This window comes from Bradyrhizobium macuxiense, assembly GCF_007993935.1.
Lineage (GTDB): Bacteria > Pseudomonadota > Alphaproteobacteria > Rhizobiales > Xanthobacteraceae > Bradyrhizobium > Bradyrhizobium macuxiense_A.
In genome coordinates this window covers 114,467-170,152 of sequence record NZ_VITY01000017.1, presented here as the reverse complement: position 1 = coordinate 170,152, position 55,686 = coordinate 114,467, and the positions used below count along the sequence as shown (strand labels likewise).

At 65.2% G+C, this 55,686-nt stretch carries 53 protein-coding genes and 1 tRNA gene (2 of these 54 only partly in view); 30 read left to right on the top strand and 24 right to left on the bottom strand.

Annotated elements, in window-relative coordinates; all coding sequences use genetic code 11:
* Positions 1–623, top strand: partial view of an MFS transporter gene (locus tag FBZ93_RS34695; RefSeq protein ID WP_146991904.1) — the 3' end only. 763 nt of this gene lie to the left of the window's left edge; 623 of the gene's 1,386 nt are visible here — the last part of the coding sequence; its start codon lies off the left edge, out of view; its stop codon occupies positions 621–623.
* A gap of 179 nt (positions 624–802) precedes the next feature.
* Positions 803–2,242: an aspartate ammonia-lyase gene (gene aspA, locus FBZ93_RS34690; protein ID WP_146991903.1), complete on the top strand. Its 1,440-nt coding sequence runs from the start codon at positions 803–805 to the stop codon at positions 2,240–2,242.
* Positions 2,243–2,666: 424 nt separating this feature from the next.
* On the opposite strand, the gene FBZ93_RS34685 is transcribed toward aspA, so the two are convergent.
* The 3 genes from FBZ93_RS34685 to FBZ93_RS34675 form a co-directional block, all read right to left on the bottom strand.
* Positions 2,667–2,741, bottom strand: a tRNA-Val gene (locus tag FBZ93_RS34685).
* Between the two features lie 114 nt (positions 2,742–2,855).
* The gene (locus FBZ93_RS34680; RefSeq protein WP_146991902.1) at positions 2,856–4,163 is read right to left on the bottom strand and encodes a hypothetical protein; all 1,308 of its coding nucleotides are present in this window, start codon (positions 4,161–4,163) and stop codon (positions 2,856–2,858) included.
* Positions 4,164–4,306: 143 nt separating this feature from the next.
* The gene (locus FBZ93_RS34675) at positions 4,307–4,912 is read right to left on the bottom strand and encodes a DUF1134 domain-containing protein (RefSeq protein ID WP_050420523.1); all 606 of its coding nucleotides are present in this window, start codon (positions 4,910–4,912) and stop codon (positions 4,307–4,309) included.
* A gap of 153 nt (positions 4,913–5,065) precedes the next feature.
* Here FBZ93_RS34675 and FBZ93_RS34670 point away from each other — a divergent pair, with 153 nt between their 5' ends.
* Entirely contained in the window at positions 5,066–5,530 is a 465-nt protein-coding gene (locus FBZ93_RS34670) for a YHS domain-containing (seleno)protein (protein WP_146991901.1), read from the top strand.
* Between the two features lie 90 nt (positions 5,531–5,620).
* On the opposite strand, the gene cysQ is transcribed toward FBZ93_RS34670, so the two are convergent.
* Positions 5,621–6,445, bottom strand: coding sequence for a 3'(2'),5'-bisphosphate nucleotidase CysQ (cysQ, locus tag FBZ93_RS34665; RefSeq protein WP_146991900.1), 825 nt, complete (start codon positions 6,443–6,445; stop codon positions 5,621–5,623).
* A gap of 151 nt (positions 6,446–6,596) precedes the next feature.
* On the opposite strand from cysQ, the gene chpT reads away from it, so the two are divergent.
* The 6 genes from chpT (at position 6,597) to FBZ93_RS34635 (ending at position 13,180) form a co-directional block, all read left to right on the top strand.
* The gene (gene chpT / locus FBZ93_RS34660; protein ID WP_146991899.1) at positions 6,597–7,244 is read left to right on the top strand and encodes a histidine phosphotransferase ChpT; all 648 of its coding nucleotides are present in this window, start codon (positions 6,597–6,599) and stop codon (positions 7,242–7,244) included.
* Positions 7,245–7,445: 201 nt separating this feature from the next.
* Positions 7,446–10,157, top strand: coding sequence for a hybrid sensor histidine kinase/response regulator (locus FBZ93_RS34655; protein WP_146991898.1), 2,712 nt, complete (start codon positions 7,446–7,448; stop codon positions 10,155–10,157).
* Between the two features lie 14 nt (positions 10,158–10,171).
* Positions 10,172–10,639 (top strand): chemotaxis protein CheW, encoded by a 468-nt coding sequence (locus tag FBZ93_RS34650; protein ID WP_146991897.1) that lies wholly within the window; start codon positions 10,172–10,174, stop codon positions 10,637–10,639.
* Between the two features lie 64 nt (positions 10,640–10,703).
* Positions 10,704–11,069, top strand: a complete 366-nt coding sequence (locus FBZ93_RS34645) for a response regulator (protein ID WP_021081912.1) — start codon at positions 10,704–10,706, stop codon at positions 11,067–11,069.
* A gap of 75 nt (positions 11,070–11,144) precedes the next feature.
* Positions 11,145–12,311 carry a protein-glutamate methylesterase/protein-glutamine glutaminase gene (locus FBZ93_RS34640; RefSeq protein WP_146991896.1) on the top strand — a complete coding sequence of 389 codons (1,167 nt, stop codon included), beginning with the start codon at positions 11,145–11,147 and terminating at the stop codon, positions 12,309–12,311.
* Positions 12,308–13,180: a CheR family methyltransferase gene (locus FBZ93_RS34635; protein ID WP_146991895.1), complete on the top strand. Its 873-nt coding sequence runs from the start codon at positions 12,308–12,310 to the stop codon at positions 13,178–13,180. The genes FBZ93_RS34640 and FBZ93_RS34635 overlap by 4 nt, the downstream gene beginning before the upstream one ends.
* A gap of 179 nt (positions 13,181–13,359) precedes the next feature.
* On the opposite strand, the gene FBZ93_RS34630 is transcribed toward FBZ93_RS34635, so the two are convergent.
* The 4 genes from FBZ93_RS34630 to FBZ93_RS34615 all read right to left on the bottom strand — a co-directional run bounded on the left by FBZ93_RS34630 (position 13,360) and on the right by FBZ93_RS34615 (position 15,800).
* Entirely contained in the window at positions 13,360–14,517 is a 1,158-nt protein-coding gene (locus tag FBZ93_RS34630; RefSeq protein WP_146991894.1) for a glutathionylspermidine synthase family protein, read from the bottom strand.
* Between the two features lie 115 nt (positions 14,518–14,632).
* Positions 14,633–14,854 (bottom strand): hypothetical protein, encoded by a 222-nt coding sequence (locus FBZ93_RS34625; RefSeq protein WP_146991893.1) that lies wholly within the window; start codon positions 14,852–14,854, stop codon positions 14,633–14,635.
* Positions 14,855–14,962: 108 nt separating this feature from the next.
* Entirely contained in the window at positions 14,963–15,379 is a 417-nt protein-coding gene (locus tag FBZ93_RS34620; RefSeq protein WP_146991892.1) for a hypothetical protein, read from the bottom strand.
* Between the two features lie 16 nt (positions 15,380–15,395).
* Positions 15,396–15,800, bottom strand: a complete 405-nt coding sequence (locus FBZ93_RS34615; protein WP_074132099.1) for a DUF350 domain-containing protein — start codon at positions 15,798–15,800, stop codon at positions 15,396–15,398.
* Positions 15,801–16,121: 321 nt separating this feature from the next.
* Here FBZ93_RS34615 and FBZ93_RS34610 point away from each other — a divergent pair, with 321 nt between their 5' ends.
* The 3 genes from FBZ93_RS34610 to FBZ93_RS34605 are packed head-to-tail and all read left to right on the top strand — an operon-like array spanning position 16,122 to position 19,185.
* The gene (locus FBZ93_RS34610; protein WP_146991891.1) at positions 16,122–16,379 is read left to right on the top strand and encodes a hypothetical protein; all 258 of its coding nucleotides are present in this window, start codon (positions 16,122–16,124) and stop codon (positions 16,377–16,379) included.
* A gap of 21 nt (positions 16,380–16,400) precedes the next feature.
* Positions 16,401–17,588: a hypothetical protein gene (locus tag FBZ93_RS40900; RefSeq protein WP_167529349.1), complete on the top strand. Its 1,188-nt coding sequence runs from the start codon at positions 16,401–16,403 to the stop codon at positions 17,586–17,588.
* A 10-nt stretch (positions 17,589–17,598) separates the two neighbouring features.
* Complete coding sequence (locus FBZ93_RS34605; RefSeq protein ID WP_167529348.1) at positions 17,599–19,185, top strand: S53 family peptidase; 1,587 nt, start codon at positions 17,599–17,601, stop codon at positions 19,183–19,185.
* 62 nt (positions 19,186–19,247) lie between these two features.
* On the opposite strand, the gene ctrA is transcribed toward FBZ93_RS34605, so the two are convergent.
* Positions 19,248–19,949 (bottom strand): response regulator transcription factor CtrA, encoded by a 702-nt coding sequence (gene ctrA / locus FBZ93_RS34600; protein ID WP_016848562.1) that lies wholly within the window; start codon positions 19,947–19,949, stop codon positions 19,248–19,250.
* Between the two features lie 367 nt (positions 19,950–20,316).
* On the opposite strand from ctrA, the gene fliI reads away from it, so the two are divergent.
* The 4 genes from fliI to FBZ93_RS34580 all read left to right on the top strand — a co-directional run bounded on the left by fliI (position 20,317) and on the right by FBZ93_RS34580 (position 23,915).
* Positions 20,317–21,642: a flagellar protein export ATPase FliI gene (gene fliI, locus FBZ93_RS34595; RefSeq protein ID WP_146991889.1), complete on the top strand. Its 1,326-nt coding sequence runs from the start codon at positions 20,317–20,319 to the stop codon at positions 21,640–21,642.
* Positions 21,643–21,750: 108 nt separating this feature from the next.
* Entirely contained in the window at positions 21,751–22,170 is a 420-nt protein-coding gene (fliJ, locus tag FBZ93_RS34590; protein ID WP_021081901.1) for a flagellar export protein FliJ, read from the top strand.
* Between the two features lie 212 nt (positions 22,171–22,382).
* Positions 22,383–22,928, top strand: a complete 546-nt coding sequence (locus FBZ93_RS34585; protein ID WP_050425319.1) for a sigma-70 family RNA polymerase sigma factor — start codon at positions 22,383–22,385, stop codon at positions 22,926–22,928.
* Between the two features lie 3 nt (positions 22,929–22,931).
* Positions 22,932–23,915 carry an anti-sigma factor gene (locus FBZ93_RS34580; protein ID WP_146991888.1) on the top strand — a complete coding sequence of 328 codons (984 nt, stop codon included), beginning with the start codon at positions 22,932–22,934 and terminating at the stop codon, positions 23,913–23,915.
* Between the two features lie 6 nt (positions 23,916–23,921).
* On the opposite strand, the gene FBZ93_RS34575 is transcribed toward FBZ93_RS34580, so the two are convergent.
* The gene (locus FBZ93_RS34575) at positions 23,922–25,196 is read right to left on the bottom strand and encodes an FAD-dependent oxidoreductase (protein WP_146991937.1); all 1,275 of its coding nucleotides are present in this window, start codon (positions 25,194–25,196) and stop codon (positions 23,922–23,924) included.
* 108 nt (positions 25,197–25,304) lie between these two features.
* On the opposite strand from FBZ93_RS34575, the gene FBZ93_RS34570 reads away from it, so the two are divergent.
* Entirely contained in the window at positions 25,305–25,754 is a 450-nt protein-coding gene (locus FBZ93_RS34570) for a MarR family winged helix-turn-helix transcriptional regulator (protein WP_208764098.1), read from the top strand.
* 162 nt (positions 25,755–25,916) lie between these two features.
* On the opposite strand, the gene FBZ93_RS34565 is transcribed toward FBZ93_RS34570, so the two are convergent.
* The 4 genes from FBZ93_RS34565 to FBZ93_RS40895 all read right to left on the bottom strand — a co-directional run bounded on the left by FBZ93_RS34565 (position 25,917) and on the right by FBZ93_RS40895 (position 29,583).
* The gene (locus FBZ93_RS34565; RefSeq protein WP_016848568.1) at positions 25,917–26,117 is read right to left on the bottom strand and encodes a hypothetical protein; all 201 of its coding nucleotides are present in this window, start codon (positions 26,115–26,117) and stop codon (positions 25,917–25,919) included.
* A 420-nt stretch (positions 26,118–26,537) separates the two neighbouring features.
* Positions 26,538–28,670 (bottom strand): flagellar biosynthesis protein FlhA, encoded by a 2,133-nt coding sequence (gene flhA / locus FBZ93_RS34560; protein ID WP_167529346.1) that lies wholly within the window; start codon positions 28,668–28,670, stop codon positions 26,538–26,540.
* Positions 28,671–28,972: 302 nt separating this feature from the next.
* Positions 28,973–29,257, bottom strand: a complete 285-nt coding sequence (locus tag FBZ93_RS34555) for a hypothetical protein (protein WP_246667770.1) — start codon at positions 29,255–29,257, stop codon at positions 28,973–28,975.
* 116 nt (positions 29,258–29,373) lie between these two features.
* Positions 29,374–29,583, bottom strand: a complete 210-nt coding sequence (locus FBZ93_RS40895; protein ID WP_167529345.1) for a hypothetical protein — start codon at positions 29,581–29,583, stop codon at positions 29,374–29,376.
* 270 nt (positions 29,584–29,853) lie between these two features.
* Between FBZ93_RS40895 and FBZ93_RS34550 the strand changes: the two genes are divergently transcribed.
* Complete coding sequence (locus tag FBZ93_RS34550; RefSeq protein ID WP_146991884.1) at positions 29,854–30,297, top strand: hypothetical protein; 444 nt, start codon at positions 29,854–29,856, stop codon at positions 30,295–30,297.
* Positions 30,298–30,405: 108 nt separating this feature from the next.
* Positions 30,406–31,641 carry an MFS transporter gene (locus FBZ93_RS34545; protein WP_146991883.1) on the top strand — a complete coding sequence of 412 codons (1,236 nt, stop codon included), beginning with the start codon at positions 30,406–30,408 and terminating at the stop codon, positions 31,639–31,641.
* Positions 31,642–31,656: 15 nt separating this feature from the next.
* Here FBZ93_RS34545 and FBZ93_RS34540 read toward each other — a convergent pair whose 3' ends face one another.
* Both FBZ93_RS34540 and FBZ93_RS34535 read right to left on the bottom strand, forming a co-directional pair.
* A complete protein-coding gene (locus FBZ93_RS34540; protein WP_146991882.1) occupies positions 31,657–32,061 on the bottom strand; it encodes a DUF4864 domain-containing protein in 405 nt (134 codons plus the stop codon).
* A gap of 161 nt (positions 32,062–32,222) precedes the next feature.
* Positions 32,223–32,711 carry a hypothetical protein gene (locus FBZ93_RS34535; RefSeq protein ID WP_146991881.1) on the bottom strand — a complete coding sequence of 163 codons (489 nt, stop codon included), beginning with the start codon at positions 32,709–32,711 and terminating at the stop codon, positions 32,223–32,225.
* Positions 32,712–32,786: 75 nt separating this feature from the next.
* Here FBZ93_RS34535 and FBZ93_RS34530 point away from each other — a divergent pair, with 75 nt between their 5' ends.
* On the top strand, positions 32,787–33,539 hold the full coding sequence (locus FBZ93_RS34530; protein ID WP_146991880.1) for a Crp/Fnr family transcriptional regulator: 753 nt from the start codon (positions 32,787–32,789) through the stop codon (positions 33,537–33,539).
* Between the two features lie 215 nt (positions 33,540–33,754).
* On the opposite strand, the gene FBZ93_RS34525 is transcribed toward FBZ93_RS34530, so the two are convergent.
* A complete protein-coding gene (locus FBZ93_RS34525) occupies positions 33,755–35,248 on the bottom strand; it encodes a lysozyme inhibitor LprI family protein (RefSeq protein ID WP_167529344.1) in 1,494 nt (497 codons plus the stop codon).
* A gap of 100 nt (positions 35,249–35,348) precedes the next feature.
* On the bottom strand, positions 35,349–35,897 hold the full coding sequence (locus tag FBZ93_RS34520) for a cupin domain-containing protein (RefSeq protein WP_018273259.1): 549 nt from the start codon (positions 35,895–35,897) through the stop codon (positions 35,349–35,351).
* Between the two features lie 148 nt (positions 35,898–36,045).
* Here FBZ93_RS34520 and FBZ93_RS34515 point away from each other — a divergent pair, with 148 nt between their 5' ends.
* Both FBZ93_RS34515 and FBZ93_RS34510 read left to right on the top strand, forming a co-directional pair.
* A complete protein-coding gene (locus FBZ93_RS34515) occupies positions 36,046–37,374 on the top strand; it encodes an aspartate aminotransferase family protein (protein ID WP_146991878.1) in 1,329 nt (442 codons plus the stop codon).
* Between the two features lie 121 nt (positions 37,375–37,495).
* Positions 37,496–38,761 carry a D-amino acid dehydrogenase gene (locus FBZ93_RS34510; protein WP_146991877.1) on the top strand — a complete coding sequence of 422 codons (1,266 nt, stop codon included), beginning with the start codon at positions 37,496–37,498 and terminating at the stop codon, positions 38,759–38,761.
* Between the two features lie 23 nt (positions 38,762–38,784).
* Here the strand turns inward: FBZ93_RS34510 and FBZ93_RS34505 are convergent, their stop codons facing one another.
* Together FBZ93_RS34505 and FBZ93_RS34500 are read right to left on the bottom strand one after the other, a co-directional pair.
* Positions 38,785–41,916: a multidrug efflux RND transporter permease subunit gene (locus FBZ93_RS34505; protein WP_146991876.1), complete on the bottom strand. Its 3,132-nt coding sequence runs from the start codon at positions 41,914–41,916 to the stop codon at positions 38,785–38,787.
* A gap of 466 nt (positions 41,917–42,382) precedes the next feature.
* Entirely contained in the window at positions 42,383–43,027 is a 645-nt protein-coding gene (locus FBZ93_RS34500; protein ID WP_146991875.1) for a TetR/AcrR family transcriptional regulator, read from the bottom strand.
* Positions 43,028–43,179: 152 nt separating this feature from the next.
* On the opposite strand from FBZ93_RS34500, the gene FBZ93_RS34495 reads away from it, so the two are divergent.
* The 3 genes from FBZ93_RS34495 to FBZ93_RS34485 are packed head-to-tail and all read left to right on the top strand — an operon-like array spanning position 43,180 to position 46,991.
* Positions 43,180–43,677, top strand: a complete 498-nt coding sequence (locus FBZ93_RS34495) for a (2Fe-2S)-binding protein (protein ID WP_146991874.1) — start codon at positions 43,180–43,182, stop codon at positions 43,675–43,677.
* The gene (locus tag FBZ93_RS34490) at positions 43,674–44,720 is read left to right on the top strand and encodes an FAD binding domain-containing protein (protein WP_146991873.1); all 1,047 of its coding nucleotides are present in this window, start codon (positions 43,674–43,676) and stop codon (positions 44,718–44,720) included. Before FBZ93_RS34495 ends, FBZ93_RS34490 begins: the two co-directional genes overlap by 4 nt.
* Before the next feature lie 3 nt (positions 44,721–44,723).
* Positions 44,724–46,991 carry a xanthine dehydrogenase family protein molybdopterin-binding subunit gene (locus FBZ93_RS34485; protein WP_146991872.1) on the top strand — a complete coding sequence of 756 codons (2,268 nt, stop codon included), beginning with the start codon at positions 44,724–44,726 and terminating at the stop codon, positions 46,989–46,991.
* 176 nt (positions 46,992–47,167) lie between these two features.
* Here FBZ93_RS34485 and FBZ93_RS34480 read toward each other — a convergent pair whose 3' ends face one another.
* Positions 47,168–47,815 carry a cupin domain-containing protein gene (locus FBZ93_RS34480; protein ID WP_167529343.1) on the bottom strand — a complete coding sequence of 216 codons (648 nt, stop codon included), beginning with the start codon at positions 47,813–47,815 and terminating at the stop codon, positions 47,168–47,170.
* A 181-nt stretch (positions 47,816–47,996) separates the two neighbouring features.
* Between FBZ93_RS34480 and FBZ93_RS34475 the strand changes: the two genes are divergently transcribed.
* The 4 genes from FBZ93_RS34475 to FBZ93_RS34460 all read left to right on the top strand — a co-directional run bounded on the left by FBZ93_RS34475 (position 47,997) and on the right by FBZ93_RS34460 (position 51,814).
* Positions 47,997–48,764: an ABC transporter substrate-binding protein gene (locus FBZ93_RS34475; protein ID WP_146991870.1), complete on the top strand. Its 768-nt coding sequence runs from the start codon at positions 47,997–47,999 to the stop codon at positions 48,762–48,764.
* Between the two features lie 184 nt (positions 48,765–48,948).
* The gene (locus FBZ93_RS34470) at positions 48,949–49,602 is read left to right on the top strand and encodes an amino acid ABC transporter permease (protein WP_146991869.1); all 654 of its coding nucleotides are present in this window, start codon (positions 48,949–48,951) and stop codon (positions 49,600–49,602) included.
* Positions 49,599–50,330 (top strand): amino acid ABC transporter ATP-binding protein, encoded by a 732-nt coding sequence (locus FBZ93_RS34465; RefSeq protein ID WP_146991868.1) that lies wholly within the window; start codon positions 49,599–49,601, stop codon positions 50,328–50,330. The genes FBZ93_RS34470 and FBZ93_RS34465 overlap by 4 nt, the downstream gene beginning before the upstream one ends.
* A 191-nt stretch (positions 50,331–50,521) precedes the next feature.
* Positions 50,522–51,814, top strand: a complete 1,293-nt coding sequence (locus FBZ93_RS34460; RefSeq protein WP_146991867.1) for an NAD(P)/FAD-dependent oxidoreductase — start codon at positions 50,522–50,524, stop codon at positions 51,812–51,814.
* Positions 51,815–51,874: 60 nt separating this feature from the next.
* On the opposite strand, the gene FBZ93_RS34455 is transcribed toward FBZ93_RS34460, so the two are convergent.
* From FBZ93_RS34455 to FBZ93_RS34445, 3 genes are all read right to left on the bottom strand, one after another.
* Complete coding sequence (locus FBZ93_RS34455) at positions 51,875–52,189, bottom strand: NIPSNAP family protein (protein WP_146991866.1); 315 nt, start codon at positions 52,187–52,189, stop codon at positions 51,875–51,877.
* 398 nt (positions 52,190–52,587) lie between these two features.
* Entirely contained in the window at positions 52,588–53,442 is an 855-nt protein-coding gene (locus FBZ93_RS34450; RefSeq protein WP_146991865.1) for an enoyl-CoA hydratase-related protein, read from the bottom strand.
* A 47-nt stretch (positions 53,443–53,489) separates the two neighbouring features.
* Complete coding sequence (locus FBZ93_RS34445) at positions 53,490–55,079, bottom strand: gamma-glutamyltransferase (RefSeq protein WP_146991864.1); 1,590 nt, start codon at positions 55,077–55,079, stop codon at positions 53,490–53,492.
* Positions 55,080–55,183: 104 nt separating this feature from the next.
* Between FBZ93_RS34445 and FBZ93_RS34440 the strand changes: the two genes are divergently transcribed.
* On the top strand, positions 55,184–55,686 hold the 5' portion of the coding sequence (locus FBZ93_RS34440; RefSeq protein WP_146991863.1) for an enoyl-CoA hydratase-related protein. Its footprint extends 271 nt past the window's final position; only the first 503 of its 774 coding nucleotides appear in the window; the start codon lies at positions 55,184–55,186; its stop codon lies beyond the right edge, outside the window.

The following is a 55,686-nucleotide window of genomic DNA, read 5'->3' as shown; positions in this document are numbered from 1 at the left end:
TCGTCGCAGGAGTTACCGCGTTCAACTACGTTCACAAGGTGTACATGCCGACTTATGCCTTGACGCAATTGCATATTCCGGCGACCTCTTCGTTTGTCGGCGCATTGGTGACCGGCGTCGTTTTGATGGTGACGGCGCCGTTGTTCGGCACGCTGTCGGATCGCTATGGCCGACTTCGGGTGCTGTCGATTGCGGTGTTGATGGCTTGCCTCACTTCGTATCCGCTCTTTCTGATGCAGACCCTGTGGCCGACGGTGATCACCCTGCTCGCGGTGCAGGCATTGGTCGGTCTGCTGATCGCAGCGTGTCTTGGGCCGATACCTGCAATGCTTTCGGAGATATTCCCGACCAACACCCGCGGCACCGGATTGGCACTGACCTACAACTTCTCAGTCACGTTCTTCGGCGGATTCGCGCCTTTGATCGTCACCTGGATGATTGCCGCGACCGAAAACAAGATGGCGCCCAGCTTTTACGTGATTGCGACGTCCATCATCAGCATTACCGCCCTGCTGGCTCTCGGTCAGCGCTTGGGTGCGGTGGACAAGTTTTCGCGCAGTGGAACTCCCAGCGCTGACCATGCCGCCAGGTCGGATAGCTCCTACAGCGAGCTGATTTCATGAGAACGCTACCGCCGGGAGGGCTTCTGCGGCGCAATCTCGGCGGCTCTTTATTCGCTGAGGGGAGGTGCCAAGACCGCATCTGCCCATGATTTCAAGGTGACGTTCTACAATACCCCTGCGGGCACGTTTCCTCGTCGTTTTCACCAAGAGATTCACGAATATTTTAGCGAGAGGCCCGAATGAGCAGACGACGCGAGCATGATCTTTTGGGCGAGCGAGACGTTCCCGCGGCTGCCTACTATGGCATCCACACTCTGCGTGCGGTGGAGAATTTTCCGATTAGTGGAGCCCCAATCTCGAACTATCCAGATCTAGTTGCGGCGCTGGCTTCCATCAAGTCAGCTGCCGCACGGACCAACCGCCATCTAGGTTTGCTGGATGAGACGCGTGCGGATGCCATCATCGCTGCCGCCGACGAAATTAGGACGGGCCATCTAAATAAGGAATTTGTAGTTGACGTCATCCAAGGCGGGGCCGGGACGTCAACCAACATGAACGCCAACGAAGTCATCGCAAACCGCGCACTGGAATTGCTGGGGCGCGCTAAAGGTGACTATAATTTTCTGCATCCCAACGAACACGTAAACATGAGCCAAAGTACGAACGACGTCTATCCGACGGCGCTCAAGCTTGCGTCCTATTCCGGGATCATGCGGCTCGTAGAGGCTATGGCGACCTTGCGTCAGGCTTTCGAGGTGAAGTCCGAGGAATTCAAGGGCATCGTCAAAATGGGGCGCACTCAGTTGCAGGATGCCGTTCCAATGACTCTCGGGCAGGAGTTTTCGACCTATGCAGTGATGGTCGGAGAGGACGAACAGCGGCTGAAGGAAGCGGTGCTTCTGGTTTGTGAGATTAACATGGGCGCCACTGCGATCGGCACGGGCATCAATGCGCATCCGGACTATGCTCGTCTAGTTTGTCAGCATTTGCGGACGACGACGGGTATTCCGGTCGTGACCGCTTCAAACCTGATCGAGGCGACCCAGGACTGCGGCAGTTTCGTGCAGCTCTCCGGCGTTCTGAAGCGGGTAGCGATCAAGCTTTCGAAAACCTGCAACGATCTGCGTCTGCTGTCTTCGGGACCTCGAGTGGGACTTGGCGAGATCAACCTGCCAGCGATGCAGGCTGGTTCCAGCATCATGCCGGGCAAGGTCAACCCGGTCATACCGGAGGTCGTCAACCAGATTGCCTTTGAGGTGATAGGAAACGACGTCACCGTGAGTTTTGCGGCTGAGGCCGGTCAACTGCAACTGAATGCCTTTGAGCCGATCATCGCCCACAGCCTGTTCAAGAGCATCACGCACCTTCGGTCAGGCTGCTTGGCGCTAGCTACGAGGTGCGTGAATGGGATTACCGCCAATCGCGAGCATCTGCTTCGAGGCGTGGAAAGATCGATCGGAATAGTCACCGCGCTTAATCCATATATCGGTTACGCCAATGCGACGAAGATAGCTCAAGAAGCACTCATCACAAGCCAAAGCGTTTACGACTTGGTGTTGGCAAAGAAGCTGCTCACCCCTGAACAGCTTGATCATATCCTCGAGCCCGAGGTGCTGACCCGTCCGCGATCGTTCTCGGGGCCTGTACAAGGCGGTGCGGACGAAAATCCGTCCAGCTAGAATGGCGTTGGAACAGCGGAGCGGGCGGAGGGTACGCTTGACCGGGCTGGGGCGAGCATCATGCCCCCGTGGCGCTCAAACTTTCGCCAGTCGAGCCCGCATGTGGACCGATCGGGCGGCTACCGCCGCGACCGTGCGCTCGCCCCACGACGCCCTTTCAGGCTGAGCTACGGGTGTTTACCGCTTACGCAGTGCTTACCGGATTTCCGTGCGAGTGAACCCCAACGCGTAGCGCTCGCAAGCCATTGCTATGCAACACCCTTTTCTCCTCACCTTTCGCATCAGCCGGGCTTGACGTCTGCCTTGGGAGGTTTTTGTCAGCGAATTTCTTGCAGGTGATGCGTGTGCCCGCATTGTGCCCCGTTAATTTCGGGGCACATCAAGAGGGAAAGTATTTTTTAAGCTATTGATTTTATTGGTCTAATGGTGGACGCACAAGGGATCGAACCTTGGACCTCTCCCGTGTGAAGGGAACGCTCTCCCGCTGAGCTATGCGTCCGGGATATGACGTGCCAAAGGCCGCTGGTCGGCGGCCGGTCGAAAAGTGGCGCTTCGTCAGAGCGTGCGATTTACGAAGTGCCGGGTAGGGGTGTCAAGCCAAACCCTGCGTAAATCAGGCTCCCTGCTGACGGGCGCGGGAGGCGTGCGACTGCAGCGCCCGGATGCGTTCGGCGAGCGTGCCGCCGCCTTCGGGCATCCCGCTGCCCGGCGAGACGCCGTTTGCGGCACCGTTGGCCGGCTTGGCGGCGGGCTGCGAGGCGATCTTGGCCGGCACGGTCGGCTCCGCCGCCAGCATGGCCTCGATCGCCGAATTGGGGCCCTCGAGCTGGATCGCGAGCTTGGCCACCTCGGCCGCGATGTCGTTGATGCGTTCGCGCAGCAGCGCGTTCTCCATCCGCTCGGTCGCCCAGGAGCTCTCGGCCTGCTGCTGGATCGCGTTGATGTCGCGCTGCAGCTTGCCGCGTTCGTCGCGGGCTGTGCGCAGTTGCTCCTCGACTGCGGCCTTCTCCTGGCGCAGCTTCTCGAGCACGGACGATTTGCCGCCGCCTGCTGCGGCGATCTCCTCGCGCAGCTCCTGCACCGTCCGCTCGGCGGCGGCGTTGGCCTGCTTGAGCTGGCCGTTCTCAAATTCGCGCTCGGCGAGCAGCTTGCCCTGGGTCGCAAGCCGCGTCTCGAGGTCGCTGACGCGGTTGCCGAGCATCTCGGCTTCCTTGACCTGGACGATCAACTGGCGGTCGAGGTCGGTGACGCGCTGGCTCAGATTCTCGACCCGGCCGCGCGCATCGGTGAGATCGCGCGTCACGGTTTCCGACTGGCTGCGCTCCTGGGCGAGGCGGGCCTCGGTGGCCGCGAACTCCCTGGCGGCGTCGCCGACCCGGTTCTTCAACTCCTCTACCTGGGTCCGCACCGCGACCAGTTCGACCTGGCGGCTGTCGGCGGTCATCGAGCGGTCGCTGAGCTCGGCGTTGATCCTGCCAAGCTCGCCCTGCTTGTCGGTCAGCGCCTGCTCGGCGGTGCGCAGCAGCTCGGTCTTGGCGCCGAACTCCTCCTCGGTGGCGCGAAGCTGCTCCTTCATCGCCTTCTCGCGCGCCTCCATCGCGAAGATCGCGGCGTTCTTCTCGCCCAGCTCGATCTTCATGCGGTTGATCGCGTCGGTCTTCTTGCCGAGCTCGGCGAGCTGGCTCGTGGTCTTGCTTTTGAGCTGGTCGACGCTCATCTCGAGCCGGCGGGCCGACATGGCGAATTCGGCGCGGAGCTGGTCCTTGTCGGCCTGGATTTCGGCCATCGACAGCGGGGTGGCCGCCTCCATCCGCCGCGTGGTCAGCCGCACCGCCCGGTTATGCACCAGGGGCACGATCATCAGGCCGCACAGCATCGAGATCAGGAAACCGATCGCCGCGTACATGATCGGCTCGATCATGAAGGGTCACTCCAAAGAAAGAAGGAATTTGTTAATCACAATGCCACGGCGGGCCAGCCGAAGGCCAGCCCGTTTGCCACGTTAAGGTGAATCGCTAACGGTGCCGGCGCGCTTGGCGCATCACCCAACCGGGGGCTTGCGACCTAGAACGGGTTCCAGGTCGCGCGTGGGGTGTATTTGAGATAGCCGACGCTGGCGCCGAGCCTGAGGCCGATGCCGGAGCGAATCGGGACCAGCACGATGTTGTTGGCGGTCAGTGCCGTCATGCCGAAGCCGCCGACGATATAGGCGGAGCCGTCGATGCCGACGAAGCGCTGGTAGATCGCCTGCGTCGAAGGCAGGTTGTAGACCAGCGTCATGGTGCGGGCGCCGTCGCCGCCCCAGTCGAAGCCGACCGAAGGACCCTGCCAGTAGACCCGGAGGTCGCCAGCGTTCTTGGTGTAGAGCGTGCCTTCGCCATAGCGCAATCCGGCCACGAACGCGCCGGAGCCTTCCTCGCCGAGCACATAACCGTTGGGCAGACCCCATTGGCTGACCGCGCGCTCGATCACGGAGGCGAGCCCGCGCGAGACGTTGCCGAAGAACTTGTGGCCGGCGCCGACCAGTTCGTCGGGCCCGTAAGTATACGGGGTCGGTTCACGCTGCGGCGGCGGATATTGCGGTGGTGGGGGCTGCTGCGCGGACGCCCCTGCGCTCCAGCACATCAGCGCGGCAAACGCGACCGCGGCAAGGCGTGATGCGAAAGTCATTAAGAACCCCTGCTATCGAAATCCGGGCGTTGCCCTTTAACCTGATGCCAACAGGCACGGCTCTAGGTTGCGCCCGGTGTCCCCTCGACTCGGATGTTATCGGTATCAACTATGACGGCACAACGGCAGGAAAGATATGGATCACGCCGGGGCATGGCGTTTTTCGGCCTGTTGGCGGGCATTTTGGCGGCCATCTGCCCTGCTTTGCCGGTTCAGGCCACCACGACCGAGCGCGTGGTGACGAACCGCTACTCCGGCCTTGCGATCGAGGGATTCGATCCGGTCGCCTATTTCACCGACGCCGCCGCCACCCAAGGGCGGCCGGAATTCGAGGCCGCCGAAAGCGGTGCGGTCTGGCGCTTCCGCAACGAAGGCAACCGCGCTTCGTTCGTGGCGCATCCTGAAATCTATGGTCCGCAGTTCGGCGGCTACGATCCGACCGATCTGGTGCGGGGCGTGACCTGCGCCGGCAATCCGCGATTCTGGGCGGTCGTTGGGAACAGGCTCTATCTGTTCAACCGGGAACGCAGCCGCGATGCCTTCGCCGCCGATCCCGCGCGCTTCCTCAAGGAAGCCGCGGCGCGTTGGCCGGAGCTGGAAGAAGATCTCGCGCAGTAGTCAGCTCTTTGTTTTGAGCATGATCTCCGCGCAAACGCGTTCCGCGTTTGTCGCGAGGGAAAACCGCTTCGCACTTTTCCGGATCATGCTTCAGGCTGCGGCGGGGTCGCCCCAGGCAATGAATTCCGGTACCAGAAAATCCTCGCGGCCGAGCCCGAAATGCAGGGGGTGCCCGTGCGAATCGGTCACCTTGCCGCCGGCCGCAACGACCACCGCGTGACCGGCCGCCACGTCCCATTCGGACGTGGGCGAGAGGCGGGGATAGATATCGACCGCACCCTCGGCGACGCGGCCGAACTTGACGGCCGAGCCCAGCACGGCGCGGACCGCGCCACTGCGTTCGTCGATGAAGGCTTCGGTGCGCGCATCGCCATGTGAACGGCTCACCGCAACGGTCCAGGGCGCGCCGCGTGGCGGGCAGGGACGGGTCCTGATCGCCACCGCCTGCGAAGCCGTGCCGCCCTGCAACGTCAATCGTTCCGCGCCCTTGCCGACGATGCCGCGCCAGATCAATCCGAGCGCCGGCGCACCGACGATGCCGAGCAGCGGCACGCCGTGCGTGACCAACGCCACATTGACGGTGAACTCGTTGCGGCCGGCGACGAACTCCTTGGTGCCGTCGAGCGGATCGATCAGGAAGAAACTGTCCTTGTAGGGCGGCGTTGCCAGGTGGACGCGCTCCTCCGACAGCAGCGATACATGCGGCGCCAGCCGCGTCAGCCCTTCGACGATGATATGGTCGGCGGCGAGATCGGCCTCGGTGACCGGCGAGCCGTCGCTCTTGCCGGTCACATTCATGGCGGAACGGTTGACCGCAAGAATCGCCTCGCCGGCGCGGATCACGAGCTCGGTCAGTGATTCGAGCAGCGTGGCGGCCTTGTCGCAGTCGACGGTGGGCGATTGTGCCTTATTCATGGGCGGCTCTCATATCCTGTTCGTCTTCCCCTGAGATCATGATGCCAGCCCCGCCGCAAGCTGGCAGCATCCGTCTGCCCGGTGTATCAAGCCGACAGGCATGCGTGATTCGCACTCCTCGGTCGGCGTGCGGCTTTCCAGGAAACAATTGATGTCTGGCACTTCGTCTCCCGGTCCCGCCCCCGACGCACTCGAGCTCGCGGCGCTGTTGTGCTCGCGGGTGTGTCACGATCTCATCAGTCCGGTCGGCGCGATCGTCAATGGGCTTGAGGTCCTTGACGACAACCCGAAGCCCGAAGATCGCGACTTCGCGCTCGATCTGATCCGCAAGAGCGCCAAGACCGCGTCGGCGCGGCTGCAGTTCTGCCGGCTGGCATTCGGCGCCGCCGGTTCCTCCGGCGCGCAGATCGACCTCGGCGATGCCCAGAACATGGCGAAGGGGCACATCGAGGACGGCAAGGTGACGCTGACCTGGAATCTGCCGCGGCTGCTGTTGCCCAAAAATCGCGTCAAGCTGCTGCTCAACATGCTGGTCATCGCGCAGCAGACCATCCCGCGTGGCGGCACGCTCACCATCGATCCGGTCGGCGAGGGCGAAGCCATGAGCTTCCGCATCCAGGCCGCGGGCCTCAATGCGCGTGTGCCGCAGAACATCGTCGACCTGCTCAATGCAAGCTCGCCGAACACCGTCGATGCACATGCGGTGCAGCCGCACTACACGCGCCTCTTGGCTGAGGCCTGCGGTTTGAAAGTGACGCTCACGCTCGACGGCGACAAGGTCATTATCGCAGCGTCCTGAACGCGGCCGCGGCAACATCATTAATCAAAGGTTACGACAGGCCGTGCGTTCAATCGCGCGGCCTTATCTCTTTGTTGATCCCGTTCTTTTCCATTTACTCAACCAAACTTAAACGCTTTGCGGAGAAGCTGACCCAAGTTCCGTCAGGCGCGTGGATGTCGCGCGCCGCAGCGTTTTCGGCGTTTTTCGAAGGTTGGTTTCATGGACGATCTGTTGCGCGAGTTCCTGACGGAGAGCAGCGAGAGCCTGGATACGGTCGACAACCAGTTGGTGCAGTTCGAGCAGGATCCGAACAACGCGAAGATCCTGGACAACATTTTCCGCCTTGTGCACACCATCAAGGGGACCTGCGGGTTCTTGGGCCTGCCGCGGCTGGAAGCGCTGGCGCATGCCGGCGAGACCTTGATGGGCAAGTTCCGCGACGGCATGCCGGTGAAGGCGGAAGCCGTGACGCTGATCCTGTCCTCGATCGACCGCATCAAGGAGATCCTGGGCGGGCTGGAGGCGACCGAGGCCGAGCCCGAAGGCAACGACCGCGACCTGATCGATCAGCTCGAAGCGATGGTCGAGCGCGGCATGGCCGCAATGGCGGCTGCTGAAGAAGATGTGCCGGTCGTCGAAGCGCCGTCCGTGCAGGCTGACATGACCGAAGGCACGCTGGTGGTGCAGACGCTGGAGCGCCCCTTACGTCCCGGCGAGGTCTCGCTCGACGAGCTCGAGCGCGCCTTCCGCGAGACCGAGACCGAAGTGGCGGCGCCCGCGCCGGTCGCGAAGGCCGCCGCTGCTGCTGCGCCCGTCGAGCCGGCCGAAGCCGCGAAGAAGCCGACCCGCAAGGCCGCCGCCGAGGATGTCCAGGAAGGCGACAAGATCGCCAACCAGTCGATCCGCGTCAACGTCGACACCCTCGAACACCTGATGACCATGGTCTCCGAGCTGGTGCTGACCCGCAACCAGCTGCTCGAGATTTCAAGGCGCAACGAGGACACCGAGTTCAAGGTGCCGCTGCAGCGGCTCTCCAACGTCACCGCCGAGCTGCAGGAAGGCGTCATGAAGACGCGGATGCAGCCGATCGGCAATGCCTGGCAGAAGCTGCCGCGCATCGTCCGCGACCTCTCCGGCGAACTCGGCAAGCAGATCGAGCTGGAGATGCACGGCGCCGACACCGAGCTCGACCGCCAGGTGCTCGACCTGATCAAGGATCCCCTGACGCACATGGTGCGCAACTCCGCCGATCATGGCCTCGAGACCACCGCGGAGCGCCTCGCCGCCGGCAAGCCGGAGCAGGGCACCATTCGCCTAAGCGCCTATCACGAAGGCGGCCACATCATCATCTGCATCGCCGACAATGGCCGCGGGCTCAACACCGAGCGGATCAAGGCCAAGGCGCTCCAGAACGGTCTCGTTACCGAGGCTGAGCTGGAGAAGATGACCGAGGCCCAGATCCACAAGTTCATCTTCGCGCCGGGCTTCTCGACCGCCGCGCAAGTGACCTCGGTGTCCGGCCGCGGCGTCGGCATGGACGTGGTGCGCACCAATATCGACCAGATCGGCGGCACCATCGACATCAAGAGCGTGGCCGGCGAGGGCGCCAGTGTCACCATCAAGATCCCGCTGACCTTGGCGATCGTCTCCGCGCTGATCGTGGAAGCCGGCGGCGACCGCTTTGCCATCCCGCAGCTCTCGGTGGTCGAGCTGGTGCGGGCCCGCGCCAACTCCGAGCACCGCATCGAGCGGATCAAGGACACCGCAGTGCTGCGGCTGCGCAACAAGCTCTTGCCGCTGATCCATCTCAAGAAGCTCTTGAAGATCGACGACGGCGCCACCACCACCGATGCCGAGAACGGCTTCATCGTGGTGACGCAAGTCGGCAGCCAGACTTTCGGCATCGTGGTCGACGGCGTGTTCCACACCGAGGAGATCGTGGTCAAGCCGATGTCCACCAAGCTGCGGCACATCGACATGTTCTCCGGCAACACCATTTTGGGCGATGGCGCCGTGATCATGATCATCGACCCCAACGGCATCGCCAAGGCCTTGGGCGCCTCCGGCTCCTCGGCCCATGACATGGCCGAGGACAATGCCAGCAGCCATGCCGCGAGCGGCGAGCAGCTGACCTCGCTTTTGGTGTTCCGCGCCGGCTCCTCGCAGCCCAAGGCAGTGCCGCTCGGCCTCGTCACCCGCCTGGAAGAGATCGCAACCGACAAGATCGAGCTCTCGAATGGCCGCTACATGGTGCAGTACCGCGAGCAGCTGATGCCGCTGGTGCAGATGGCCGGCGTCGAGGTGCAGACCCAGGGCTCGCAGCCGATCCTGGTGTTCGCCGACGACGGCCGCTCGATGGGGCTCGTGGTCGACGAGATCATCGACATCGTCGAGGAAAAGCTCAACATCGAGGTCGCGGGCAGCCAGGACGGCATCCTGGGTTCGGCCGTGATCAAGGGCCAGGCCACCGAGGTGATCGACGTCGGCCACTTCCTGCCGATGGCGTTCGCCGACTGGTTCTCGCGCAAGGAGATGCGCCCGTCGGCCTCGGCGCAGTCGGTGCTCTTGGTCGACGACAGCGCGTTCTTCCGCAACATGCTGGCGCCGGTCTTGAAGGCTGCCGGCTACAAGGTGCGGACCGCGGGCGGCGCGCAGGAAGGGCTCGCCGCGCTGCGCTCGGGACAAAGCTTCGACGTGGTGCTGACCGACATCGAGATGCCGGAGATGAACGGCTTCGAGTTCGCCGAGAACATCCGCTCTGATCACAACCTCAACCAGCTGCCGATCATCGCGCTGTCGGCGATGGTGTCGCCGGCGGCGATCGAGCGCGGCCGGCAGGCCGGCTTCCATGACTATGTCGCCAAGTTCGATCGTCCCGGGCTGATCGCGGCGCTGAAAGAGCAGACCGCCGAACTGCGGCGCGCCGCTTGAAGGAAACAGGATCGATGACCAAGACCGAGAGCAGTGAAGGCGCGATGGCCGAATACGTCACCGCCGTGATCGGCGGACAGCTGTTCGGCCTGCCGATCTCGCGGGTGCAGGACGTGTTCATGCCGGAGCGGCTGACCCGGGTGCCGCTGGCCTCCAGCGAGATCGCCGGCGTGCTCAATCTGCGCGGCCGCATCGTCACCGTGGTCGACATGCGCGCCCGGCTCGGGCTGCCGAAGGCCGACGACGGCAAGCTGCCGATGGCGGTCGGCGTCGACCAGCGCGGCGAATCCTATGGCCTGTTGATCGACCAGATCGGCGAGGTGCTGCGGCTGCCTGACGACAGCCGCGAGGACAATCCGGTCAACCTCGATCCCCGCATGGCCAAGCTCGCCGGCGGCGTCCACCGCCTCGACGGCCAGCTCATGGTCGTCCTCGATGTCGATCGCGTGCTCGAACTGGTGCCCGATGCCAAAGCGGCCTGAGACCGGCCGCTGCAATTGAAGAAACTGAAACATCCCACCGGGGATGAGGAAGTAGAGGTCGCAGATGAGAACATGTCTTGTTGTCGATGACTCAAGCGTCATTCGCAAGGTCGCCCGCCGTATCCTGGAAGGGCTCGATTTCACTATCGTCGAGGCTGAGGACGGCGCGAAAGCGCTCGAGGCCTGCAAGCGCGCGATGCCCGAGGCCGTGCTGCTCGACTGGAACATGCCTGTCATGGACGGCTACGAGTTTCTCGGCAATCTCCGCCGCATGCCCGGCGGCGATCAGCCCAAGGTCGTGTTCTGCACCACCGAGAATGACGTCGCGCATATCGCTCGCGCGCTGCATGCCGGTGCCAACGAATACATCATGAAGCCGTTCGACCGGGACATCGTCACCGCGAAGTTCCAGGAAGTCGGGCTTATCTAGATCTACGTTCGATCCGGCGGCAGAAGCCCTCGGCTCAACGGTTGTTGTGCGTCGTGTTGCGTCGCTGGTGAAGTCATGAGTGTTGCGTTGACAAGTACTGCGGTTCCGACATCGACCCGGTCCGACAAAGTGCGGGTGATGGTGGTCGACGATTCCGTGGTGATCCGCGGGATGATCTCGCGCTGGATCGGCGCCGAGCCCGACATGGAGGTCGTCGCCTCGCTGCGCACCGGCCTCGACGCCGTCAATCAGCTCGAGCGCATCAATCCCGACGTCGCGGTGCTCGACATCGAGATGCCCGACCTCGACGGCATCTCGGCGCTGCCGCAGCTGTTGGTGAAGAAGCGCGATCTCGTCGTCATCATGGCCTCGACGCTGACCCGCCGCAACGCGGAGATCAGCCTGAAGGCGCTCTCGCTCGGTGCGTCCGACTACATTCCGAAGCCGGAGAGCACGCGCGAGGCCACCGCCGCCGAAACCTTCCGCCACGACCTGATCCAGAAGATCCGTCATCTCGGCGCCAAGGCGCGGCGCGGCACCGTGCACACCACGGCAAGCCCGCCGCTTGCGCCCGGTCACGACAGACCGCGGACTCTGGCTCCCGTCGCTGCGCCCACGGCGCCGGCCCAGGTCGCGCGCCGTTCGTTTGGCCTGTTGCAGCCGAAGGTCTTGCTGATCGGCTCGTCGACCGGCGGTCCGCAGGCGCTGATGTCGCTGGTTGCGGAGATCGGCCCGGTGATCGATCGCGTCCCGGTGTTGATCACCCAGCACATGCCGCCGACCTTCACCACCATTCTCGCCGAGCATCTGGCGCGCGCCAGCAAGCGGCCGGCGCATGAGGGGATCGACGGTGAGACCATCAAGCCGGGCCGGATCTATCTGGCGCCGGGCGGACGCCACATGCGCATCGTCCGCCACGGCGTCGACGCCACCATCGCGCTCGACGACGGGCCGCCGGTCAATTTCTGCAAGCCCGCGGTGGATCCGATGTTCACCTCCGCGATCGACGTCTGGCAGGGCAGCATCATGTCGGTGATCCTGACCGGCATGGGCTCCGACGGCATGCGCGGCGGCAAGGATATCGTCGCTGCCGGCGGCAGCGTGATCGCCCAGGACGAAGCCACTAGCGTGGTGTGGGGCATGCCCGGTGCTGCGGTCAATGCCGGGATCTGCGCCGCCGTGCTGCCGCTCAATCAGATCGCACCGAAGCTTGTTCGCGTGTTTGCGGGAGATCGTTCGTGACGCCGCTGGACTACGAGTATCTGCGTAAGCTGCTGAAGGAACGTTCCGGGCTCGATCTGTCGAGCGACAAGCAATATCTCGTCGAGAGCCGCCTGCTGCCTTTAGCGCGCAGGTCGAACCTTGCCGGCATTCCCGAGCTTGTCCTGAAGATGAAGGGCGGCGCCGAGATGCTGACCTCGGAGGTGGTCGAAGCGATGACCACCAACGAGACCTTCTTCTTTCGCGACAAGATCCCGTTCGATCATCTGAAGGAAGCGGTGCTGCCGGCGCTGGCACAGGCACGCGCTGCGCGCCGTAGCCTGCGGATCTGGTGCGCGGCGTCGTCGACCGGTCAGGAGCCGTATTCGATCGCGATGCTGCTGAAGGAAATGACCGCGCTGTTCAGCGGCTGGCGCATCGAGATCATCGCCACCGACCTGTCGCAGGCGGTGCTGGAAAAGTCCAAGGCCGGCCTGTTCAGCCAGTTCGAGGTGCAGCGCGGCCTGCCGATCCAGCTGCTGGTGAAGCACTTCACGCAGCAGGGTGAACTTTGGCAGCTCAACGCCGACATCCGCGGCATGGTGCAGCATCGGCAGCTCAATCTGCTGCAGGACATTGCACATCTCGGCACCTTCGACGTGATCTTCTGCCGCAACGTGCTGATCTATTTCGATCAGCAGACCAAGGCGGGCATCTTCGGCAAGATCTCCCGGATGCTCGAGCCCGACGGTGTGCTGGCGCTTGGCGCGGCGGAATCCGTGGTCGGCATCACCAATTTGTTCAGGCCCTATCCCGACCGCCGCGGGCTCTATCAGCCCAGCAGCGCTCCGGTCGCGCGCGCCGGTGCCGCGCTGCATGTGCTGAAGGCGGTCGCGTCCGCTGCGCGGTGAGATCAGCTCTTGCGTTCAAAGCCTGGCTAGGCTTCTCCCGTCATCCTGAGGAGCGCGCTTTTGCGCGCGTCTCGAAGGATCGACGGCCACCAGCCGGGCCGTGCATCCTTCGAGACGCCGCTTCGCGGCTCCTCAGGATGACGGTGAAAGAACTACGCTCGCTCTAACTGTTCTCGGCGCTACAAAATCGCGTGCGGCAGGAAGCGCGAGGTGTTGCCGGTGATCGGATTTTCATCTTCGCGAATCGAGAGCCCGCAGGGCGTGTGGTCGACCAGCCAGCTTCCGAGCACCGGATACTGCCCGGAAAAATTCGGCAGCGGTGCGAGTGCCTGGCGGATGAAGCCTTCGGCGCCGTAGGGACCTTGCTCGGCGACCAGCGTGATGCCGGCGCTGACCAGTTCGACATTGGCGCCCTCGCGCGAATAGATCGGCTTGCGCACGAAGGAGGTGCCGAGCTGCGCCGCCTGCGGGTCGTCGTCAAAATAGGCCGGCAGCAAATTGGGGTGGTTTGGGAACATCTCCCACAACAGCGGCAGGATGCCCTTGTTGGACAGGATCGCCTTCCACGGCGGCTCGATCCATTGCGTCGGCGCGGAGCTGAGGTTCTTGCCGAATGCGTCGTGAAACATCCACTCCCACGGGTAGAGCTTGAAGGCGAGCGCGATCGGGCTTTCGTCGAGGTCGACGAACCGGCCGTCATCGCGCAGTCCGATCTGCTCGATGTCGAGCACCGTCGTCTTCAGCCCGGCTTGCGCCGCGGTGTCCTCGAGATAAGCGAGCGTGCCAGCGTCCTCGGCATTGCCGGTCAATCCGGTGAGATGCAGCGGATGGTTGGCGCCGATCGTCTTCCAGGCCTCGATCAGCCGCTCGTGGATCGAGTTGAACTGGTCGGCGCGCTTCGGGATGATGTTGCGTTGGATCGCCTGTTCGAGCCAGGTCCACTGAAACACCGCCGCCTCGAAGATCGAGGTCGGCGTGTCGGCATTGTATTCGAGCAGCTTGGCCGGGCCGCTGCCGCTGAATTTGAGGTCGAGCCGGCCGTAGAGGCTTTGATCCTCGCGGCGCCAGCTTGCCGCGATCAGGTCCCAGTACGCCTCCGGAATCTTGAGCCGGCGCAGATAACGCTCATCCTTGACCGCGCGTCCGGCGAGTTCGAGGCACATTGCATCGATCTCGCCGGTCGGCGCCTCGATGTCGCGCTCGATCTCGTCGAGCGTAAAGGCGTAATAGGCGCGCTCGTCCCAGTAGCGTTCGCCGTCGATGGTGTGGAAGGTGAAGCCGGCGTTCTCGGCCGTTGCTTGCCAATCGTCGCGCTCTGGACATGCGATGCGTTGCATGAGGGGGACCGTGATCGCTACTCAGCTTGGTGTCAGCTCTGTTTGAGCATGATCTCTGCGCAAACGCTTCGCGTTTGTCGCGGGGAAAACCGGCGTCCACTTTTCCGGATCATGCTCAGCCGCCACCATGCGCGGGATGGCCGAAGTGGGCGAGGCCGCGCGGCGCGCCGCCGAAGCCGCCGGAGGGTGACACTGACACTTGCTCCGGGTCGCGCTTTGTTTTGTGTCCGGCATGGTGATGACGGTTGCGGGCATGACCCGGCGTCAGGCCGATCGACGCCGCGCCGATCGCGACGCTGCCCATCAATTTCAGCCAGACGCGGCGCGAGCGCTTCATCGGCGCAATCCTTGCCTTCTGCCCTGCCGTTTGCGGAGCAGCGCCAAGTTTCCATCAGCTCCGAGCGCCGGGCAAGTGAAAGCGCACGACGACACACCAAAGTGCTCATCAGCCACCGCCGAAGCCGAATGCATGCGCGAACGAGCCGAAACCGCCGCGGCTCACCGACGAGCTTGACGACGAGCTTGACGAGGATGAGGAGCCGCCGGACGAGGAGCTGCCGCTGTAGAAGCTGCTGCGCGACGAGCCGCCGCCGCTGCCGCCCGATCCTGACGACGAGCTGCGTTGCGTGCAATCGGCGCCGGGTTGCGGGACGGCCGGCGCGGTGACGCCCGGCGGTGTCGGCGGGATCGGTTGGCAATTCTGCCGCGGCATCAGCGCGTAGGCTCCGCCGCCGACCGCGAGCGTGCCCATCATCAGCAGCGCGACATGGTTGGAGCGCTTGGAGGGCGGATCCGGCCGCGGCGGCACCGCTGGCACCACCGGCCGCCGCTTGCCGAATTCCGGGTTGGGTTTGCGCGCCATGGCTTGGCTCGATGGCTCAGTAGATCATGCAGGCCGCGTTCAGCGCGCCTGCGGCCAGTGAGGACAACCCGAGCCAGATCGCCGCCGCCATTTCGCCGGAGGCGATCCGCGCCGACAGGTTCGGCACCGGGATCTTCACGATGTAATAGACGATGATCTGCACGATCAGCGCGATGATGCTCCAGATCAGGCAGTCGATCACATTGGCGGAATGGGCGATGGCGCTGACCACCGGCAGCACGAAGCCGAGCAGGCTGAGGCCGAGCGCAATCGCCGCCGCGGAATCGTTGTCGCGGATCAGCTGGAATTCGTCATGCGGCGTGACGCGCGTGTAGACGAAGAGGTAGGCGACCACGGCGATCAGCGCCGTGCAGAAATAGACCAGGAACGCCGGCAGGCCGGCGAGGGATTGCAGGATCATGTGATGCGCCCGAACAGCCCTGAAAGCGCGATGAGATCAGGTTAAATCGTCATCGCGCTTTTACTCGTTGTTTGAGCATGATCCTTCCGGAAAACCGCTTCGCACTTTTCCGGATCATGCTCCAGATGGTCATCCTATAGCTGATTGGTCGCGGTTCGCGAAGCTCCGGTTCGATCCGGCGACCGGCTTGTGCACCGGCGCGCGCGGACGGCTGCCGGAAATTGCCGCGCCGGTGTGAGCCGCTTCACAGCGGTCCTTGCGATAGCCGTCTATAGGGTATGCAACCAGAAGTGCATGTCGCGAATGGGCTCGGTGATCCCGATGACGATCAGTTTTGGCAACGACATCCTGCCGATGTTTCGACCGGGCGACATCGCCTGCATGGCGCCAAATGGCGTTCGGCTCGGCGACGCCGACTGGATGGGCGACCCGGCCGGCAATGACGACTTCGCCGATCACGCCAACGCACGCCGCGTCTTCGCCGCGCTGTCGTCCGGCTTCATGCCGCCCGGTCACCGATGGACGCAGGACTCGCTCGATCTCTATGCGAGCTGGATGGGGGACGGCTTCCAACCTTGAACCTCAATGTGGAGAGCAAAGATGAGAAGGTCGATCGACACGCTGCTCGTCTGTGGTCTGCTTGTGCTTCCCGCCGTCCCGGCCGCGGCGCAGTCGCCGCCGAATGCCGCGATGACCGCGCCGGATCAGGTCGCCTGGCAGCTCTTCATCCAGGCCAATACCCGCGCCGGCGGCAGCAATTCGACGTTCGAGACCTGGGCGAGCGATACCGACCTGTTCCAGCCCAATCCGCAGTTTCCGGCGGCTGCGACGCCGCCGTCGCTGCGCCCGCCGATCCTGCCGCAGGTGGCGCGAGAAGGCGTGCAGCAGAGCGGCGGATTGCTGCCGGCGCTGCCGCCGGGCGCCGCGCAGGGGCAGATGGAGGAAACGCGCCACAACAGGGCGACGTTCGACTTCATCGTCCAGAACAACCTCTACAAGCTGTCGGGCGTGAAGGCCGCATTCGGCAAGACGCTGTCGTTCCCGGTCGATTCGATCGAGGTGAAGGGCAACTGGGTGCCGGTCAGCGACATTCCGCAATTCACCAACAACAAGGCGACGGCGGCGCAGGCGCCGCAGCTCTATCACGTCAACAGCGCGGCCGGCGTGCAGTACGCCCTGGTCTCGATGCATGTGATCAGCAAACAGGTGCCGAACTGGACCTGGGCGACGTTCGAGCACCGCTTCAATCCGGGCCGCTGCGATATCATCGGCTGCCGCGATGGTTTCGGCGCGCAGACTGCGTTCGTGCCGTCGAACCGGACCGCCGGCCAGGGCTATCCGGATTGCGTCAAGACGCCCGCACTGGCGGCGATGCTGTCGAGCGCGGACATCGATCCCGTCTACAACAACTACTGCCTGAAGGGGTCGCAGGTGGATTTCGTCGACAATGTCGGGCTCGACATCAGGGTCGGCAATTCCGTCACCGAGGACGGCTTCGTCGCGACGTCGTCCTGCATCACCTGCCACGGCCGCGCGGCGTTCAAGGCGGACGGCACGCCGGCGTCGCAGGCCGGATTCCTGTCGTTCGGTCCGAATGGCCCGGTCGCTCCGCTCGGGCCGCTGCTGCCGGAATGGTACTGGAAATTCTCAAGCCAGCCGCCGATCTTCGAGGGCAAGCCCGGCCTCACGCGGACCGCGACTGCGGCGGACTTCGTCTGGTCGATCCCGTTCTGCGCCTATGACGATACGCAAAGTCCGGTGCAGCCGACGCCATGCGCCGGGAAGTGAGACCGGACTGATGGCCGGCTCGCACGAGCACAGGATTCCGCTGGCGGGCAGCGAGCGCGCCGCGCCTGACGGCGCGACGCTGGTCGGCGATGTCGATCCGAACGAGCGGATCTCCATCGTGGTCTATGTCAAGCGGCGCACCCCGGACAAGTTTCAGCCGGGCAGCGCCGGCGATCTGGCGCGGCTTGCCAAACCGGTCACGCGGCACCAGCTCGCGACGCAGCGCCACCGCAGCCATGCCCGCGCCGCCGCGCGGATCGCACGATTGGCGGCGGAGCGGGGATTGAGCGTCGTCGGCACCGATCTTGTCGCGCGCACCGTCATGCTTGAAGGCACGGCAAGGCAGATGGCCGAGACCTTCGGCGCAACGCTTCGCATCTATCGTGACGGGCAGCGCGAATTTCGTGCGCGGGTCGGCGGCCTGACGGTGCCGGCCGAGATCGCGCCATGGACCCGCGCCATTCTCGGTTTCGATCAGCGCCCGCTCCGGACCAGGACGCCGCTGGTGCAGGCCCGGGCCGACACGGGAAGCGACAGCGGGTTGTGGCCGACCGACATCGCGGCGCTCTACGGCATTCCGCTGGATCGTGACGTGTCGTCGATCTGCGTCGGCATCGTCGCGCTCGGCGGCGGCTATCTCCAGAGCGATCTCGCGATGGCGCTGACCGGCATGAACCGGCAGCCGCCGGTCGTCGTCAATGTGCCGCAGAGCGGTAACGACAGCGGTCTCGGCACCAATGATGTCGCCGATCAGGAGCTCGCGCTCGACCTCCAGGTGCTCGCCGGGCTGCTGCCGAAGGGCAAGATCGTGGTCTACTTTGCCGAGAACTCCGCCGCCGGTCTCACCGACGCGATTCATCAGGCGGTGTTCGATGAGCAGCATGCGCCGCAGGTGGTCTCGGTCAGTTGGGGCAGCGCGGAGAAATTCTGGACCGAGCCGGGGCGCGATGCGATGCAGGCGGTGCTGGCCGACGCCGCGCGGCTGCGCGTCAGCGTGCTGTTCGCCTCCGGCGATCAGCTGGCGACCAGCGGCCTGACCGACGGCAAGCTTCATGTCTGGTTTCCCGCCTCGAGCCCCTATGCGACGAGCTGCGGCGGCACGCAGCCGGTGCTTGCCGCGGGCAACGGGTCGGCCACCGCGGAGGCGGTCTGGAACGCCGGCGCGGTCGGCACCGGCGGCGGCATCAGCGATGCGTTTCCCGTCCCCGATTATCAGTCGCATCTGACGCTGCCGAAGTCGCAGAACGACGGCGCGATCCGGCGCGGCGTCCCGGACGTTGCCTGCGCGGCCGCGGCGAGCCCGGGCTACCGCATCATCGTCAACGGGCAAGCGATGGCGATGAGCGGGACCAGCGCCGCGACACCGCTATGGGCCGCCCTGGTCGCGATTGCGATCGCCGCGCGCGGCGAGCAGATCGGCTTCCTCAATGCGGCGCTTTACGCCAATCCCGGCGCCTTCCGCGCGGTCGAGCAGGGCAACAACCGCGTCGGCGGCAAGGGCTACGATGCCGCCCCCGGCTGGAGCGCCTGCACCGGGCTCGGCGTTCCCAGGGGCGCGGATGTTCTCGCCGCCCTGGCCGCGGTCCCGGTGGCGTAGCCTCCCAAAAACAAAAACCCCGCCATTCGCGGCGGGGTTCAGGAGGTTTGCTGCAGAAAGCGTCAGGCGGGAATGCGCTCGTCGGCCTCGTGCGGCTCGCGCAGCACGTAGCCGCGGCCCCACACGGTCTCGATGAAATTGCGGCCCTCGGAGGCGTTGGCGAGCTTCTTGCGGAGCTTGCAGATGAAGACGTCGATGATCTTCAGCTCCGGCTCATCCATGCCGCCGTAGAGGTGGTTGAGGAACATTTCCTTGGTGAGCGTGGTGCCCTTGCGGAGCGAGAGCAGCTCCAGCATCTGGTATTCCTTGCCGGTCAGGTGCACGCGCTGACCGCCGACCTCGACCGTCTTGGTGTCCAGGTTGACCACGAGATCGCCGGTCTGGATCACCGACTGGGCATGACCCTTGGAGCGGCGGACGATCGCGTGGATGCGGGCGACCAGCTCGTCCTTGTGGAAGGGTTTGGTCATGTAGTCGTCGGCGCCGACGCCGAGACCCTTGACCTTGTCCTCGATGCCGGCGAGGCCGGAGAGGATCAGAATGGGAGTCTTGATCTTCGAAACCCGGAGCTGCTTGAGCACGTCGTAGCCGGACATGTCGGGCAGGTTGAGGTCGAGCAGGATGATGTCGTAGTCGTAAAGCTTGCCGAGATCGACGCCTTCTTCACCGAGGTCCGTCGTGTAGACGTTGAAACTCTCGGATTTGAGCATCAATTCGATCGACTGCGCGACGGCGCTATCATCTTCAATCAGCAAAACGCGCATGCCAGTCCCCTATAGTCGCCGCTCCGGGCGTCAGGTCGGCCGCACTTGCGGCACTCACAAAACGCCTTTGAACAACTGATTCGGATCCTGACGAGATATGGTTAACAAAAACTGATTCCTCGACGCAAGCTCTAACCGTGCAATTTTTGTCGAATCGCCCTAAGATATTGCGTAGAAGAAGCTTTTCCTAACCGCGCTCGTTCAGTTTCCACATTAAGAGACGGGCCTAACCGACTCTCGCGACTCGCCCTTCTTCTGATGGGCAAGCGACCTCAGTCACCAAAGACAGTGACGCAATGATTAATGATGCGGGTAAACACGAAGTTAAGCGGCTGGAGCAAAATCGCGGAAACTTAAGGTTTTCGCAATGAAGGCCCTCGCGGAGCAGATCGGCGACATCGACGGCGTCAATATTTATGGCCGTGTCGTCGGCGTCCGCGGGCTGATGGTCGAGATCGCCGGACCCATTCACGCGATGTCGGTCGGCGCACGCATCGTGATCGACGTCGGCGCCGGACGCTTCATCCCGGCCGAGGTGATCGGCTTCTCCGGCGAGAACGCGGTGGTGATGCCGTTCGGCGGACTCGAAGGCGTCAGGCGCGGTTGCCGCGCCGTCATCGCCAATGCGGCGAGCCAGGTGCGGCCGTCGCCGGCCTGGCTCGGCCGTGTCGTCAATGCGATGGGCGAGCCGATCGACGGCAAGGGCCCGCTGCCGCAGGGCGCTTCGCCGATGTCCTACCGCAACTCGCCGCCGCCGGCGCATTCGCGCAAGCGGGTCGGCCCGCCGCTCGACCTCGGCGTCCGCGGCCTCAACACTTTCCTGACCTGCTGCCGCGGCCAGCGGCTCGGCATCTTCGCCGGAAGCGGCGTCGGCAAGTCGGTGCTGCTGTCGATGCTGGCGCGCAATGTCGATGCCGCGATCTCGGTGATCGGGCTGATCGGCGAACGCGGCCGCGAGGTGCAGGAATTCCTCCAGGAGGATCTCGGCGAGGAGGGGCTGGCGCGCTCGGTCGTGGTGGTCGCCACCTCGGACGAGCCGGCGCTGATGCGGCGCCAGGCGGCGTACCTGACGCTGGCCATCGCCGAGTATTTCCGCGACGAGGACCAGGACGTGCTGTGCCTGATGGACTCGGTGACACGCTTTGCGATGGCGCAGCGTGAGATCGGGCTCTCGGCGGGCGAGCCGCCGACCGCCAAGGGCTACACGCCGACCGTGTTCACCGAACTGCCGAAGCTGTTGGAGCGGGCAGGGCCGGGCACCGCCGCCGGCACCATCACCGCAATCTTCACGGTGCTGGTCGACGGCGACGATCACAACGAGCCGATCGCCGACGCGGTGCGCGGCATCCTCGACGGTCATATCGTGATGCAGCGGGCGATCGCCGAGCGCGGCCGCTATCCCGCCGTCAACATCCTCAAGTCAGTCTCGCGCACCATGCCGAAGTCGGCCGACCCCAACTTCCTGCCCTTCATCAACAAGGCGCGGCAGGTGATGGCGACCTATGCCGACATGGAGGAATTGATCCGGCTCGGCGCCTACCGGCCGGGTTCCAGCCCCGAGGTCGACGAGGCGATCCGGCTGCATGAGCCGCTCGAGGCCTATCTGCGCCAGGCCAAGGACGAGGCGACCAGCCTGGGGGACGGCTACCGGCAACTCGCTCAAATCCTGTCGGGTTTGGAAACGGAACGCTAACTTTGTCAGGCCATCATCCCCGGCACACCATAGCTATGCCGGCGGGGCCCAGCGGGGAGCCGGCTCTGTCCCGCGTTCGGATTTGGGACTTCTGGGGAGTATGAGTCGATGAAGTCACGTGAAACGCTGATCCGCCTGAAGAAATTTCAGGTCGATGAAAAGCGCCGTCGGGTTACCCAGATCGAAGGCATGATCGCCGACTTCCAGCGCATGTCCGTCGAGCTCGAGCGCGAGATCCAGACCGAGCAGGAGCGCGCCGGGATCAACGATCCCTCGCACTTCGCCTATCCCACCTATGCCAAGGCCGCGATCCAGCGCCGCGAGAACCTGACCCGCTCGGCCGACGAGTTGCGCGCCCAGCTCGACGACGCCAAGGCGCTGCTGTCGGAAGCCTTCGAGGAGCTGAAGAAGGTCGAACTGCTCGACGAGCGCGACCAGGCGCGCGAACGCGCGGAGGAGAGCGCTCGCGAGCAAGCCGACATGGATTCGATCGGCCTGATGCGGGCCCGTCTCGGCGTCATCGCCTGAACCCTCGCTCCCTCCGCTGACCATCTTGCGAGCCCGGGCCGATCGCCCGGGCTTTTTGTTGGGCGCTGTCCACAAGCCGGCCCTTGTCGGCCTCTTGTCAGCCACTTGGCGGATCGTGCTGTCCCAAAATATGCTACCAACCGGTCCGGACCGGATGATCGGCAGCGCGGTGGCAATGAGGCGATGGGGGATGCAGGCTTGGGGGGCGCTGAATGCTGACGCCGGCTGAGCTCGTCTGGCTGATCGCCGCCGTCGCCAAGGGGGATGAGGCCGCCTTCGAGCGGCTGTACGCCGCGACCCGCGCGAAACTCTTTGGCGTGGTGCTCCGTATCTTGCGGCGACAGGACCTCGCCGAGGAGGTCATTCAGGAGGCTTACGTCAAGATCTGGAACAGCGCCGGGCAGTTCAACCCAGCCCTGTCGTCCCCGATCACGTGGATGACGTCGATCGCGCGCAACCGCGCCATCGATGTGGTGCGCAAGCGAGGCGAGTCCTCGCTGGAAGAAGAGCCGGCCGCGATGGAAGTCGCCGCCGACCAGCCCGATCCGCTGGCGCGACGGGAGATGACGGAAGAGTTGAAGCGGCTGCTGGAGTGCGTCGGTCGCCTGGAGCCCGATCGTCAGAAGCTCGTGCTGCTCGCCTATTACAACGGCTGGAGCCGCGAGCAGCTTGCCGCAAAGTTCGAGACACCGGTGAACACGGTGAAGACCTGGCTGCGCCGCAGCCTGATGGATATCCGGGAGTGTCTTGGACTCTGATTGATGGCCTATAGCGAAGACCATATCGCGCTCGCCGCGGAATATGCGCTCGGTACACTCGATGCCGACGAGCGCACGCAGGTCGAGACCATGATGGCCGTCGACACCGAGTTCGCCGCGCTCGTGCAGGCCTGGGAGTTCAGGCTCGGGCCGCTGAACCAGATGGTCGGCCTGGTCGAGCCGCGCCCAGAGGTCTGGGAGAACATCAAGGCGGCGATCGGCCATGCCACCACGCCGCAGGCGCCGCTGGTGCTGCCCGAGACGCCGGCTGCGACGGTGACGCCGCCGCCACCGACGCCGATCGCAGACGATGTCGAGTTCGGCTCGGCGTTCGATCCGGAGCCTTCGCAGCCACCAGGGGTCCAGCAGCCGGCCGAGGCCCGGCGGGCATCGGTCCGGGCACGTTTTGGCATCGACGACAGCCAGGTGATCTCGCTGACGAGCCGCGTGAAGCGCTGGCGCGGCATCGCGTCGGCCGCGACCGCGATCGCGGCCGCGCTGCTGGTGACGCTCGGCCTGCAGATCTACCGGCCCGATGCCTTGCCGAACGCGATCCGGCCGAAGCCGCGCATCCAGACCGTGGAAGTGAAGACGCCCGCGCCGGCCTTCACGCCGTCGGCGCAATATGTCGCGCTATTGCAGGGCCAGAATGGCGGGCCGGCCTTCATCATGACAATCGACGGCGCGACCAAGAACTTCACCGTGCGCAAGGTCGGCGCCGCCTCGGAGCCCGGCAAGAGCTTCGAGCTCTGGCTGATCTCCGACAAGCTGCCGCAGCCGCGCTCGCTCGGTGTGATCGGCGCCGATGATTTCACCGCGCGCCCGGTGCTGTCGGGCTACGATCCCGATGTGATCAACGGCGCCACCTACGCGGTGACCGTCGAACAGGCCGGCGGTTCGCCGAACGGCCAGCCGACCTCGGCGCCGATCTTCACCGGCAAGCTGATCGAGACCGTGCCGCCTGCGTCGGGCACGCCGCCGCGGTGACTGCGGTCAGCGGCCTCGCCGAAGCCGGGCCTTGAGCGCCGGAATCCAGTCGGCGGCCCGCAGCGCAGCCTTGACGCGAAACCGCGAGAGGCTGCCTTCGGCGTGGAAGCGTTCCATATCTCCAAGCGAGGTCTGCACGGCACCGAAACCGTATTCGATCATCTCGCGCTCGTAATGCGCCAGCGCGGGAATCAGCTCCTGTGCGCCTCGGGCCCATGCTGAAAGGGCGCTGCGGAGTACAGCCGCCCCGCGCAGGGCGGTGTTGGCGCCGATTCCACGAAACGGCGTCATGTTGTGGAGCGCATCGCCCAGCAGCGTTACGTTGCGCGTCGCCCAGGGGCCGATCGGAACCGAGGTCTTCACCGCGAACGCCGAGACCGTGGATGGATCGGCCATGTCGACGACGCGCATGAGCGCAGGATGCCAGCCCTGCATTCTCGCTCGCACAACATCCTTCAAGCCCTCACCATCGAACTTGTCGAGGTCGACCGACGCGAACGCCTTGCGCCGGGCGGAGAAGCCCCACATCACGAATGCCTGCCGCTCCTCCGGGGAAATGTCCCAGTCCGCTGGCCGATTGCCGTCGGCGTGAAGGTATTGCACTGCACTTGCGAATAGAAAGCCGCCATCCGGGCCCAAGACCGGTGTCGGGCCGCGTAGAATTGGCAGTGGAATTATCGCCCGGTTGTCGTCGTCCAGCGGGAATCTGCCGTTGATGGCGAGGACATCCGTTTCGACGCGGCGGGCCTGCGGCAGAAGCTGCGAGCGCAAGCGGGAGGCCGCGCCATCCGCACCGATCAAGACATCGCCTTCTGCGGTGCTGCCGTCCTCAAAATGCGCGGTCACGGATCTGTCCGGGTTGTCGGCGAAAGCGGAGAACGTCTTACCGAACTGCGTGATGGCATCGAGGCCATCGAGCAGAATGCGACGAAGAGCCGTTCGCGTAATCGGCCGCTCCGCGTCGGGATCGTTGCGGTCGCCATGCGGAAAGTCGATCGCAAGCAGACGGTTCAGCCGGTGATCGACAAACGTGATGCCTTGGCTCGGATCGGCGGAGCTCGCGACCAGCCTGTCGAACACCCTTGCAGGCAAGCAATCGCGAAGCGCGGCAGCGCCGGTCGCGCTGATGCTCAATCGATAGCCTCCCTGACGATCGGTCGCCGAACGATCGCGCTCGAACACCTCGACGTCGATACCGTCCGATTTCAGGCCATGCGCCAGGCAGAGCCCGCCGGTTCCAGCCCCGATGATGATGACTTTTGGCCGACGTTTCACGGTCATCTCCCTTGTCAGTGTCGTATCGGCAAAGACGCGCGATGCCCCACGATTGCCAAAGGAGTTGGCAATCCATAATATCAGCCTCCTTATATATTATATCAGGGGCCTGATATGTCAAGTACGCCCGGAATGCCGGCGCCGGTTTCCGGTGCCTTGGGTTACACCATCAAGCTTGCGCAGCATGCGCTGAGGCTGCAGGTTGATGACGCAATCCGGCCGCTCGGCATCACCGCGCCGCAATTCGCGGTTCTCGTTGCTGTCGACCTGGACCCGGGCATTTCAAATGCCGCGCTGGCGCGCGCTGCCTTCGTGACCCCGCAGTCGATGCAGGGCATCGTTGCCAATCTCGAGCGCGACGGCCTGCTTCGGCGGAACGCCGATCCGTTGCATGGCCGGATATTGCGCAGCGAACTGACCCGCTCAGGGCGTAGCGTGCTCGGGAAGGCACACGCCGCCGTCGCCGAGATCGAGGCGCGGATGACCAATTCGTTGAAGAGAGTGGAGATCGAACAGCTCTCGCTGCTGCTGCAGCGCTGCATCGACAATTTGCTTCGGCCGTGACGCGCGCATCCGCAAAAAAAAGAAAACGCCCGTGGGGAGCGGGCGTTTTCGATAGTCAACTTGGGGGTAGTTGGGGGTCTTAAATATCCACGTAGCGACTTTGGGGGGCTGTAAAGAACACCACGTGAATTCGTGAAACTCTCCTGTTAGCGAGCCTGCCGATCAACGGACCAGCGAGTTGCTCGAACTCGTGATTGCCACCGGCTTGCCGGCCTTCATGACACGTGCAGTCTGCGTGTAACCCTCGTCCGACGAATTATGTGCCGCAATGCCGAAGCCCGCGACCAGGATACCGGCGAACAACGCCACGACCACAATCTTCAGATGCGTCATACGATCGGCGCTGTAGATCGAGTGGTTCATGGAAGTCTCCTGCCGCCTTCCTGCTCTCAGTAAATCTGTCGGTCTGGTCTGTTGCCCGGTTCAACGTCTCGTGCCCCGCTAACGTAGGATTTGCCGATTCCGTTCCCCAGAGGTCATCACAAGGGCGTGATGAGACGTGATCGGGCGCGATCAAAGATGACCCTTTGGTAATCTGGAGTCGCATTAAACCAATGTAATATCAGTATCTTGAGCAGACGCTGGGATGCTGCATCCCAGATAGGACCGTTTCGGTCTGTTCCACACAAATCAGTTGCCTGTGGCGAGAAAACACAGGCGAAAACGCAAGTGATTTGCGGCCGCTAGAGCGTTTTTCAAACGATGTGGACGCCCGGTTCGCGTGAAGACAACGCGTCAATAACAACCCAGGGCATCGGTTCCGCCCGGTCGGAATCGAGTCTTTTAGACGCTGCCGACCGTCTTCAGCCGGGCCCGCGGATGGATCTCGGCCTGTGACAAAACGGTGGTCTGCGAACGGAACCGCTCCACCAGCGAACGGACGAACGGCCGGATCGCAGCCGACGTCACCAGCACCGGCGCCTCGCCTTCGCGCGCCGCCTGCTCGAAGGCGTTGCGCACGGCGGTCATGAATTCCGAAAGCTTCGAGGGCTGCATCGCGAGACTGCGGTCGTCGCCGGTGCCGACGATCGACTCGGCGAATGCCTGCTCCCAGCGCGCCGACAGCGCGATCAGCGGCAGGTAGCCGTTCGGCGAGGTGTTCTGGGCGCAGATCTGCCGCGCCAGCCGGGCGCGGACGTGCTCGACCATGGTCGCCGGATTGCGCGAGAACGCCAGCGCGTCGGCGATGCCCTCGAGGATGGTGGAGAGATCGCGGATCGAGATGCGCTCGGCGAGCAGCAATTGCAGCACCCGCTGGATGCCCGACACCGTGACCTGGCTCGGCACGATGTCCTTGATCAGCTCGCCCTGCTCCTTCGGCAGGTCCTTCAACAGCTTCTGCACCTCGCCGTAGGACAACAGGTCCGACATGTTGGTCTTGAGCAGCTCGGTCAGGTGCGTCGACAGCACCGTGGCAGCGTCGACCACGGTGTAGCCCTTCAGCGCGGCCTCTTCCTTCAGGCCGGCATCGACCCAGGTCGCAGGCAGGCCGAAGGTCGGCTCGATGGTGTGGATGCCGGGCAACTGTACCTGGTTGCCGGCGGGGTCCATGACCATGAACTGGCTCGGCCAGATCTTGCCGGTGCCGGCGTCGACTTCCTTGATCTTGATGGCGTAGCTGTTCGCCTCGAGCTGCACATTGTCGAGGATCCGCACCGCCGGCATCACGAAACCCATCTCGATCGCCAGCGAGCGGCGCAGCGCCTTGATCTGCTCGGTGAGGCGGTCGGTGCCGTCCGGACCGTTGACCAGCGGCAGCAGCGCGTAGCCGAGCTCGATCTTGAGGTCGTCAATCTTCAGCGCGGCGGCGATCGGCTCTTCCGCGGCGGCTGCGGCGGCGGCCGCGGCTGCAGCGGGGGCGGCGGCGGCTGCGGTTTCGGCCGCCTTCGCCGCGCGCTTCTGCTTGCGCGCGTTCCAGGCCAGCATCGCCGCGCCGGAGCCCAGCGCCAGGAACGGCAGCGTCGGAATGCCCGGCAGCAGCCCCAGCACCAGCATGACGCCGGCCGACATGCCGAGCGCCTGCGGATAGCCGGAGAGCTGGCGCATCAGCGCCTTGTCGGCGGCGCCGCTGATGCCGGCCTTGGAGACGAGCAGGCCGGCTGCGGTCGAGACGATCAGCGCCGGCACCTGGGTGACGAGGCCGTCGCCGACCGTCAGCACCGTGTAGGTGCGGGCGGCTTCGCTGAAGGACAGGCCCTGCTGGGCGACGCCGATGATGATACCGCCGACGATGTTGATGCCGACGATCAGGAGGCCGGCGATGGCGTCGCCGCGGACGAATTTCGAGGCACCGTCCATCGCGCCGAAGAAGCCGCTTTCGTCTTCCAGCGCCTTGCGGCGCTCCTTGGCGGCCTTCTCGTCGATCAGGCCGGCGGAGAGGTCGGCGTCGATCGCCATCTGCTTGCCGGGCATCGAGTCCAACTGGAACCGTGCCGCGACTTCGGCGATGCGGCCCGAACCCTTGGTGATGACCACGAAGTTCACGATCACCAGGATCGCGAACACGATGATGCCGATCACGAAGTTGCCGCCCATCACGAAGTTGCCGAAGGCCTCGATGACGTGGCCGGCGGCCGCCGTGCCCTCGTGGCCGTGGCTCAGGATCAGCCGGGTCGAAGCCATGTTCAGCGACAGCCGCAGCATGGTCGAGATCAAGAGGATGGTCGGAAACGACGAGAATTCCAGCGGCGCCTGGATGAACAGCGAGGTCATCAGGATCAGGATCGAGACCGTGATCGAGACCGCCAGGAAGAGGTCGAGCACGATCGAAGGCAGCGGCAGGATCAGCACCACCAGGATGGTGAGGACGCCGACCGCCAGCGCGATGTCGCCGCGCTTGAGGATGTCGCCGATCTCGCCGAGGCTCGGTAATCCGCTCTTGCCTGCCGTGCCCTGACCCGCCGTGACGTCGACCATGGTAGCCGCTCCCCCTCGCGACTGGCGGCCGCGGCCGCCAAGCGTCTGCGCGACGGCCGCAGGGCCGCCGTTCCGAAAGTGAGGCACCGCGCTGGCGTTCACGGGGATCTCCGCCCGTTAGACGCGTTCGACGACACTCGACTTCACTCGGCAATTCTTGCCGGGTGTATGGTTAGCAAAGGGTTAATAAGTGCCCTTTAAGGAGCTGCGCGGGACGTCGCAGGGGCCAGGGAATGCGATTCCGGGCCGGCAAGGGCGGGGCGGACCGTCCGGCTGTTCCGGGGGGAGGGCGCTTGCGGCCGCTATCTCAGCGCGCCGAGCACGACGCCCGATGCGGCGATGATGCCGAGCGTGATGACGCTGGCCCGCCACAGCAATTGCTGCCGGGCGGCGCGCCGGTCGTGGAACGCCAGCCAGTCGTGAACAAAGCCCGCGGGGATGTCGAACACCACCGCCGACTCGCCGCGATAGTGCGTCTCATGCTCGCTATACATCGTCCGGACCGTCGCCACGCCCAGCCGCTCGAGCTCGCAATGCCACTCCCAGGCATGCTTGCCGTTGGTCCAGCGATTTTCGAAAGGGGTCACGTGTGATTCCATGACGAGCCTCCTGGCCCACCCTTGAACCTCACGTGGCAATTCTAGCTCAATATCCGGGCCGGTGCGAGGCCGGCGTCGGCTGCATCGGACCGATCAGCGCGGCGCTAGTTGGCTGACTCCATCCATTTGCGCCAATGCGTCGGCTGGATGTCGAGGTGCCTGCTGCCGGCATGGTCGACCCACTCGGTGCCGTCCCGGTGGCACGGGAACATCAGCGCATGGACCATGCCGTCATAGTCGAGCACACAGACCTCGAGCTCCCGGTCCGACGGCGCTGTTGCAACGGGTAACCACTCTGCTGACGACGAATGCATGATGAGCCTCCGACAGTGTGCGCTTCGATCCTCATAACCTGCGAACTGCGCGCCATCCGGCGGGATGATAGGTCCGGATGGCGAGCCGCCAGTGTGAACCGGCTCGCATTGTATCAGTTTTTCCTCGTCAGCATGGATCACGGTTCGGCCGACGATATTCCCGGCCGGTCGGTCCGGCCGCGAGCATTGCGGTCCACACCGCCATTGAACTTTCGCGGCCTCGTCGTCGACGAAAGCGCCAGCAAGGCAATTCAGCCGCCGGAGGCATCCATGATGAACCGCGCAGGTCGAACCGTCACGGCAGCATGCGCCGCGGCAACCGCGCTGCTGTCGGCGCCGGCCTCGGCCGCGACGCTGCCCGACGATCGGACCTGGCTGATCCGCATGATCGCCTGCAATGGCAACGGCGTCCTGATGGAGGTCTATTTGCCGCAATCCGTCGTGTTCGCGCCGCATGGCGGCATGGCCGCGGGCACGACGGCGGAGGGCTATTACACGCTCGATCTGACCGAGCTCAACAAGGGCAAGGGCCTCGAGCCGGTGCATGTGACGATGAGCGCGGACAAGAAGTTCGTGACGGTGGATCAGTACACGCGCGGCCTGCCGCCGACCCGCATCCCGGTCGGCGGCGGCACCGTCGATTTCGATCACCGGTTCGGGCTCGATGCGAAGTGCGGCCCGTTCCAGGCGCAGGATCCGAACTACGGCAAATGAGCCGCTCACGCGCCGGTGAAGTTCGGCGCGTCCCCTTGCTGCTGCATGCCTAATCTCTCGGCAATGTGGCTTGACCCGGAGGCAATTGCCGACGAAGTTTCGCCTGCCGTGGTAATTTCTTCTGAATATTCCCCTGAAGCCGTAACGTTCATTCCCGACTCGAGCCGGGCATGGCTGCGCCTTGTCGTGGCCGTGGTGATCGGCTCGCTCGGCAGCGTCGGGATGTGGTCGGTCGTGGTGGCGCTGCCGATGGTGCAGACCGACTTCGGCGCGACCCGTGGAACGGCCTCGCTCGCCTTCACGATGGTGATGCTCGGCTTCGGCCTCGGCCAGGTCGTGACCGGCAAGATCAGCGACCGCTACGGCATCGTCGCGGCAATCGGCGCCGGGATCGGCATTCTCGGTCTCGGCTATATCGGGGCCGGCTACGCGCCGTCGATCCTGGCCTTCATCCTGCTCCATTTCGCGATCGGCCTGTCGTCGGCCGCGACCTTCGGCCCCTTGATGGCGGAGGCCTCGCACTGGTTCGAGCGCTACCGCGGGCTTGCGGTCGCGATCGCCGCCAGCGGCAATTATGTCGGCGGCACGGTGTGGCCGCCGCTGGTCAATTTCGGCATGCAGAGCGTCGGCTGGCGCACCACCCACATTGCGATCGGCATTTTCACCGCGATCGCGATGGCGCTGGCGCTGGTGGTGCTGCGGCTGTTGATGGGGGCGGCGACCCGGCGCAGCCATGTCAACGCGGCACCGCCGCGGGTCGACCTCAAGCTCTCCACCAACGCGCTGACCGTGATCCTGTCGCTCGCGTCGATCTCCTGCTGCGTGGCGATGTCGATGCCGCAGGTTCACATCGTCGCCTATTGCGGCGATCTCGGCTACGGCGTGGCGCGCGGCGCCGAGATGCTGTCGCTGATGCTCGGCTTCGGCATCATCAGCCGGATCGGCTCCGGCTTCCTTGCCGACAGGATCGGCGGCATCCGCACGCTGCTGATCGGCTCGATCGCGCAGGGCTCGGCGCTGCTGTTCTATCTGTTCTTCGACAGCCTGACCTCGCTCTACGTCATCTCGGCGATGTTCGGCCTGTTCCAGGGCGGCATCGTGCCGAGCTACGCCATCATCGTGCGCGAGGCGATGCCGGCCTCCGAGGCTGCGACCCGGATCGGCATCGTGATCTTCGCCTCGGTGTTCGGCATGTCCTTTGGCGGCTGGATCTCGGGCGTGATCTTCGACGCCACCGGTTCCTACGCGGCCGCCTTCGCCAATGGCCTGGCCTGGAACCTGCTCAATGTCAGCATCATCCTGCTGCTCCTGCTGCGGTCACGGCAGCGGCTGGCGATAGTGTAGCCTTACAGCAGCAACTCACACCGACTGGCCGGCCTTCAGCAATGAGCAGCCGGTAATCTTCAAACTGCCGTCGGCCTGCCGCTCCAGCGTGTAGAGCGCCTCCCACGCCTCGCCATTGGCATCGACGATGTGAACGCGCTGCGCAATCCGGTCGCCGTCGCTCTGCGCCGCGCCGAACTCGAAGCTCCTATGGCGATAGACCGGCGCGTATTGGCTCTGCACCATCGACATGAAGATCTCGGCCTGCGGAAAGATCCGCCGGATCGCGGGCGCGGCATAGGAATAGGCCGCCGCGGCGTCGTCGCGGCCGAACGCCTGCTCCTGGGCGCGGATCACATCCTGCGCGGCGCCGGCGTCGTCGGCCGTCGCAGGTGAGGCGAGGGCGAACAGAATGGCGGCAATGAGGACGATCGCGCGCATGCGGGACTCCAACTCGGATACCAGCTGCTACGGATGACACCCCGGGCCGGTTTCCGCTGCAAGCACAAATGCGGTGCCTTGGCGCCGAACCTCCTTGCACGAAGCCTGGCCGCCCGCGCCATGACCGCGCCGCATGATCCGGCCCAACGCGGAGCGAGGTGTCAGTTGATCCGCCAGCTGCCGCGCCGCAGCGCGTCCGCGGTCGGGCATCCGGCGTCTCGCGCGCGGCGCGTGACGAAGGGGCGTTCGATGGTGACGATCTGGCAGCCGAATTGCTGCGCCACGTCTGCGACGACGTTCGCCACGGCGTCGTCGATCTGCGATCCGGCGAGGTGTGCCACGATCAGGTCGCCGATGCTGAGCCGCTTGCGGACGCGCAGGTCGCTGTCGATCCGGTAACTGAACAGGGCATGAACCACGCCGCGGCGGTCGCGGATCGCAATCAGCCTGGAGCTGCCCCGGCTGTGCCGGCGCACGAATTGCAGCCATTGGCCCGTGGTAATACTGGCATCATGCATGAACACGAGCGGATAGGCTGAATTCGCGTGCCGATCGTCGATCGGAAGTGCCTGAAATTGCTTGTTCATCGTCCGAAATCCCCGATCTCCGTGAAATTGCCGGGGGATGGCGGCGGGGTCATTGATTTGCATCAATGACCCCGATGGTTGATCCAGCTCAAATAGCGGCCGATAAAGGTCGATATCGAACCATGCGGACCCCGAGCCATGAGGATTGCCGACCCCCTGCAGGATTCATGTGCCGGCGCGGCGACGCGCGACTGCAGGCATGGCCTGGCCACGAATGGCTGCGAGGACTGCAAGGTCAGGCTGTTCAGCGTCTGCGCCGCGCTGGAGGTGCCCGAGCTCGAAGAGCTCGACCGGATCAGCCAGGCCCGGGAGGTCCCGGCGAGGACGACGTTGTTCGAGCAGAGCACGCTGGCGGGCAGCGTCTTCAACGTTACCGACGGCGTGGTGCGCTTGTACAAGTCGTTGCCCGATGGCCGCCGGCAGATCGTCGGTTTTGCGCTGCCGGGCGATTTCCTCGGGCTCGCGTTGCAGGACCGCTACGGCGTGACCGCCGAAGCCGTCACCGCGGTCGCGGTGTGTCGTTTTGCGCGACCGGCGTTCCTCGCCTATGTCGACGACAAGCCGCATCTGTTGCGCCGGTTGCACGAATTCGCCGGGCATGAATTGAGCCTTGCACAGGAGCAGATGCTGCTGCTCGGCCGGCGCACCGCCGAGGAGAAGATCGCCGCATTCCTCCTCAACATGCAGGCGCGATATGCCCGCATTGGAACGGTCTCCGTCACCGTGCCGTTGCCGATGAGCCGGCAGGATATCGCCGACTACCTCGGTCTCACCATCGAGACGGTGAGCCGCACCCTGACGCGGCTTGCGCGCGAGAAGGTGGTGTTGATCGTGCCCGACGGCGTGCGGCTGCTCGATCTGGAGCGGCTCAAGCTCGCAGGCGCGAGCTGATCGTCCCGACCTCTGGATTTGATCCAGCACAAGGCAATGTGCGTTGCCGCACACTAGGTTTTCTCCGCAGCACGCAGGAGAAGACCGATGTCTCTCGACACCATCCTTGTCTTGATTGCCACCGTCGCGATGTTTGCCACCGTTGCCGCCGTGATCGCCTGGGGCGATCGGCAGACGCGCGACCTGTGATGATGTGATGACCGGCGCTGGCGCGGTTATCTGATCGAGCCCTTGAAATTGTCGATATCGGGCGAGGGACGGGCGGGAAACAGCCGTGCGGTCGAGGAGTTGTCGAGCCGGCGCCTGCATTTGGCCTCGTCGGCGCTGTCTTCAGCGCCGTCCTTCCCGGTGCGCTTCTTGGCAAAGACATCGTCGAGCCGGTTGACGATCAGCATCGCATGGTCGCGCTCGAGCGTATCGGGATTCTTGCGCCGCTCGTCGGAGCGGAACGCGCCGCCGGCCATCTTGCCCGTCATCTCGTAGTCGCAGCCGGCCTTCCAGTCGCCCTGGTCCCATTTCCATCCCTTGGCCGTCACGGCGCCGTTGCCGTCGGCGGTGACCTTGATGATGGCGTTGTAGGCGAGCCAGACGCCGGCAAGTCCGCTGCGCTTGTCGTCAAAGCCTTCGAGCAGCGCCAGGCGTTCGCGCTGCAAGCCGTCGACGTGATCGCGTGCATCGACGGTGAAGTGGACCTGCGAGCTCTGCTTGTTCCAGGCCGGATGCAGGAATTCCGGGAATTGCTCGGTCTGGCTCTTCACCCAGTTGCGCTGGTCGTCGATCAGCGCGCGCCGCGTCGCCTCGTCGAGCCGCGGCTGCAATGCCTTCCAGGCGCGGTTCAGCCGCTGGTCGTTGTCGGCGAGATCGGGATCGGCGCAGATTTCCTCGTCGGTCGCGGTCTCAGGTTTCGTGCAGTCGAAGGTCGGCGCGACGAAGGCGGTGTCCGCTTTGTCGGATGCCGCATCCTTGCCTGCGGCAAAATAGCTGCCGGTGACCTGCCACATCGACGAGCAGTCGTTGAGGGCGTCAAACTCCTCGTCATCGATGGTCCCGACGATCCGCAAGGTCTCGCCCTGGCGGCGGAGTTTGATTGACGGCGGCTTGGCGGGCGCGGCGGTTGCGTCCGTCTTCGGCTTGTCGGCCGGTGCATCCGCTTCGATCACCACGGTGCCGGCGAGCCATGCCGTCCCCGATGGCTTCAACTCGGCGGTCAGCTTGCAGGTCCGCCTGCGGTCGCCGCCATAGTCGCCGCGCAGATCGGCGGCGAGGCGATAGGCGCCGCCATCGGCCGGCGTCAGCGTGGTGCTGCCGAAGGCATTGACCCATTTGCCGGCAAGGCCGGGCCGGCCGGATGCGATCCCCTCGAGCGCGGCCGCGCGGCGGCGCAACGCTTCAGTGAAACTCTGCTTCAGTTCGTCCTCGCCGGAATCGGCCAGCACTTCGGCGGCGTCGATGATCATTTCGTTGAACCAGGCCTGGTCGCGCTTCAACAGCGGCCTGACGTTTGCCGGCATCTTGGCGAGCGCCGCGTCGAACGCCTTGTCGATCTGCGCGACTAGTTTGTCGTGGCCGGCCTTCTTGCAGTCGGCGGTCTTGATCCGGGCGTCGCCGCCGTCGCCGCACAGGCTGATCGCGGTCGGCGCGCTGCTCGATGCGCGCAGGAAATCGTCCATCGCAAGGGACGGGGCGGACGCAAGGACTGAGATGGCCACGACGGCGGCCGCAAGCCGAGGGGAGCAAGGCATGGATGTCACCCGCGAGGCCGCGATAAATGGCCTCTGCGGCTTGGGTCGTCCGCGAGCTGCGCCGGGTTCAAAAAGTCGGCGGCGTGCAGGCCGAAATCACCTCGCACGGCTTGGCACCGATGCAGCGGAAGCGGTGCGGCCGACGGCTTTCGAAGTAATAGGCGTCGCCGGCGTTGAGCACCCGCCGCTCGTCGTCGACCGTGACCTCGAGCCGGCCCGAGACCACGATGCCGCCTTCCTCGCCCTCATGCACCAGCGGCACCCGGCCGGTGTCGCTGCCGGGCTCGTAGCGCTCTTTCAGGATCTGCAACGCACGTCCGAACAGGCTGTCGCCGATCTGCAGGTAGGAAATCGGCTTCTTGCCGATCTCGGTCAGCTCGTCGGCGCGGTAGAACGCCTTGCGCGGCCGCTCCGGCTCGATCGCGAAGAATTCCGCAAGTCCCATCGGGATGCCGTCGAGGATGCGCTTCAGCGCGCCGACCGACGGGTTCATCTGGTTGGATTCGATCAGCGAGATCGTCGAATTGGTCACGCCGGAGCGCTTGGCGAGCTCGCGCTGCGACAGCTTGTGCCGCGCGCGGATGAATCGAAGCCGACCGCCGATGTCGACGCTCATGACTGGATCCCTGTTGCAGGTGTTGCGGATCGAACAAATCTTCGCAGACCGCCTCAACAAGATCAATGGCTTGCGGTGCGACAGAAAAGGACTTGTTGAGTGCCGTGAAGAATGGTCCGACTAGGCTAACCAACAATGGAGCGCCGCCGTGACCGTTCATCAGATTCCGAACACCATCAAGACCGATTCGTTCTGGATGCCCTTCACGGCCAACCGGCAGTTCAAGAAAGCGCCGCGGCTGTTCTCCTCCGCCAAGGGCATGTACTACACCTCGGTCGACGGCCGGCAGGTGATCGACGGCTCCGCCGGTCTGTGGTGCGTCAACGCCGGCCACGGCCGCCCGCAGATCGCAGCCGCCGTCGAGCGCCAGCTCTCGACGCTGGACTTCGCGCCGTCCTTCAACATGGGCCATCCGCTGGCGTTCGATTTCGCCGAGCGTCTCGCCGAGATCGCCCCGAAGGGGCTGGACCGGATCTTCTTCACCAATTCGGGCTCTGAGTCGGTCGATACCGCGCTGAAGATCGCGCTGGCCTATCACCGCGCCGCCGGCCAGCCGACCCGCACCCGCCTGATCGGCCGCGAGCGCGGCTATCACGGCGTCGGCTTCGGCGGCATGTCGGTCGGCGGCATGGTCGCCAACCGCCGCCAGTTCGCGACCCACCTGCCGGGTGTCGACCACATCCGTCATACCCATGATCTCGCCCGCAACGCCTTCGCCAAGGACCAGCCGGACCATGGCGCCGAGCTCGCCGACGACGTCGAGCGGATGGTCGCGCTGCATGGCGCCGACACCATCGCCGCCGTGATCGTCGAGCCGGTGCCGGGCTCGACCGCGGTGCTGCCGGCGCCGAAGGGCTATCTGCAGCGGCTGCGCGAGCTCTGCACCAAGCACGGCATCCTCCTGATCTTCGACGAGGTCATCACCGGCTTCGGCCGCCTCGGCACCCCGTTCGCCGCCAACTTCTACGGCGTGACGCCGGACATGATGACCACCGCCAAGGGCATCACCAACGGCACCGTGCCTTGCGGCGCGGTGTTCGCCAGCCGCCAGGTCCATGACGGGCTGATGGTCGGTCCTGACAACGCCATGGAGCTGTTCCACGGCTACACCTATTCGGCGCATCCGGTGGCCTGCGCGGCGGGTCTTGCCACGCTCGACATCTACAAGGACGAGGGCCTGTTGACCCGCGGCGCTTCGATCGCCGATTACTGGCGCGATGGCCTGCACTCGCTGAAGGGCCTGCCGAACGTCGTCGACATCCGCAACCAGGGCCTGATGGGCGCGGTCGAGCTCGCGCCGCGTGACGGCGCTGTCGGTGCGCGCGGCTACGATGTGATGGTCGATTGCTTCAACCGCGGCCTCTACTTCCGCATGAGCGGCGACTCGCTGGCGCTGTCGCCGCCCTTGATCGTCGAGAAGTCGCACATCGACGACATCGTCTCGATCCTCGGCGATTCGATCAAGCGCGTGGCCTGATAATTGCTAGAGCGATAATTGCAAGCGAGATAGTCGCTCGCTCTACAAATTGCTGTCGCCGTTGCGAAGCAGAGTGGTTTCGCAGCGGCGATTGCGTTTTCGCTGCAGGATGTGAGGAAAAGTGAAGGTCCTTGTTCTCGGCAGTGGCGTGATCGGCGTCACCTCGGCCTATTACCTTGCGCGCGCCGGCCATGAAGTGACGGTGATCGACCGTCAGCCGAATCCCGCGCTCGAAACTTCCTTTGCCAATGCGGGCGAGGTGTCGCCGGGCTATTCATCGCCCTGGGCCGGCCCCGGCGTGCCGGTCAAGGCGGTGAAGTGGCTCTTGATGAAGCACGGCCCGCTGGTGATCCGCCCGAAGCTCGATCCCGTGATGTGGTTGTGGCTCTTGAAGATGCTGCGCAATTGCACCACGGCGCGCTACGCGGTGAACAAGAGCCGGATGATCCCGATCGCGGAATACAGCCGCGACTGCCTGCAGGCGCTGCGCAGCGAGATCGGCATCCGTTACGACGAGCGCGCGAAAGGCACGCTGCAGCTGTTTCGCTATCAATCGCAGCTCGATGGCACCGGCGACGACATCGCCGTGCTCAAGCAATATGGCGTTCCGTTCGAGGTGCTCGACCGCGAGGGCTGCATCGCCGCCGAGCCGGCGCTGGCCGGCGTGAAGCAGAAATTCGCCGGCGGGCTGCGGCTGCCGCATGACGAGACCGGCGACTGCCACATGTTCACGCAGGCCCTGGCGCTGGAAGCCGAGAAGATCGGCGTTCGGTTCAATTTCAATACCGGCATCGACGGGTTGAATGCGGACGCAACCCGCATCACCGGGGTTGCGACCAGCGCCGGGATGATGACCGCCGACGCCTATGTCCTCGCGCTCGGCAGCTATTCGCCGCATCTGGTGCGGCCGCTCGGCATCTCGCTGCCGGTCTATCCGGTGAAGGGCTATTCGATCACGGTGCCGATCAAGGATGCGTCCGGCGCGCCGGAATCGACCGTGATGGACGAGAGCTACAAGGTCGCGATCACGAGGCTCGGCGATCGCATCCGCGTCGGCGGCACGGCGGAAATCTCCGGCTACTCGACCAAGCTCTACGCCGCGCGGCGCGCGACGCTGGACCATTCGCTGACCGATCTGTTCCCGCGCGGCGGCGATCTTCCGAAGGCCACCTTCTGGTGCGGCCTGCGCCCGATGACGCCGGACGGCCCGCCCGTGATCGGCGCGACGCGCTTTGCCAATCTGCACCTCAACACCGGCCACGGCACGCTCGGCTGGACCATGGCCTGCGGCTCGGGCCGGGTGCTCGCCGACATGCTCTCCGGCAAGAAGCCCGAGATCGACACCAAGGAGCTGTCGATCAAGCGCTACGATCACAGGTTCGGGTAGCAGGCCTCATCGCAGGCGGACTGCTATTCGGCGGCGTTCCTCACCGGCGGTTCGGCATCGTCGTCCTTCTTCGTTGCCGTCCAGCTCGACAGCGCGTTCGAGAGCCGGTCGAGGTAGAGATAGACGACCGGCGTCGTGAACAGCGTGAGCGCCTGGCTCACGAGCAGGCCGCCGACCATCGCATAGCCGAGCGGCTGACGTATTTCCGATCCGGTTCCGGTGCCGAGCATCAGCGGTACGCCGCCGAGCAGGGCTGCCATCGTCGTCATCATGATCGGCCGGAAGCGCAGCAGCGCCGCTTTCCGGATCGAGTCACGCGGCGACAGATGCTCCTCGCGTTCGGCGGCGATCGCGAAGTCGACCATCATGATGCCGTTCTTCTTCACGATCCCGATCAGCAGGATGATGCCGATCAGCGCGATCAGGCTGAAATCGAACCCGAACGCCATCAGGATCGCCAGCGCGCCGACCCCGGCCGAGGGCAGCGTGGACAAGATCGTGAGCGGATGAATGTAGCTTTCATAGAGCATGCCGAGGATCAGATAGACCACGACCAGCGCGGCCAGGATCAACAGCGGCACCGAGCTCAGTGATTGCTGGAACGCCTGCGCGGTGCCCTGGAAGCTCGAACTGAGCGTGCCCGGAGCGCCCAGGTCGGCGACGGCGTTCTGGATCGCGTCGGTGGCCTGGCCGAGCGCCACGCCTTGGGCGAGGTTGAAGCTGATCGTGGTCGCCGGAAACTGCCCCTGGTGGGCGATCGCGAGCGGGCGCACCGGAACCGTCGTCCACTTGGCGAACACGGAGAGCGGCACTTCGTCGCCGGTCGTCGGCGACCTGATGTAGAGCTTGTTGAGCGTGTCGAGCTTGCCCTGCAATTCGGGCAGGATCTCCAGGATGACGTGATAGCTGTTGAGCTGGGTGAAGTATTGCGTCACCTGGCGCTGGCCGAACGCGTCGTACAGCGTGTCGTCGATCAGTTGCGGCTGGATGCCGAAGCGCGAGGCGGTGTCGCGATCGATGGTCATCGTCAGCGTCGTTCCCTCGGTCTGCTGGTCGGTGGCGACGTCGCGCAGCTCGGGCAGGGTCTTCAGCCTGGTCAGGATCTTCGGCGCCCATTCGTTCAGCTCGGCGAGGTTGGCGTCCTGCAGCGTGTATTCGAACTGCGTCCGCGTGGCGCGGCCGCCGAGCCGGACGTCCTGCGACGCCTGCATGTAGAGCCGCGCGCCCTCGACCGCCTCGAGCTTCGGCCGCAACCGCGCGATGATCTGCTCGGCGTTGGCGTCGCGCTCCTCGCGCGGCTTCAGCGTGATGTACATGCGGCCGGAATTCAGCGCGGTGCCGCCGCCGCCGATGAACTCGGCCATGCTGTCGACCGCGGGATCGGCCCGGACGATGCTGCTGAGCTCTTCCTGATGCCGCTTCATGTCGGCAAACGAGATGTCTTGCGCCATCTGCGACACGGCGATCAGGAAGCCGTTGTCCTGTTGCGGGAAGAATCCCTTGGGAATGATCACGAACAAATAGACCGACAGCGCCACGGTCGCGAAGAAGATGCAGAGCGTGGTGCGGCTCCAGCGCAGCGCCAGATCGAGGCCGCGCTCATAGCCGTGCAGCATCCGATCGAATGCCGCTTCGCTCCATTGGTAGAGCCGGCCGTGCCTGGTTTCGGCACGCGCGCGCAGGAAGCGCGATGCCATCATGGGCGTCAGCGTCAGCGACACCACCAGGGAGACGAAGATCGCCATGGCCAGGGTCACCGCGAACTCGCGGAACAGCCGGCCGATCACGCCGCCCATCAGCAGCAGCGGGATCAGCACCGCGACCAGCGAGATGCTGATCGACAGGATGGTGAACCCGATCTCGCCCGCGCCTCGTAGGGCCGCGGCGAGCGGCCGCTCGCCGTGCTCGACATAGCGCGTGATGTTTTCCAGCATGACGATGGCGTCGTCGACCACGAAGCCGACCGCAATCGTCAGGGCCATCAGCGACAGATTGTCGAGCGTATAGCCGAACACCCACATCAGCGCGCAGGCGCCGAGCAGCGCGAGCGGCACGGTGACGGCCGGAATCACCGTGGCCCAGAAGCTGCGCAGGAACAGGAAGATCACCATGACGACGAGGACGATGGTGATCAGCAAGGTGATCTGCACGTCCTCGACCGCCGCGCGGATCGTCAATGTCCGGTCGCTGATGATCTTGATCTTGACGGCGGGCGGAATCGCGGCAATGAGCCTCGGCAGTTGCTCCTTGATCCTGTCGACCGTCCCGATGACGTTGGCGCCGGGTTGCTTGAAGATGACGAGGAACACGCCGCGTTGGCCGTCTGCCCAGGCGGCCTGTTTCATGTCTTCCGGCGCGGCGACGGCCTGGCCGATGTCGCGGATCCGCAACGGGCCGCCGTTGCGGTAGGCGACGATGATGTCATTCCAGTCCTTGGCATCCGGCAGTTGATCGTTGGCGTAGATCGTGTACGCGCGGCTCGCGCCGTCGATGTTGCCCTTCGGACTGTCTGTCGTTGTGATGGCGATCTGGCTGCGGATGTCTTCCAGCGAGAGCCCCTTGGCGACCAGCTTGGCGGGATCGACCTGCACGCGAATGGCGGGCTTCTGCTGGCCGCCGATGAACACCTGGGCGACGCCGGAAATCTGACTGATCTGCTGCCCGAGCTGGGCGTCGACCGCATCGCTCACCTTGATCAGCGGCAGGGTGTCCGAGGTCGCCGACAAGATGAGGACAGGCGAGTCCGCCGGATTGACCTTGCGATAGGTCGGCGGCGACGGCAGGTTCTTGGGCAACTGGCCGCCCGCGGCATTGATCGCCGCCTGGACATCGTTGGCGGCGCCGTCGATGTTGCGGTTCAGATCGAACTGGATGGTGACCGCGGTCGACCCGAGCGAGCTCGTCGAGGTCATCTGCGCGATGCCGGGAATCTGCGCGAATTGCCGCTCTAGCGGCTGCGCGACCGAGGAGGCCATGGTTTCCGGGCTGGCGCCGGGCAGGCTTGCGGAGATCTGGATGGTCGGAAAGTCGACCTGCGGCAGCGGCGCGACCGGCAGCAACGGATAGGCGACCATGCCGACGAACAGAACGCCGGCCATCAGCAGCGAGGTGCCAATGGGGTAGCGGATAAACGGAGATGAGATGCTCTCGTTCATTTCTGCAATCCAAATGAACGGCAGGCGCATCTTTTCCCGAATACCGGGAGTCGTCCTCGAAAGCTCGAGCGCGAACGCGCGTTTTCCTCGCCATGGCCAATCGGCAGATCGAGGAGTTGGCCTTCGCGTCTGCCTGTTTTCTTGCCAGCATAATCATTCTTGAGGGCGGCGTGAATGGAAACATCGGACGGTCCATTCGACCTTCGTTCAAGTGCCCCTGTTGGGCAGCCGTCAAACGTGTGCCCTGGCGCGCGATATATCTTATTACGATATATCCGTGCAGTTCGGCCAAATGCGCGATGGATCAACGAAAAGCCCGGCACGATGGCCGGGCTGGATCGCAAATATGAACTAGAGCAAATATGAGCTTGGACGCGTCAATGCGACGATCTAGCCGGACGCCGGCCGGGCCGTCTGTGCACTTTTTCACATTTTGCCGATTTCTTTTTTCGACAGGCTCCGGCAGCTATGCGTTGCGCGGCGGTTTCTGCCCGGCGTTCTTCGCAGGCTTCGCCGATGCCACCTTGGCCACAGGCTGCACGCGCAAACCATCCACGAACACGTCCAGCAGCCTGAGCGCGGTGGTCTGCCAGCCCGGCTGGTCGTGCATGTAGCACATCCCGATCAGCGCCCGCAGCACGTCCTCGGCGCTGATGTCGTCGCGGATGACGCCGGCTGCGACGGCGCGCGCGAGCAGGGTGCCGATCGCCTTGGTCAGGCGGTCGAACGAATAGGCGTGCAGCTCGGTCGAGCCATGCGCGACCAGCGCAAGGGCGGCGACCATGCCCTTCTTGGTGGCGACGAATTCCACATTGGCGCGCAGCCAGCGCCGCAGCGCCTCGACCGGCTCGGGGGCGCATTGCAATTGCTCGGCCAGATCGCCGAGCTGCTCGACCTCGCGGCGATAGACCGCCTCATACAGCGCCTCGCGGGTCGGGAAGTGGCGGTAGAGCGTGCCGATGCCGACGCCGGCCTGGCGCGCCACCGCCTCCAGGCTCGCCTCGCTGCCGCCGGCCGAGAACACGGCCTTGGCCGCTTCCAGCACACGCTCGCGGTTGCGCACCGCATCGGCGCGCGGCTTGCGGACAATTTCTGGTGATGGACCGGCCATTGCTTTTTCTTTTCACCCTCCGTTGTAAACGGAGGATGCCTCCGCATATGGCGACCAGCACCGGGCCTGACAAGGCGCGCCGATCATGCATCGGCGGCCACGGGTTCCTGTTGCCTCGATTCAACCCGACCATACACGGATCGGAGCCCTGCATGAATCTCCCACTCAGTCTCACCATCAACGGCGTCCGCCGGGAAATCACCCTCGACGACCCCCGCGTCACCCTGCTCGACCTGCTGCGCGAGCGGCTCGACCTCACCGGAACCAAGAAGGGATGCGACCGCGGCCAGTGCGGCGCGTGCACCATCCTGGTCGACGGCCGCCGCATCAATTCCTGCCTCGCGCTCGCCGTCAGCCATGACGGCGCCGAGATCACCACCATCGAAGGCGTCGGGTGCGGCGGCGAGCTGCACCCGGTGCAGGCCGCCTTCATCGCCCATGACGGTTTCCAGTGCGGCTTCTGCACGCCGGGCCAGATCATGAGCGGCATCGGCATGATTGGGGAAGGGCAGGCCGGCGACGATCCGGAGCGGGTGCGCGAATGCATGAGCGGCAATCTCTGCCGCTGCGGCGCCTATCAGGGGATCACCGAGGCCGTGCTCGAGGCACAATCCAACATGACCGCCACCAAGCAGAGGCGCTCCGCATGATGAACTTCGATTACGTCAGGCCGGCCAGCGTCGCGGACGCGATCGCGGCGGCCTCCGAAAAGGGCGCGAGCTATCTCGCCTCCGGCACCAATTTGCTCGATCTGATGAAGGGCGGCGTCAGCCGGCCGAGCCGCCTGGTCGACGTGACGCGGTTGCCCGGGCTCGATCGCATCGAACGTCTCGCCGACGGTTCGCTTCGCATCGGCGCGCTGGTGCGCAATGCCGATCTCGCGCATGACGCGGAGTTCGCGCGCAACTATCCCGCGGTCGCCGAGGCGCTGCTGTCGGGCGCCTCCGCGCAGCTGCGCAACGCCGCGACGGTCGGCGGCAATCTGATGCAGCGGACCCGCTGCGCCTATTTCTACGACGCCGGCAGCGCCTGCAACCGGCGCTGGCCGGGCGCCGGCTGCGACGCGCTGAAGGGCGAGAACCGCCTGCATGCGGTGCTCGGCTGGAGCGAGGGCTGCATCGCAACCCATCCGTCTGACTTCTGCGTGCCGCTGGTCGGGCTCGATGCGATCGTCGAGATCGAGGGCAAAGGCGGCCGGCGCGAGCTGCCGCTCGAGGCGCTGCATCGTCTGCCCGGCGAGACGCCTGAGCGCGAGACCGCGCTGGAGCGTGGCGACCTGATCGTCGCGCTGCGCCTGCCGACTGAGGCGAAAGGCTTCGCCAGGCATGCCCGCTACATCAAGGTGCGCGAGCGCACGTCCTACGCCTTCGCGGTGGTCTCGGCTGCGGCTAGCCTGCGCATCGAGGACGGCAGGATCCGCGACGCCCGGCTCGCGCTTGGCGGCGTTGCGGCAAAGCCGTGGCGCGCGCGCGAGGCCGAGCAGGTGCTCGCGGGTGCCGCGCCGGATGCGGCTGTTTATCGCGAGGCGGCGCGCGCCGCGCTGTCAGGCGCAAAGCCGTCCGGCGACAACGCCTTCAAGATCGAGCTCGCGCAGCGCATCGTCGTGCGCGCGCTTACCCTTGCTGCCAGAGGCACGCCGGATCGTATTCCGGCGCTGCCCGGCTCTCCCTTCTCATCCGTTGCAGGAGCGTAACGCATGACGGTTGAACTCAGTCTGACCCGCGACCCCGCCCATATCCGGCATGGCTCGAACATCGGCCAGCCGATGACCCGCACCGACGGCGTGCTGAAAGTCACCGGCAAGGCCCGCTATGCCGCCGACAATCATCCGGCCGGCATGGCCTATGCCGTGATCGCGACCAGCTGCATCGCGCGCGGCCGCGTCACCGCGCTCGATGTCACCGCCGCCAAGCGCCACCCCGGCGTGATCGACGTGATGACCCCGGCGCACAAGCCGGAGCTCGCGGAAGACCCCGATGCCAAGGGCAATCCGTTCGCGTTCCGCATGGAGCTGTTGCAGAGCGACGAGGTGCGCTATGCAAACCAGGCGATCGCGGTCGTGATCGCCGAGACGCTGGAGGCCGCGACCGAAGGCGCGGCGCTGCTGTCGCCGCGCTACCAGGTCGAGATCGCGCGCGTCGGCCTCGACGCCGGCGAAGCTTACGCGCCGCCGGTGGTCGGCATCGGCAATCCCGCCGAAGTCCGCCATGGCGACATCGACGCCGGCATGACTGCGGCTACGAAGCTGACCGATGCCACCTACCAGACCCCGGCGCAATATCACAACGCGATGGAGCCGCATGCGATGGTCGCGGTGTGGGATGGCGACCGCCTGTTCATCGACACGCCGAGCCAGGGCATGGGGTTCGCCCAGATGCGGATCGCCGGCCTGTTCGGGATTCCGCCGGCGAACATCCACATCAACAGCCCGTTCCTCGGCGGCGGCTTCGGCTCCAAGGGGCTGATCTCCGGGCCGCAGGTGCTCGGCATCATGGCCGCGAAGCTGATCGGGCGTCCGGTCAAGCTGGTGCTTCGGCGCAGCCAAATGTATGGCCCGGTCGGCCATCGTCCGCCGACCCGCCAGCGCATCCGGATCGGGACCGACGATGCCGGCGTGATTGCCGTGATCAATCATGAGGCGCGGGTCACGACGTCGAGCTTCGACGATTTCTACGAGCCCGCGGCCGACGCCTCGCACACGCTCTATGCCAGCCCCGCGATCCGCACTGCGCATGAAGCCGTGCGCGTCGACACCGGCACGCCGCTGTTCATGCGCGCGCCGGGCGAGGCCACCGGATCGATCGTGCTGGAAAGCGCGATCGACGAGGCGGCGTTCGCCTGCGGCATCGATCCCTTGGAGTTCCGGCTGAAGAACTATGCCGAGGTCGAGCCGACCACCGGCAAGCCGTTCTCCTCCAAGGCGCTGCGGCAGTGCTACGCCAGGGCCGCCGAACGTTTCGGCTGGGCGGGACGTCCGCTGCAGCCGAAGCAGATGCGCGACGAGAACGGCTTTCTGGTCGGCTGGGGCATGGGGACCGCGACGTTCCCGGCGATCATGTTCCAGGGCAATGCGCGCGCGGTGATCCGCGCCGATGGCAAGGGCGTGATGGAGACAGGCGCGCATGACATGGGGCAGGGCGCCTGGACCGCGCTGGCGCAAATCTCGGCCGACTCGCTCGGGGTGGATTTCGACCAGCTGACGTTCCGCTCCGGCAGCTCCGATCTGCCCGATGCCGGCATCGCCGGCGGGTCGGGGCATACCGCGACCGTCGGCGCCGCAATCCACAATGCCGGTGCGGCGGTGATCGCAAAACTCGCCGAGCTTGCGACCACGGACGAGCGCTCGCCGCTGTTCGGCGCCGGCAATGCCGGCGTGGTGGCGCGCGGTGGACGGCTGCATCGCCGCGACGATGACGCACGCAGCGAGAGCTATGCCGAGATCCTGGCGCGCGCCGGCCTCGCCGAGGTCGACGCCACCGGCAGCGGCGCAGCGGATGCGGCGGCGCAGTCGCAATATGCGATGCACGCGCATGGCGCTGTGTTCGCCGAGGTCAAGGTCGATCCGGAGCTCGGCCAGATCCGCGCCACGCGGCTGGTCGGCGCGTTCGCGGCCGGCCGCATCATCAATCCGTTGATGGTGCAGAGCCAGCTGCGCGGCGGCATGATCTGGGGGCTCTCCTTCGCGCTGCATGAGGAGGCGGTGATGGACCATCGTTCGGGGCGCATCCTCAATGCCAACCTCGCCGAGTATCATGTGCCCGTAAATGCCGACGTGCCGCCGATGGAGGTCATCACGGTCGACGAGCACGATCCGCACGTCAACCCGCTCGGCATCAAGGGCGTCGGCGAGATCGGCATCACCGGCAGCGCCGGCGCCGTCGCCAACGCCGTGTTCCACGCCACCGGCATCCGCGTGCGGAATTTCCCGATCAAGATCGAGGAAGTGGTGATGAGGCTGGGCTGACGCGTCTTGACGTGAGGGCTCCGCAACAACAGGTGTCGTCCCGGCGAAAGCCGGGACCCATAACCACGAATGTGAGTTATGGCGCGACGCTGGGGCCGCAGCTTTTTGTTCGACAACATAATCCTGTAGTAATGGATCCCGGCCTGCGCCGGGACGACGGTGGAGAGAGCGGGGCCTCACCCCGCCGCCGTCACGCAGTTCACCCACAGCACCACGGCCTTCGCATCGCGCGCCGGATTGGAGAAGCGGTGCGGCCTGCGGCTTGCGAAGCGAAAGCTGTCGCCCTGCTTCAGCGTCCAGGTCTCGGTGTCCACCGTCAGCGTCATCTCGCCCTGCAGCACAAGGCCGGCCTCTTCGCCGTCATGGGTATAGAACTCGTCGCCGGTGTTGCCGCCGGGGTCGAGATGCACCAGGAACAGATTGAGCCGGCTCTCGCTGCCGGCGGGGCTGAGCAGCTGCTTTGAAATGCCGGTGCGCCACAGTTTCAGCTCGGCGCGCTGCACCTCGCGGGTCACGACGCCGCCGGCGCTCTCATCTTTCGGCGCCGCGCCGAACAGCGCGGCGATGCCGACGCCGAGCACGTCGGCCAATGTCGCCAGCACGCGCAGCGAGGGCGACGACAGGCCGCGCTCGATCTGGCTGATGAAGCCGATCGACAAATCGGTGCGTGCGGCGACCAGCTCCAGCGACATCTGCTTGGCGCGGCGCAGATCGCGGATGCGGCGTCCGACCGCGAGATCCATCGCGGGCTCGGCCGGCTCCATCACGGGCTTTTTGGCCGCGCGGCGTGCCGTCGCAGGCTTCGCTGCCGCACCTTTGCGCATTCTCTTGCCGCCGCTCACGTCACACAGCTTCCTTCATGTGCATGAAAACCGCTTGCATTGGCCGCGGTTTCGTGACCACAATTTCATATTGGTGAAAATAGGCCGGAACGGCGTCGCCCGCAACCAAAAGCGCTGACACAGCGGGCGAGGCGGCACCGGCGCCAGTTTGGGAGGTGGTGCGATGTCGTTTCAGCGTCTCGTTCAGGCCGCGGTGGCGGCGCTTGCCCTTGCCGTGAGCGCGCCGTCGGTGGCGCAGCAGGTGCTCAAGGTCGGCTCGACGCCGACCGGCATCCCCTTCACCTTCCTCGACACCAAGACCAATTCGATCCAGGGCATCATGGTCGATCTCGCCTCCGAGATCGGCAAGGACGCCGGCTTTACCGTGCAGATCGAGCCGATGCAGTTCTCGGCGCTGATCCCCTCGCTGACCGCGAACAAGATCGACATCATTGCCGCCGCGATGTTCGCCACCGCCGCGCGCAAGGAGGTGATCGACTTCTCCGAGCCGGTCTATACCTACGGTGAAGGCTTGGTGGTGCCGAAGTCCGACACCAAGGCCTATGCCTCGCAGGAAGATCTGAAAGGCACCGTGGTCGGTGCCCAGGTCGGCACCGCGTTCGTCGATGCGCTGAAGAAGACCGGGCTGTTCAGCGAGGTCAAGGTCTACGACACCATTCCCGACATCCTGCGCGACGTGAATGCCGGCCGCCTCAAGGCCGGTTTCGCCGACTATCCGATCCTCGCCTACAATCTGCAGCAGGGCAATTTCGCCGACGTCCGGCTGGTCGACGGCTACAAGCCCGTCACGGTGGGCACGGTTGCGATCGGCGTCCGCAAGAGCGACACCGAGCTGCTCGGCAAGATCAACGCCTCGCTCGCGAAGCTGAAGGCCAGCGGCACGATCGCGAAGATACTGGAGAAATGGGGCCAGAAGGCCAGCGCGTCGTGAGGGCTGCGCTTTCGCTGGCACCTCGAGTGATCCGTCATCCTGAGGAGCGGCGTCTTCGCCGCGTCTCGAAGGATGCACGGCCCGGCTGGTGGCCGTCGACCCTTCGAGACGCGCTACGCGCTCCTCAGGGTGACGGAAACAATGTTCGTGCACGTGACCGAACTGGATAAGTCTAGCTGAGCCGATGCAAAAATTCTTCCATGACGCCGTCGAGTTCGTGCCGATCCTGTTGCAGGGTGTCTGGCTGACCATCGTCGTCACCGTCGGCTCGCTGTTGCTGTCGACCGTGCTCGGCCTAGTGTGGGCGCTGATGCGGGTATCCGGCATCCGCATCCTCGTTTGGCTCAGCGCCGCGCTGATCAATGTGATCCGCGGCATCCCGATCATCGTGCTGCTGTTCTACATCTATTTCGTGATGCCCGATTTCGGCATCGCGCTGTCAGCGCTGCAGGCCGCGATCATCGGGCTCGGCATCGCCTATTCGGCCTATCAGGCGGAAAATTTCCGCGCCGGCATCGAGGCGATCGACAGGGGACAGATCGAGGCGGCGCAGACTATCGGCATGGGCTGGTGGCTCACCATGCGCCGCGTGGTGCTGCCGCAGGCGGTCAGGATCATCCTGCCGCCCTACGGCAACATCATGATCATGATGCTGAAGGATTCCTCGCAAGCGTCCACCATCACGGTCGCCGAGCTCGCGCTGCAGGGCAAGCTGATCGCCTCCTCGACCTTCAAGAACACCAGCGTGTTCACGCTGGTTGCGCTGATGTACCTCACCATGAGCATTCCGCTCATCCTGCTGGTTCGGCATTTCGAGAACAAGGCGAACCGCAAATGATCGAGCTCAACGACGTCCACAAGAGCTTCGGCAAGGTCGAGGTGCTGAAGGGCATCACGGCGTCCGTCGCCAAAAGCGAGGTGGTCTGCATCATCGGCCCGTCGGGCTCCGGCAAGTCGACCATCCTGCGCTGCATCAACGGGCTCGAGAGCTACGATCGCGGCGAGATCAGCGTCGAGGGCGCGCGCGTCGACAGCAATGACCGCTCGATCGTGTCGATCCGCACCCAGGTCTCGATGGTGTTCCAGCGCTTCAACCTGTTTCCGCATCGCACCGCGCTCGAGAACGTCATCGAGGGCCCGCTTTATGTGAAGAAGGAGCCGCGCGAACAGGCGATTGCCCGCGGCCGCGCGCTGCTCGCCCAGGTCGGGCTCGCCGACAAGGCCGAGGTGCATCCGCCAAAACTCTCCGGCGGCCAGCAGCAGCGCGTCGCGATCGCACGCGCACTGGCGATGCAGCCGAAGGCGATCCTGTTCGACGAGCCGACCTCGGCGCTCGATCCCGAGCTGGTCGGCGAGGTGCTGTCGGTGATGCGCAAGCTCGCCGATGACGGCATGACCATGGTGGTCGTCACGCATGAAATGGGCTTTGCCCGCGACGTCGCCGACCGCGTGCTGTTCATCGACGGCGGCGTCATCGTCGAGCAGGGCGCCGCCAAATCCGTCCTCAACCAACCGCAGCACCCGCGCACCCAGGATTTCCTGCGCCGCGTGCTGCATCCGCTGTGATCGATGATGGTTGACTTGAATCGAGACGTTGCCATGCCAACGGTCCACCTCTCCCCTTGTGGGAGAGGTCGGATCGCATCGTCAGATGCGATCCGGGTGAGGGGTGACGCTCTCTCGTGGGACCTGAACCCCTCACCCGGCGCTTCGCGCCGACCTCTCCCGATGGGAGAGGTAAGACGAGTGCTTCAATCATGACTCCGCCCACCCGTCTGCCGCTGCCACCGAGCCTCTATGCCGACACCGCGGTCGAGGCGACGCCGACGCCTCCGCTGACGTCAGACAAGAGCGTGCCGGTCGCGATCATCGGCGGCGGCTTCACCGGCCTGTCGACCGCGCTGCATCTCGCCGAGCAGGGCGTGCCCGCGACCGTGCTGGAGGCGCAGGAGCCGGGCTGGGGCGCGTCCGGCAACAATGGCGGGCAGACCAATCCCGGGCTGAAGCACGATCCCGACCAGATCGAGCAGGATTTCGGCGCCGAACTCGGCCGCCGCATGATCGCATTCTCCTACGGCACCACCAACTTCACCCATGATCTGATCCGCCGCTATCAGATTCCCTGCGAGGCGCGGCAGAACGGCACGCTGCGCGCCGCCTACAACGAGGCGAGCGCCGCGGCGATCGAGACCACGGCCAAGCAGTGCATCCGGCGCGGCATGCCGGTCAAGCTGCTCAACGCCGCCGAGCTGCGCGAGATGACCGGCAGCGACCGTTACCTCTGCGCCATGCTCGATGCGCGCGGCGGCGATTTGCATCCGCTGAGCTATGCGCGTGGGCTGGCGCGCGCGGCGATCGGCGCCGGCGTTGCCGTCCACGGCGAGACGCCGGCGCTGTCGTTGCGCCGCGACGGCGGCCGCTGGCGGATCGAAACCCCGCGTGCAATCGTGCACGCCGACAAGGTACTGCTCGCGACCAACGGCTTTACCGATGATCTCTGGCCTGCGCTCCGCCGCACCATCGTGCCGGTGTTCTCGTCGATCGCGGCGACCGCGCCGCTGTCCGACGAGGTTGCGCGTTCGATCATGCCAACGCGTCCGGTGCTCTACGAGAGCGGCCATATCACGGTCTATTACCGCATCGACCAGCACAATCGGCTCTTGATGGGAGGTCGCGGCCCGATGCGCTGGATCAGCAAGCCGGCCGACGTCGCCTATCTGATCCGCTACGCCGAACGGCTGTGGCCGCAGCTCAAGGGCGTCAACTGGACCCATGGCTGGAACAGCCGTCTCGCCATCACCGCCGATCACTATCCGCATGTCCATGAGCCAGCGGAGAATTTTCTGATCTCGCTCGGTTGCAACGGCCGCGGCGTCGCGCTCTCGACCGCGATGGGCGCGCAACTCGCCCGCCGCCTGATCGGCGGCGCGAAGGCGGAGATCGACATGCCCGTGACCGGCATCAAGCCGATCCCGATGCACGCCTTCTGGCGGGTCGGCGTCACCACGGCGGTGCTGACCGGGCGGGTGCGGGACAAGCTCGGGGTGTAGGCGATCGAAACCGGGGAGTGCTCGATCGGCGCGATGACCCCGCAGCTGGCTTCTCAGGCCTTACGCCGCCTTCGGAAACAACGGCCGGAAAAACGACCGATCATAGCGCGTGAAGCAGCCGGTCTCCTTGGCGAAAGCTATTGCTTTCTGCACGTCCGGATCGGCGGCGGAATCCTTCCGATATTGCTCGTAGGCGGCGAGGCTCGGAAAGCTGAACATCGCCAACGCGACGTCGCTCGCGCCTTCCGATGGCAGGAAGTAGCCGTGATGGATACCGCCAAACCGCGGCAGCAGCTCAAGCCACATGGCAGCATAGGCTTCGAAGTCGGCGAGCTTGCCCAGCCTGATCTCATAACGCAGGTAGCAGGTAATCATTCTGCGGTGCTCCAACCCATCGTTGACCGAGGCTTCCCACTATAGCGCAGCGATGGATTCGTGCCATGGGTACGATCGGCACCCGGCTTTCCCTGCGCCCTCTGTTTGAGGAGCGGCGAAACAAGAGGCAAGACTCGGACAGTTCGTGTCGCGAGAATGCAGATGTTTGACTAACCAACCGTGCAACATTCTCGATGTCGTCCCGGCCTAGTGCGCAATTGCGCACGGGGGGCCGGGACCCATAACCACCGATGCTCATTGTTGCGCGACGCCGTGGCCGCAGCCTTCTTCAACAACACACCCCTGTGGTTATGGGTCCCGGCCTGCGCCGGGACGACAAGGTGGGTGATGCGCGACATCGGCTTCAAGCACAACGGTCTCCGCGCCGCGACCCCGCTTCACTCCGCCGCCGGCCACCACGGATACTGGCTCGGCATGTCCTGCGAGACCTTGCCCGGAAAGGCGGGTTTGCGCTTTTCGATGAAGGACTGCACACCCTCGCGCACGTCGGCGTGGCCGCCGCGCTCGACCGACATCGGCTTGTCGATCGCGAGCAGTTCGAACGGGTCGGGTGCGCCGGCGAAGCGCCAGAGCATCTGGCGGGTCAGCGCGACCGACACCGCCGAGGTCTCCGCCGTCATCTCGTGGGCGATCTGCCGCGCCCGCTTGAGCAGGGCGTCGGGCTCGACCACCTCGCTGACGAGGCCGCCGGCCTGCGCCTCGTCCGCATCGAAGGTGCGGCCGGACAGGCACCAGCGCAGCGACTGCGGCAGGCCGACGAGCTTCGGCAAGAACCAAGCGCTGCCGGCCTCCGGCACCAGCCCGCGGCGCGCAAAGATGAAGCCGATCTTGGCGCCGCGAGACGCGATGCGGATATCCATCGGCAGCGTCATGGTGATGCCGACGCCGACCGCAGCGCCGTTGATCGCGGCGATCGATGGCTTCCGGCAGTTGAAAATCGCCTCGACGAAGCGGCCGCTGCGCTGGCCGGCGCTTGCGAACACGCCGGCGCCGTGGCTGCCGGAGGTGTCGAAGCTGTTGGCGCCGCCGGAGACGTCGGCGCCGGCGCAGAACGCACGGCCCGCGCCGGTGACGATGATGGCGCGGACATTGTCGTCCTCGTCGGCGCGCTGGAACGCATCGGCGATCTCCGCGCCCATCGTGCCGGTGTAAGCGTTGAGCTTATCGGGGCGGTTGAGCGTGACGATCATCAGGGGGCCGTCGATGTCGCATGTGATCTGTTGGTAGTTCATGACGGCCCTCCCGAGATTGTTGTTGTTATGCGCGCGTCGTGACCTTCTCACCGCTCAGCGATTGCATCGCTCCACGGATGAAACGGCTCGGTGGCGCCGCTGTTTGTTGTGCCGTCGCGCAGCACGATGCTGGGGCAAGCGAACTTCTTCGGCTGGGTCTGGATGCGTGCCTCCTCATAGTCGAAGCGGCCGCGCAGCGCCTCACGCACGGCTTGCGGGAGGCGGACATCGCCGATTACGACCGCGCCCTCGCTGGCGTCGATGCGTGGCTGATGGATCGCGGCGTCGAGATCCATGCCGAAATCCATCACGAAGGAGATGAGCTGCGACACCGCGGGCAGGATGCGGCGGCCGCCGGATGCGCCGGCGGCGAGACGGCGGCCATCGGCCGCTTCCGCGACCACGGGCGTGTAGTTGGTCAGGCAGCGCTTGCCGGGCGCGAGCGAGTTCGGATTGCCCTGCACCGGATCGAACCACATGATGCCGTTGTTCATGGTCAGTCCAGTGTTCGGCGTCACGAATTTGGAGCCGAAGGTCGACAGCAGGGTCTGTGTCACCGCAGCCATGTTGCCGTCGCGGTCGACCGCGGAGAAATGCGTGGTGCAGCTTGGCGCGATCGCCTCCGTGCCGAGCGCGCGGCGGCCGTCGACGTCGCCCATGTCCTTGAGGCGCTCGCGATACGCCGCTTGCAGCGCCTCGGCATAGGCCGCGTAAGCCGCCGCATCCGGTCCGCCTTGCGCCGGCGCGAGCGCCTTCTGCAGGAGACCGAGCGTGCGCGCCATGGTGGGCCCGGCGGTCAGTTCCGGCGTCGCGTAGACCGTGCCGCCGCGATAGGGAATTTTCAGCGGCTCGCGCAGATGAGCGCGGAAGGCGGCGAGATCGTGCACCGACAACGCGCCGCCGGCGGCCTGGATGTCGTCGGCGATGCTGCGCGCCAGATCGCCCTCGTAGAAGTCGCGCGGACCCGCCGCGGCAAGCTGCGCCATCGTCGCCTTCAATGCGTCCTGCGGCATGCGGACCACCGAGCGGATGCCCCATTGCGCGTTCGGCGGCAGGCCATCCTGCAGATAGGCTGCGGCGCTGGCCGGATAGCGCCGCAGATCGGCGGCGGAGCTAGCGATCATGTCGGTGGTCCACCAATCGACCAGCAGGCCCTCGCCGGCGAGCTTGACGCTCGGCGCCAGCAGATCCCCCCAGGGCATTCTGGCGTGGCGGCGATGCGCCTCTTCCATGCCGGCGACGACGCCGGGCACGGCGATCGAGCCGGGGCCGTGCAGGTTGCGGTCGTCCTTGACGCGGGCCCACGGGAACAGGTCGGAGGCCGCGCCGCCGGTCAGCGGATAATCCTCCAGGCGGAGGCCGTCGGGCGCGCGCATGCCGTAGTCGATCACCTCGACGCGGTTCTCCTTGGCGCGATACAGCACCATCGCGCCGCCGCCGCCTGCGCCGCTCATCCACGGCTCCAGCACGCCAAGGGCAAAGGTGGTTGCGATCACGGCGTCGACGCAATCGCCGCCCGCTGCCAAGACCTCCGCGCCGACCTCGGCCGCCTTGCGCGATTGCGCCGCGACGATGCCACCCTTGGCGCTGACGGCTGGCTTGCGGATCACTTGCGAGTTGGAGAACTGGTCAGACATGGCGTTGCTTTCGCTGTTCTTGTTGCGGGTGGGGCACGTTGGCGTAGCATGTCAGGCATGGCACTGTCAGTGCAACAACAAGAACCAATTTCAGGGAGCGGAAAATGAGCGGTGTGAAGCGCGAACGGGACGGCAAGGTCGGCATCCTGACGCTGAACGATCCGGCCAGCCTGAACGCGATGACGCCGGAACTGCTCGGCGATCTCGCGCGCGCGGTCGGCGAGATGGGTGTCGACCCCGGTATTCGCGCACTGGTCCTGACCGGGGAGGGGCGCGGCTTCTGCTCCGGGCAGAATCTGAAGGCGTTCAACTCGCTCGGCGACAACATCTATGTCGGCGTGATGAAGCACTATTGGCCGGCGCTGCAGGCCTTGCGCGAGTGCCGGATGCCGGTGGTGGTCGCGGTCAACGGCGTCGCGGCCGGCGGCGGCTTCAGCCTTGCGATGTCCGGCGACATCATCCTGACCGCGCGCTCAGCGAGCTTCATCCAGGTGTTCAGCCGGATCGGCCTGGTGCCCGACCTCGGCTCGACCTGGCTGCTGCCGCGCCTGATCGGGCGCCAGCGCGCGCTCGACCTGATGCTGCTGAACGAGCCGCTGTCGGCCGA

Bases quoted from the DNA above. Each gene is read 5' to 3' on its own strand.
- aspA (WP_146991903.1), top strand. From the start codon at position 803: ATGAGCAGACGACGCGAGCATGATCTTTTGGGCGAGCGAGACGTTCCC.
- FBZ93_RS34680 (WP_146991902.1), bottom strand. From the start codon at position 4,163: ATGATCGAGCCGATCATGTACGCGGCGATCGGTTTCCTGATCTCGATG.
- FBZ93_RS34675 (WP_050420523.1), bottom strand. From the start codon at position 4,912: ATGACTTTCGCATCACGCCTTGCCGCGGTCGCGTTTGCCGCGCTGATG.
- FBZ93_RS34670 (WP_146991901.1), top strand. From the start codon at position 5,066: ATGGCGTTTTTCGGCCTGTTGGCGGGCATTTTGGCGGCCATCTGCCCT.
- cysQ (WP_146991900.1), bottom strand. From the start codon at position 6,445: ATGAATAAGGCACAATCGCCCACCGTCGACTGCGACAAGGCCGCCACG.
- chpT (WP_146991899.1), top strand. From the start codon at position 6,597: ATGTCTGGCACTTCGTCTCCCGGTCCCGCCCCCGACGCACTCGAGCTC.
- FBZ93_RS34655 (WP_146991898.1), top strand. From the start codon at position 7,446: ATGGACGATCTGTTGCGCGAGTTCCTGACGGAGAGCAGCGAGAGCCTG.
- FBZ93_RS34650 (WP_146991897.1), top strand. From the start codon at position 10,172: ATGACCAAGACCGAGAGCAGTGAAGGCGCGATGGCCGAATACGTCACC.
- FBZ93_RS34645 (WP_021081912.1), top strand. From the start codon at position 10,704: ATGAGAACATGTCTTGTTGTCGATGACTCAAGCGTCATTCGCAAGGTC.
- FBZ93_RS34640 (WP_146991896.1), top strand. From the start codon at position 11,145: ATGAGTGTTGCGTTGACAAGTACTGCGGTTCCGACATCGACCCGGTCC.
- FBZ93_RS34630 (WP_146991894.1), bottom strand. From the start codon at position 14,517: ATGCAACGCATCGCATGTCCAGAGCGCGACGATTGGCAAGCAACGGCC.
- FBZ93_RS34625 (WP_146991893.1), bottom strand. From the start codon at position 14,854: ATGAAGCGCTCGCGCCGCGTCTGGCTGAAATTGATGGGCAGCGTCGCG.
- FBZ93_RS34620 (WP_146991892.1), bottom strand. From the start codon at position 15,379: ATGGCGCGCAAACCCAACCCGGAATTCGGCAAGCGGCGGCCGGTGGTG.
- FBZ93_RS34615 (WP_074132099.1), bottom strand. From the start codon at position 15,800: ATGATCCTGCAATCCCTCGCCGGCCTGCCGGCGTTCCTGGTCTATTTC.
- FBZ93_RS34610 (WP_146991891.1), top strand. From the start codon at position 16,122: ATGACGATCAGTTTTGGCAACGACATCCTGCCGATGTTTCGACCGGGC.
- FBZ93_RS40900 (WP_167529349.1), top strand. From the start codon at position 16,401: ATGAGAAGGTCGATCGACACGCTGCTCGTCTGTGGTCTGCTTGTGCTT.
- FBZ93_RS34605 (WP_167529348.1), top strand. From the start codon at position 17,599: ATGGCCGGCTCGCACGAGCACAGGATTCCGCTGGCGGGCAGCGAGCGC.
- ctrA (WP_016848562.1), bottom strand. From the start codon at position 19,949: ATGCGCGTTTTGCTGATTGAAGATGATAGCGCCGTCGCGCAGTCGATC.
- fliI (WP_146991889.1), top strand. From the start codon at position 20,317: ATGAAGGCCCTCGCGGAGCAGATCGGCGACATCGACGGCGTCAATATT.
- fliJ (WP_021081901.1), top strand. From the start codon at position 21,751: ATGAAGTCACGTGAAACGCTGATCCGCCTGAAGAAATTTCAGGTCGAT.
- FBZ93_RS34585 (WP_050425319.1), top strand. From the start codon at position 22,383: ATGCTGACGCCGGCTGAGCTCGTCTGGCTGATCGCCGCCGTCGCCAAG.
- FBZ93_RS34580 (WP_146991888.1), top strand. From the start codon at position 22,932: ATGGCCTATAGCGAAGACCATATCGCGCTCGCCGCGGAATATGCGCTC.
- FBZ93_RS34575 (WP_146991937.1), bottom strand. From the start codon at position 25,196: ATGACCGTGAAACGTCGGCCAAAAGTCATCATCATCGGGGCTGGAACC.
- FBZ93_RS34570 (WP_208764098.1), top strand. From the start codon at position 25,305: ATGTCAAGTACGCCCGGAATGCCGGCGCCGGTTTCCGGTGCCTTGGGT.
- FBZ93_RS34565 (WP_016848568.1), bottom strand. From the start codon at position 26,117: ATGAACCACTCGATCTACAGCGCCGATCGTATGACGCATCTGAAGATT.
- flhA (WP_167529346.1), bottom strand. From the start codon at position 28,670: ATGGTCGACGTCACGGCGGGTCAGGGCACGGCAGGCAAGAGCGGATTA.
- FBZ93_RS40895 (WP_167529345.1), bottom strand. From the start codon at position 29,583: ATGCATTCGTCGTCAGCAGAGTGGTTACCCGTTGCAACAGCGCCGTCG.
- FBZ93_RS34550 (WP_146991884.1), top strand. From the start codon at position 29,854: ATGATGAACCGCGCAGGTCGAACCGTCACGGCAGCATGCGCCGCGGCA.
- FBZ93_RS34540 (WP_146991882.1), bottom strand. From the start codon at position 32,061: ATGCGCGCGATCGTCCTCATTGCCGCCATTCTGTTCGCCCTCGCCTCA.
- FBZ93_RS34535 (WP_146991881.1), bottom strand. From the start codon at position 32,711: ATGCAAATCAATGACCCCGCCGCCATCCCCCGGCAATTTCACGGAGAT.
- FBZ93_RS34530 (WP_146991880.1), top strand. From the start codon at position 32,787: ATGAGGATTGCCGACCCCCTGCAGGATTCATGTGCCGGCGCGGCGACG.
- FBZ93_RS34520 (WP_018273259.1), bottom strand. From the start codon at position 35,897: ATGAGCGTCGACATCGGCGGTCGGCTTCGATTCATCCGCGCGCGGCAC.
- FBZ93_RS34505 (WP_146991876.1), bottom strand. From the start codon at position 41,916: ATGAACGAGAGCATCTCATCTCCGTTTATCCGCTACCCCATTGGCACC.
- FBZ93_RS34500 (WP_146991875.1), bottom strand. From the start codon at position 43,027: ATGGCCGGTCCATCACCAGAAATTGTCCGCAAGCCGCGCGCCGATGCG.
- FBZ93_RS34495 (WP_146991874.1), top strand. From the start codon at position 43,180: ATGAATCTCCCACTCAGTCTCACCATCAACGGCGTCCGCCGGGAAATC.
- FBZ93_RS34490 (WP_146991873.1), top strand. From the start codon at position 43,674: ATGATGAACTTCGATTACGTCAGGCCGGCCAGCGTCGCGGACGCGATC.
- FBZ93_RS34485 (WP_146991872.1), top strand. From the start codon at position 44,724: ATGACGGTTGAACTCAGTCTGACCCGCGACCCCGCCCATATCCGGCAT.
- FBZ93_RS34480 (WP_167529343.1), bottom strand. From the start codon at position 47,815: ATGCGCAAAGGTGCGGCAGCGAAGCCTGCGACGGCACGCCGCGCGGCC.
- FBZ93_RS34475 (WP_146991870.1), top strand. From the start codon at position 47,997: ATGTCGTTTCAGCGTCTCGTTCAGGCCGCGGTGGCGGCGCTTGCCCTT.
- FBZ93_RS34470 (WP_146991869.1), top strand. From the start codon at position 48,949: ATGCAAAAATTCTTCCATGACGCCGTCGAGTTCGTGCCGATCCTGTTG.
- FBZ93_RS34465 (WP_146991868.1), top strand. From the start codon at position 49,599: ATGATCGAGCTCAACGACGTCCACAAGAGCTTCGGCAAGGTCGAGGTG.
- FBZ93_RS34460 (WP_146991867.1), top strand. From the start codon at position 50,522: ATGACTCCGCCCACCCGTCTGCCGCTGCCACCGAGCCTCTATGCCGAC.
- FBZ93_RS34455 (WP_146991866.1), bottom strand. From the start codon at position 52,189: ATGATTACCTGCTACCTGCGTTATGAGATCAGGCTGGGCAAGCTCGCC.
- FBZ93_RS34450 (WP_146991865.1), bottom strand. From the start codon at position 53,442: ATGAACTACCAACAGATCACATGCGACATCGACGGCCCCCTGATGATC.
- FBZ93_RS34445 (WP_146991864.1), bottom strand. From the start codon at position 55,079: ATGTCTGACCAGTTCTCCAACTCGCAAGTGATCCGCAAGCCAGCCGTC.